This is a genomic window from Pseudoalteromonas sp. P1-8 (assembly GCF_001399985.1).
Classification (GTDB): domain Bacteria; phylum Pseudomonadota; class Gammaproteobacteria; order Enterobacterales; family Alteromonadaceae; genus Pseudoalteromonas.
In genome coordinates this window covers 1-57,671 of record NZ_LJSO01000005.1, presented here as the reverse complement: position 1 = coordinate 57,671, position 57,671 = coordinate 1, and the positions used below count along the sequence as shown (strand labels likewise).

The window sequence follows — 57,671 nt, the reverse complement described above, 5'->3', positions numbered from 1 at the left end:
GATGAGGTTAGGGTAAGAGTTCGCTGTGACAGTTAGGTTGCAGTTGTGTGACTTTTTAAAGAGCGCTTCGAGTACGAGGCAAAATGGAGAAGACAATGATTTTACTTGTAGCTGTAACAGGCCGAGATTGCAGCCAATTAATTGCCCGATTACAAGCGTTATTACCAGAGGTTGACGTGCAGCTTTGGTCTGAATGCACTGATTACCAAGCCGTTGAGTTTGTACTGGCTTGGAATGCCCCTGCTGACTTATGGCCTAAGCTGGTAAATTTAAAAGCGGTTTCTTCATTTGGGGCTGGCGTTGATAGCATCGACTTAACGAAGATAGCGGCGCACGTCCCCGTTGTTAGAATTGTTGATGATAATCTTGCGAATGATATGGCAGAGTACGTGTTGACCCATGTGTTGGCACACAAGCTGAGACTCAAAGAATATTATTTAAAACAATCAGGCAGTACTTGGAAGCCAAAGCGAGCGTATTCACATCAACATGTGGGTATTTTGGGTTATGGTGAACTCGGTAAAGCCTGTGCTAAGCGTTTACTCGCAAATGGCTTTAGAGTGAGTGCTTGGTCTAATAGTGAAAAACACGATGCTGAAGTAAGTACCTATTACACACAGCAGGGATTAGATGACATGCTTGGTCAAATTGATTATCTCGTGTGCTTGTTGCCACTTAACCAACACACTCAGGGTATCATTAACAAATCACTGCTAAGTAAATTGCAAAATCATGCAGTGCTTATTAATGTTGCCAGAGGCAAGCATGTTGTCGATGAAGATTTGCTTGAAGCACTTGATAGTGAGCAATTACGCGGCGCTACCCTTGATGTGTTTAGCGAAGAGCCTTTACCTAAGTCGCATGCTTACTGGTCTCATGAAAAGGTGACCTTAACACCTCACTGTGCTGCATTGTCAGATTTAGAGACTGTGACTTTGCAAATTGCGGGTAATGTCAAAAGGTTAATTGAAGGTAAAAATCTAATAAATCAGGTTGATAGAACAAAAGGTTATTGACACATTACAAATTAGTTTAATGTACACCTTGTTAACATCTGTAACTTTGCTATTCTGTTGTTGCTCAATAAAAAAACAACAATAAAAAAGAGGCGTTATGAAATCTAATCAAGGTGGAGCTAAATTTAGTCTAGTCGTAGTGTCAGTAATCGTTCTTGGTGTTTCAGCATGGTTTAATCAAGCGAATGCGTCGGAGCAGCCAGCTCAGGCTATTGAAGTAAGCCAATCATAACCAACCAATCACAGTTAATATGTGCAGCATGTTTTTATGCTGCACTTCAATCACTTATTCTATTAACTTCTTTTTGAATGGATTTCTCTGTTCTCGTGTTTCTTCTCGTCTGACTTTTTAATCATCACATACGTCGCACCGCTACCACCATGATGCTTAAGGGCGCTATGAAAGGCTAAAACCGCTGGAATTTCTTGCAGCCACTTATTGGTATAGCTCTTTAAAATACCCGGCTGTGATTTATTTTTGATACCAATACCATGGCGAATTAGTACGACACGAATATTTCGTTTATGGCAGTCATCAATAAAATTAAAAAGCGTACTGCGCGCTCGTTGAAGAGGCTGGCCATGCAAATCAAGCGTGGCATCGAGTTGATATTTAGCTAAGCGCAGATTTTTATATACTTGGCCTTGTACGCCATCTTTTTTAAATGCCAATATGGCATGAGGATCTAATAGCTCAACGAATTCAGTACGTAAATAGTTTTCATCAATTGCTAAATCACACTCAGCTGCTTTACGTTTTTCTTGTTGCGCTAAAGAAGGGCCCTGTTTCGTAGAATCAAATTGAACAGTGTCATGCTTAAGAGGTTTTACGTCTTCCATTGATGAGAGAAATAAGTCGAAGTCGTTTAATGACATAAGGTACTCCAAATTATCTATACCCAAACCACCTCAAGATGCGAGTTTCAGTTGGAATTAAAAGCGATTTAGGCAAGGCATTGATTGCAAATAATAGTGGTTCTATTGTTAAAATCAATAACGCAGTATAAATCGCTTTTAAACCAACCCTCTGGGCGTTTCACAGGCACTTACTCTCATCGTTGTTACTTCTTAAAAGGGACCACCATTCTTGCAAAGTAACGCCTTGATATTAAGCACCTGTGAAACGCTGAATTCTGCATCTTGAGGTGGCTTGGGTATATATACGCCGTTTATGGTATCTCAGTTCAATCATTTTGTAAGTAAAAAAAAGCCCAAGCAGAGGACTGCTTGGGCATAAAAGCTGATAGATGGGATAGCCTATTCTATCAATTTATCTTAGGAGAAGATTAACCTTGATTGATATTCAATTGGCCAAATGTGTAGACCTTGAATAAATAAAATGTGTTGATCAACACCAAGCTCATATTTGAGATAACGCTTGATGACATCAGATCTAAACTAAACGATAAAAATAATAAACTACACGCGCTAATCGCTGCAAAACGCAGTAATGTAAGCTGGTTAATAAAAAATGCACCTAGTCCTAGTGCAAGTAACGTTAAGTTTAAAAGCCAATCTAGCTCGTTTAGCATGGTCGTATCTGATCGTGTCTGTGTTGAAAAAGGAGCGCCATTATGGTGATCTTTTACACAGCTTTCAACCAAGTAATTTTAAATTTTCGGATTAGATTTTTTAATCCATTATTAGCTTTTTCATGGCAGCAAAAAAGCCACTTTGCTCTGTCACGCGATACTTCTGGCAGGTATCTGGTTTGCGCTTATCCTGGCACAGGTAAATAATGTTGCGGCTTAGGTCTGCACGGGGGCTGAGGGTTGAATCAAATAAGTTTGCACCATAACCAAAAACCCCTGGCCAAAATACACTTTGCGAGACCATACCTAGCTTTTCATAAGTGATTAACACAGGTTTGGGCGTAATTAGCAGAATTAATACAACTGCTGCGAGCGCGTACCACCGTGTTTTACTTTTTTTAAGTTCGACTTCAGGAACGCTTTGCTGCGCAGCTTGTGCACGCGCTTGTTGCTGGGGGGCTGGTCTTTGGCGCTTTGCTTGTGTTGGTTTTTTTCGTGCAGGTGTTTTACCAAGCAAAGATTGTTTTTTTATTTTATTAGACATAAAGCTTATCTGGCCTTTTAAACATAGGTCTCTATAATGAGATTATAACGAAGTTTTTGATATAATAGTCAAATTCAAATCACTTATAGCTTAAATGCGTTACACTCTACAGTGCAATGAGTGTTTATCTTCATAGTTTAAGAGGAATAGTATGGATACGCAGCTTTCAATTCTTATTGTGGACGACGTAGGCACAGTTCGCAGTTTTTTAAATCAAACATTAATGCACCTAGGTATCGATAATGTGCGTGAGGCTTCTACGGCCGCGCAGTGTTTAAGCGCATGTAAAGAAAAAGAGTTCAATATTATCTTTTTAGATATTGAATTACCCGATGGTGACGGCAAAGAGATTATCTCGCAAATCAACGAAATTTCGCCTGAAGCAAACGTAGTAATGGTTTCAGCCCATTCAACAGTAGAAAACGTTAAAGAAGCGATTGAGAAGGGCGCTAAAGGGTTTGTAGTAAAACCTTTCACACCTAAGAAGATTGCCGCTATGCTGAAAAAGTTTTATCCAGAGCTCGAAATTGTCTAGTTAACAACTTTAATGAGGCATATAGAACACGTGCCTTTTATACCAACCCGCAATAATACTTAATCATTTTGAGGGATTAAACCTGTCGCTAACTGTGTTAAAAATTTCTCATTTAGAACAACTAAATAACGAAATTTTTGCCTTGTTATCAACAAGGTTTTATTGCCTCAAAATAGACTACTTAATTAAGCGGATTGGTATAAAAAAAGTAGCTTATAGCTTTTTATNGGTTTTATTGCCTCAAAATAGACTACTTAATTAAGCGGATTGGTATAAAACGAAAAAAAGCTGCGCACCTAAAAGGTGAACAGCTTTTAACAACCAGAATCGTTATGAATTACAGAGCGCTTTCAAGCTCTGGTAACACATCAAATAAATCAGCAACTAAACCATAGTCAGCGACTTGGAAAATTGGTGCATCAGGGTCTTTATTGATGGCAACAATCACTTTTGAGTCTTTCATACCCGCTAAATGTTGAATCGCACCACTGATACCCACAGCAATATATAAATCTGGCGCAACAATTTTACCGGTTTGACCTACTTGCATATCGTTTGGTACAAAGCCCGCATCAACAGCAGCACGTGAAGCACCAATGGCTGCGCCTAGTTTGTCGGCAATACCATTTAATAACGCAAAGTTTTCACCATTTTGCATACCACGACCACCTGAAATAACCACAGGTGCTGCAGTAAGCTCAGGGCGTTCTGATTCAGTTTGTTCTTCTGATACAAACTCACTCAGACCAACAGAACCTTTACCAGTAACACTAGTTACAGCTACTGGCGCTTGCTCTTGTGCAATATCAAAGCTACTTGCACGAACAGTAATAACCTTTTTGCTATCTAGTGATTTAACTGTCGCAATTGCATTACCTGCATAAATAGGACGCTTAAAGGTATCTGCATCAATAACGTCGATGATTTCAGAGATTTGTGCAACATCTAAAAGTGCAGCAACACGTGGCATAAAGTTTTTACCCGTTGTTGTTGCGCTTGCGACAATGTGTGAATAGTTATCAGCTAAAGATAAAACTAGATCAGCTAGGTTTTCTGCAAGTTGATTAGCATAAGCTGCATCATCGGCAATCAGTACATTGCTAACACCTGCAATTGACGCTGCTTGCTCGCTCATTGCAGCTAAATTTTCGCCGGCAAGTAGTAAATCTACATCAAAGCCTAGTTTAACAGCAGCAGTAATCGTTTTATTGGTTTCAGGCTTTAGAACACCTTTATCGTGTTCGGCTATCACTAATGTTTTCATTTAGATCACCTTCGCTTCTGTTTTTAACTTTTCTACTAATGTCGCAACATCTTCAACGACAATACCGCCACTGCGCTTTTCTGGCTCGTTTACTTCTACCAGCTGTACGCGAGGCGCAAGGTCTACACCTAGGCTGTCAGCAGCAATTACATCTAGAGGTTTACGCTTTGCTTTCATAATGTTTGGTAATGAAGCATAGCGCGGTTCATTTAAACGTAAGTCTGTGGTTACGATAGCAGGTAGTTTAAGAGCGACTGTTTGTAAGCCACCGTCTACTTCACGCGTTACATTAACAGTACCTGCTTGAACATCGACTTTAGATGCAAAGGTACCTTGGCCACGACCCGTTAAAGCAGCAAGCATTTGACCGGTTTGATTGTTGTCAGAGTCAATCGATTGCTTACCTAAAATAACCAGCTCAGGTGATTCTTGCTCTACAATCTTGCTAAGTAATTTAGCAACATGTAAAGATTCAAGCTTTTCTTCTGTTTCAATATGAATGGCTTTATCAGCACCGAGTGCTAAGGCCGTACGTAATTGCTCTTGAGATGATTTATTACCAATAGTTACAGCAACAACCTCAGTGGCAGTTCCTGCTTCTTTTAAACGAATAGCTTCTTCAATTGCAATTTCACAAAATGGGTTCATCGCCATTTTTACATTAGCTAGATCAACATCCGTTTTATCGGCTTTAACGCGTGCTTTGACGTTGTAGTCAATTACTCTTTTAATTGGAACGAGGACTTTCATCGTGACTCCATCAATTGTGTGTTCTCAAAGTTGACCTAAACGTCAACTTATTTATTTTATGAATTCAGACTACTTCCTGTTGACGTAAACGTCAACCTAAAATAACCTTAAAGTATTCACAGCCTGTAACGTTTCATTTGCAAGTATGAAATAAGGTTCTTTATAGCAGGTCCGTCACCGAGAAGAGGTTTATATGGTCGAACGCGAAACCATGGAATTTGATGTAGTCATCGTAGGCGCAGGCCCAGCAGGTTTATCAACTGCGATTAGATTGGCTCAACAAGCACAAGAAAAACAACAAGAATTAATGATCTGTGTGGTAGAAAAAGGCTCTGAGGTGGGCGCACACATTTTATCGGGTGCGGTTTTTGAAACTAAAGCGCTAGATGAATTATTACCTGATTGGCAGTCATTAGGCGCTCCAGTTACCACTAAAGTAACGCAAGATGATATTTACTGGTTCAATAACAGTGAAAAAGCCACCAGCATCCCCCACTTTGCTAGCCCTAAAACATTCCATAACGAAGGCAATTACATTGTCTCTATGGGTAATGTATGTCGCTTTTTAGCAGAGCAAGCGGAAAACTTAGGGGTAGAAATATTCCCTGGCTTTAGTGCTCACTCTTTGATTATTGAAGACGAAACAGTGAAAGGCATTATCACTGGCGATATGGGCCTTGATAAAGACGGCAACGAAAAAGATGGTTATATGCCGGGTATGGAGCTTAGAGCTAAATACACAGTATTTGCAGAAGGTTGCCGCGGTCATTTAGGTAAAGAGCTAATCAAACACTTTGCCCTTGATAAAGATGCATCACCACAGCATTACGGTTTAGGTTTCAAAGAAATTTGGCAAATCGACCCGAGTAAACACAAAGAAGGCACAGTAGTTCATGGTACAGGCTGGCCGTTAACCGGTGATACCAGTGGTGGTGCATTTATGTATCACAGCGACAACAATCAGGTTGTGGTTGGCTTAATTGTCGATCTTAATTATTCAAACCCACATTTAAGCCCGTTTGATGAATTCCAACGCATGAAACATCACCCTGTTTTTAAAGAAGTTTTAGAAGGCGGTGAACGCATAGCCTATGGCGCAAGAGCCATTGCCAAAGGTGGCCTGCGCTCTTTACCGAAAATGCATTTCCCAGGTGGTTTACTTGTGGGTTGTGATGCCGGCACATTAAACTTTGCTAAGATCAAAGGTAATCATACAGCCATGAAATCAGGCATGGTTGCTGCTGATGTAATCGTAGCGGCTCTTAGCGACGGTAAAGAAAATGCCGATTTATCTGAATATAAATCAGCTTTTGAACAAAGCTGGGCGTATAAAGAGCTCTATCAATCACGTAACTTTGGCCCTGTTATGCACAAACTGGGTAAGTTTTTAGGCGGTGCTTATAACACCCTCGATCAAAACCTATTTGGTGGCAGCTTACCGTTTAACTTTGAAGATAACATGCCAGATCATGCCACATTAGTTGCAGCTGATCAGGCCGAAAAAATCGATTACCCGAAAGCAGACGGCAAGCTTAGCTTTGATAAACTTTCATCGGTGTTTTTATCAAATACCAATCATGAAGAATCGCAGCCATGCCATTTAAAGCTAAAAGATAACTCGATTCCAATTGCAGTGAATTTACCGCAATTTGATGAGCCAGCACAACGCTACTGCCCTGCGGGTGTTTACGAAGTACAAGAAGTTGAAGGTGAGAAAGAGTTTGTGATCAACTCACAAAACTGTGTGCACTGTAAAACCTGCGACATAAAAGACCCAAGTCAAAACATTACTTGGGTAACACCTGAGGGAGCTGGCGGGCCAAACTACCCTAATATGTAACGCACGTTACTCATTTAATTAAAATTTATCCTAAATTGCAGGGGCTTCGGCCCCTTTTTTAGGCTATGCTGAAAATGTCGTGTTTTATAAAAGTGAGTAAAGTATGCCGTCTTCAAGTGTAACCTTTCGTTTTTTAGCTGAACCTACCGATGTCAATTTTGGCGGTAAGGTTCATGGTGGTGTAGTAATGAAGTGGATTGACCAAGCTGGTTACGCCTGTGCTGCAGGTTGGAGCGGTCATTACTGCGTCACTGTCTCTGTTGCGGGTGTAAAGTTTCAGCGCCCTATTTTGGTTGGCCAAATAGTCGAAGTGAAAGCCAGTATCGCCCACACAGGTAAAACCAGTATGCAAATCTTTATTCAAGTACGCTGCGGCGACCCTAAAACCCAAAACCTAGTTGAAACCAATCATTGTGTTATAAGTTTTATTGCTATGGATGAAGCAGGCTACCCAATCGAAGTACCTTCATATACAGCCGTAACAGACGAAGAAAAGAAAATCGAAAACTATGCGATAAAAATGAAAGAGATCGCGATAGAAACAGAAACTCTTTTACAAAAAGCCTAAAAGCTTAAAGCAACAAAAAATTATAAACCGTACCTAGTAACTTCTACAGAGCACCCTGAAATTGTTACGACTGCCAAACTGAATGCCTGATTACAGTTTCAACAAACTGCACAAAAAACCACTTAAAAAAGCCTAAAAACAATACTTTAGGCTTTGTTTTAAGCTTGGCATTGCCGTTGCAATACTCCTTGTGAATGACGCGAAACATTCGTTTATTTATTTTATAAAGGAGCTATTAAATGATTAAAGCAATTTCACTTTCTGCACTTTCTTTAGCACTACTAGGTTTTAATAATGCTGCACATGCAGATATTACCGAAATGGATTCTCCGCGTATTTATACCGGTATCGGCTACGGCCAATATTCTTTTGAGTTTGAAGACAGTGAAAATGACACTGACTTTGATGACGATTCACAAATGCTGAAAGGTTATATTGGTACTCAGTTTAACAAGTACTTGAGCCTTGAACTTGCCTATCAAAATTTTGATGAAGTAAGCGATATCGATTCTAAAGCCGAAATTGACGGTGTTTCATTAGCAGCACGCTTAGCAGCCCCAATTACAGATAGCTTTTCTGTTTATGCCAAAGGTGGTTGGCTAGAGTGGGATGCTGAAATTGAGCAAGACCTAGGCGAGCTTGGCAGTATCAGTGCTGACTCAGACGGTGGTGATGTATTTTATGGTGCAGGTGTAGAATATGCTTTCACAACAAACATGCAAGTACGTTTAGAGTATGAGCGCTATAAATTAGAAGATGATATTGACCCAGATATGGATGTAGCGTCTGTATCATTCCAATACATGTTTTAATTTAAACTACACAGTCTAAATATTAAAAGGCAGTCTCGACTGCCTTTTTTTGTGTTTGCATGTAAAATGTCGGCAGATTTTCTTAACGACAATGCACAATGAGCGAATACCAATTAACTGCCGTCGGCCATATTCAATCTCCTTATAAACAAAAGTTTGCCATACCTCGCCAACCTCGTTTGGTTCCTGAGGCTAAAGCAAAGCTGGTATTCAGCAGCGATTTTAATCGTGAAGAGTTTGTACGCGGCCTCGATGAATTTAGCCATATTTGGTTACTATTCAGATTTCATGAAACCGCAGATAAAGGCTATTCAGCAATGGTGAGACCCCCTCGCCTAGGCGGTAATGAACGTAAAGGTGTATTTGCAACACGTGCAACCTTTCGGCCAAATGCTATAGGCATGAGTGCTGTAAAACTTGAAGGCATTGAATATAAAAATGGTCAATTAAGCTTATTGCTTTCAGGTATCGATTTACTCGATGGCACACCTATTTTAGACATTAAACCTTATTTGCCCTACTCAGACGCAATGACCGATGCCACCGCAGGCTTTGCCGATACCCGACCAGAAACCGATATGAGCGTTGAGTTTAGTGAAGAAGCCCTGGCGTTTATCGAAAAACAGACCGAACAACCTGAATTAAAAGCGTTTATAAGCAATGTATTAAAGCAAGATCCTCGCCCAGCTTATAAAAAGCAACGTGACTCAGAACAAAGCTACGGCATGACCTTATATGATTTTAATATTAGGTGGCATGTTCAGGACAATCATAATACAGTGACCAGCATTGAAAAATGCTAGTTTTTAGCATATAGCGCTTTAGTGTCAGTGCTTCCACTGGTAAACTTAGCGCCTTGTTATTACTCAAACGTCTTGAGTAAACGATAATAATTTTAACACTACTTGGAATAGAGATGCGTACCAGTCAATATATACTCGCAACACTTAAAGAAACTCCGTCTGATGCAGAAATTGTTTCTCATCAATTAATGCTACGAGCAGGCATGATCCGCCGCGTTGCGTCGGGTTTGTATACATGGTTGCCCTCTGGTCTACGCGTACTTAAAAAAGTAGAAAACATCGTACGTGAAGAAATGGATAAAGCAGGCGCTATCGAAATGTTAATGCCTATAATCCAACCAGCTGATCTTTGGGAAGAGTCTGGTCGTTGGGAGCAATTTGGTCCTGAATTACTTCGTATTAATGACCGTCACAACCGCCCATTTGCACTTGGCCCTACACACGAAGAAGTGATCACTGATTTTGTACGTAAAGAAGTAAACTCTTATAAGCAATTACCGCTTACTCTTTACCAAGTACAAACAAAAGTACGTGACGAAGTTCGCCCTCGTTTTGGTGTAATGCGTGCTCGTGAATTTACGATGAAAGATGCTTACTCTTTTCACTTAAGTGATGAGTGTTTAGAGAAAACTTACCAAGTTATGCACAAAGCTTACTGCAACATCTTCGAGCGCCTTGGTCTTGATTACCGCCCTGTTATCGCTGATACCGGTTCTATCGGTGGTAGCGTGTCACATGAGTTCCATGTGCTTGCAGAATCAGGCGAAGATGCAATCGCATTCAGTGATGCAAGTGATTATGCTGCAAATATCGAAAAAGCAGAAGCACTGGCACCGACTGAAGACCGCCCAGCTGCAAGCAAAGAACTAAAAGCGTTCCCAACGCCTGATGCAAAATCAATTGCTGAGCTTAAAGAGCACTATGGTGTTAAACCTCATCGCGGTGTAAAAACATTAATCGTGTATGGCGCACCAGATGAAAACGAACAACGTGGTTTAGTTGCCCTTGTATTACGTGGTGACCATGATCTAAACGAGTTAAAAGCTGAGAAACACCCGCTTGTTGACTCACCGCTTGAAATGGCAAAAGAAGAAGACATCGTTGCTGCTATTGGCGCAAAACCAGGTTCATTAGGCCCAGTCGGCCTATCAATGCCAATAATTGTTGACCGTACAGCTAACGTAATGGCTGATTTTGTAGCTGGTGCTAATAAAGATGGTGAACATTTCAGCGGTATCAACTGGGATCGCGATGTAGAAAACTACGAAGTGGCTGATATCCGTAATATCGTGGAAGGCGATCCAAGCCCGTGTGGCCAAGGTTCACTGCAAATTAAACGTGGTGTTGAAGTTGGCCATATTTTCCAACTTGGCACTAAGTACTCAGAAGCAATGAAAGCAGGCGTATTAAGTGAATCAGGTAAAAACCAAGTAATGACAATGGGTTGTTACGGCATAGGTGTATCACGTATCGTAGCTGCCGCTATTGAGCAAAACAACGACCAATACGGTATTAAATGGCCGCAACCTATCGCACCATTTGATTTAGCAATTGTACCTATGAACATGCATAAGTCTCATCGTATTCCTGATATTGCAGATAACCTTTACAAAGGTTTAAAAGATGCAGGTTTAGATGTGTTGTTTGATGACCGTAAAGAGCGCCCTGGCGTTATGTTTAACGACATGGAATTATTAGGTGTGCCTTTCACGCTGGTTATTGGTGAGCGTAACCTTGATGAAAATAAGGTGGAGCTTAAAAACCGTCGTACTGGTGAAAAGCTAATGCTTGATTTAGACAGTGCCGCTTCCGAAATTGCCGCACTTGTTAAAGGCTAATTAAGTCAGCTCAACAAAATATAAAAAACCGCTTCGGCGGTTTTTTTGTATTTATTAATTGTCATAGATGTTTCGCTAAAGCGTCTTTTAACTGTCATTGATTCTGCCTAGCATTTACTTTATTACACCATGAGTAAATGCCATGAATAACACCACTTGCAGTAGTAAAACCCACTATCCTGCCGTTTGGATTTCCGACGTTCACTTAGGTTATAAAGACTGCCAAGCGCAGTATTTACTAGACTTTTTAAATGCGATTGAATGCGATGTTCTGTATTTGGTCGGTGATATTGTCGATTTATGGTCGATGAAACGACAGTTCTTTTGGCACCCTAGTCATTATGATGTATTAGCGCTTATTCAACAAAAAGCGAAAGATGGCACTCGAGTGATCTATATACCGGGTAACCACGACGAAACCTTTCGCCATTATGCCAATGATTCATTATTCGGTATTGAAGTACATAAACAATATATCCATACCACAAAAGCTAACAAACGGTTTTTACTGTTGCATGGCGACGATTTTGATTCAGCAACCCGCTACAACAAATTAATCAGTATTGCGGGCGATGCAGGATACGACTTTTTACTTTTTTTAAATCGTTGGACTAATCGCATTCGCCGTTTATTTGGCGGTAATTATTGGTCATTGGCCTCTTGGATAAAAGCGCGAGTGCATAAAGCACGTGAAGCAATTGACGCATTTGAAAAAGCGGCAATCCACGAAGCAAAAAAACAAGCCGTCGATGGCATCATTTGTGGGCATATTCATCACCCAGCCGTTAAAGTGGTTGATGGAATTTTGTATTGCAATGATGGCGACTGGATTGAGAGCTGCACTGCATTAGTTGAAAACAGCTCTGGCCGTATTGAGTTATTGCACTGGAGTGAAACACAAAAAGTGATTCACTCTGCTGATATTAGTACATTAACGCCTAAACCTGCATTTAATAAAGATCGTGATGCCGCTTAAGTCTTCAGCCACATTGAGAGCTTTTTACGCAATGTGGCTTGTTTAATTGGCTTGGTGATATAGTCGTTCATACCAACACTGAGGCATTTTTCTCTATCGCCAGCCATCGCGCTTGCGGTCATGGCTATGATCACCACATCTTGGTATTTCTCACCTGTTTTTCCCTGCCTGATTGCTTTGGTACAGTCATACCCATTTAAGTTTGGCATTTGGCAATCCATTAAGATCAGATCAAATTGAGTTTCGCTGTTATTCAATACCTCAATTGCTTCAAGACCATCGCTGGCTGATTCAATATGAACATAGCTATCTCTTAAGATTGCTTTGCTCACCTCAATATTAATCATATTATCGTCGACGATAAGCACTGAACTAGATGTTAAATCAAGCTCAATAATTTCTTTTGTATCTGTATTTTTACGCTCAATAACAGAATCATTGTTATTAAATAAAACAGCGAGTTTATAGGCTAATTCATCAGGAGTGACAGGTTTTGCAATAACAGTACAATTGCTCGGTAATGTTTCTTTTTGTTTAAGTGATGCCATCACACCTAAAATTAATACACAGGTGTCGGAGTATTTATTTGCAAAACTCAACACATTGTTTAGTTCTGGGTGTTTATGGTCAATGATAAGTAAATCTAACTCATTGAAAACATTGTCAGGTATATCACTTAATCGAGAAACATTCGATGGCTGAGGCTGACAAGTTTTCTCTAATTGGGTTTCTATGTTTTGACCAAGCAGATCATATAAAACTGCACAACCAACGTGTTTGTTATTCAAAGCCGTAATCGCCCCCTGCTCTTTTAATGAGGCACTGAGTGATACTGTGATACTGGCACAAAAGCGGCTGCCCTTTCCTTTTTCACTTTCAACGATAATATCACCGCCCATCAACTGAGCGAGTTTTCGGCTTATTGAAAGGCCTAAACCACTGCCACCATAATGGCGTGTTGTACTTGAGTCCTCTTGAGTAAACACTTCAAACAATTTACTTTGGTTTTCTTTCGAAATACCAATACCTGTATCTTCAACTACAAAGCTTAGGCAAAGCGACTTATCTGTATGCAGCTGTTCCTTAACCGTTAAACTAACATGACCTTTATGAGTAAACTTAAATGCATTACTGAGTAAATTATTGAGAATTTGTTTTAAGCGGTGGCTATCCCCCATCACGGTTCGCTGAGTAATATCATGCGCATCGAACAGTATCTCAATACCTTTTTTCTGACCTTGAACAGCCATCGATGTTATTAAATCACTGCACACTGAAACGACATCAAATTCGTGACTATCTAAATCAAGTTTACCAGCTTCAATTTTTGAAAAATCTAGAATGTCATTAATCAGTGTCATCAATGAGTTAGCGCTGGTATTTGCATAATGTAAGTATTGCATTTGCTGAGTAGATAATGGCTCTTCTTCAAGCATTTCGAGCATGCCAAGTACACCATTCATCGGGGTGCGGATTTCATGGGAGATATTGGCGACAAATTCACTTTTAGCTTTACTTGCAGCTAATGCTTCTTCGGTGGCCTTTTCGAGCTCGGCTGTGCGGCTTTTCACTTTTTCTTCTAATGTCACATTAAGCTTTTCTAGTTGATGTTGAGCGCACTTAAGTGAATCAATATTGCGTAGTATTGCCGCTATTTGATATTGCTGTTTTGCTGCATCAAAAACAGGTGTCATGGTAATTGAGAAATAATGTGTGCTTAGCTCGCTGATGTGAACCGCTTCAAACGAGCACCGCTGCCCTTCTTTAATGGCTTGTGCAATCCCTTGAAAATCTTCATCGTTATAATTAAACAAGGTATCAAAATGGGTGGTTTGCTCTGTTATACCAAAAAACGTTTGTGCCGTTTCATTGGCATTACAAATAACACCATTTGGCTGAACCATAATAATGGCATCTGTTGAGTTTTCTATAATTTTACTGTTCTTTTCTTTTAGAAAACTGAGCTCAATTTTTCTGTTGATGTCACGTTGATAGATTATAAATAACATCAGCACAACTAAAATGATTAAGCATAAAATGCCAATAAACCTTAATCGTTTTTGATGTATTTCATTCAGCAGTGTATCAGTGCTTATAGAGACAGCCAGTGTAAACGGCTGCATATGTACACCATCTTTAAACTCAATAATTTTATCTAGATAAAGTTTTTCAGGTAGGTTTACTACGTCAAAAAAATCAACTGAACTAATTTTGAGGTCGGCACTAAATTCCTCTGACCAATAATGTGGATCATCTAACTCAAAACTAAAACGGTATGATTCCTCTGGATGATAGATAAATTGTTGTTGAGCATTTAACAGATAAACAGAGAATTTATCTGATGATTTGCTTGTTAGCTTGTTAATAAGATCTTCTGCATAATAATTGAGGATAAGAACAGCAAAGGGCTTACCTTCGTTATCTTTCACCAGCTTTGCAATCCGGTATGTGCTGGTATAAGGCTGTTGTAAACGACCATTTTCGCGGTTGTAGTTAATTGGTGATAAGTAGATTTGACCATTTTCAAGCTTTGCCGTAATTTGCATGTAATCACGTTGGCCTTTGTGTTGTAAGTCCTCCTCACTAATTCTAAAGACCTGTTTATTCACACTATCAACGCGTACAACCTCTTTGCCGTTATCAGCAATGTAGATATAACGAGCCTGAGCTAAGTCTTTATCTGTTGTCATAAAACCAGTAAAGATTTTAGCTAGGCGATCTTTCCATGCCGAGATAGGCGTGCCTAAAACGGGATCTATATTTTGATCATTGGTTGCGCGCATAATTGCAAGCACTGGCGGCGTTGAATCTAAAAAGTTAAGTGCAGAAATATTCTCTCTTAAACTTGTTTTTAGTACACTTTCTTTAGTGTCGAGCTCTCTTTGCATCTGTTCAAAGGTGCGGCTGAACACATCCTCTCTAAGGTCGTATTCATACTTTACAGTTACAAAAATAGCCAATAGCAAGAGAATACAAAAAGCAAGTATTGGTAATTTGTGACGTTGATAGAAATGCGCTGAATGTCCAGAATCCATTGAATCGAAAGCCTTCTTTTCTACTCTGCTTTAGAGTATAGGAGAGAATAGTAATAAAAGCGGAGTATACAGAAAATATATTAATTAATAAGGATTAGCAGGTACTTAGCTTGCCTTACAAACAAATAAAGCACCAAAATGGTGCTTTATTATTAGGTAAAATCAGTATCTCTTATCTAAATAAGACATCTTCTTTATTAAACCATTTAACGCAAAACGCGAGTAATGCACCTGCCACAATCACTGTCGCTAAGAAAATTAAACCCACGAGTGTGTAATCAACTGTACCTTTAATAATTTCTTTGATTGCCAAAGCTACATTTGTAACAGGAATAAAAGCAGTTTTGCTCGTCAGTTCAACATTTGGCATCAAGGCAACCATAATTGGGAAAATTACACCCATGCTAAGTGGTGCCATGTAGTTTTGCGCTTCTTTAAAGGTTCGCGCATAAATTGAAATAGCCAACGCTAATGATGAGAAGATTGCGGCAATAGGTAATAACAACACAAAAATCAGCCCTAAATCTAATACGGTTAAAGAGCTAAATGCGTTTTTAACAACTGCTAAATCTACAAATGCAATGGCCACTGATATCCATACACCCATACTGAGTACAGTAATGGTGGTTGTTGCAATAGAAGAAGCAAGTAAGGTTACAAACTTACCTAACACCAGCTGTGTACGGGTGATTGGTGTAAGTAGAAGGGTTTCGAGGGTACCGCGCTCTTTTTCCCCAGCTCCTAAATCAATCGCCGGATACGTTGCGCCCATCAATACCAGAGGAATAAGTAGATAAGGAATAAACCCACCTATTTTCTCGCCAAGATTTTCACGTTTATCTGCAGTGTCGACCTTCACAACTTTAATAGGCTCGATAATGGCAGCTTGTTGCTCTTCTGATACACCAAAGCTTAATAGTTTGTTTGTACGCAGCGTATCGCCATATTCTTTTGCCAGTTCTTTTACACGGTCAAATAGGAAGTTAATTGCTTTTGCGTCGTTATACACAACTTGCCATTCGCTTTGCTTTGCATCATCTAACGTTTGCTTAGCGTCTGACGGTAAATAGATACCCATGTCTATGGTGCCTGCTTTTACCGCTTTAGTGAGATCTTCTACCGTATTAAAGGTTTCGTCGCCTTTATATAAAGCAAAGCTCTTATGGTAAAACACCTTATCTGTAAATTCTTGCGCGTAATTGCCATTGATAATAGCGTAAGTATGGACCTCTTGTTCTGCCTCTAACGCCGCTTGTGAACTAATAAAGGCCATAACAGCAAATAAAAGTGGGAAGATAGCAACCGGTAGTGCAACAACGAATATCAATGTTTTACGGTCACGTAATAGCTCTTTTAATTCCTTTTTAAATACTTCAAACATCACGGCTCTCCGTTAAAATATTCATAAACGCTTGGTTTAATTCTTCACTTTGACCTGTTTGTTTAAACTCATCTAAGGTGCCATCAAAACAACTAATTCCTTGGTTTATCACTGCAACACGGTCACAAAGTAAGGCAACTTCATCTAAATGGTGCGTTGAGAAAATAACTGGTGTGCCCTGCTCTTTAAGGCCGCGAATAAAGTTAATTACGGTTTGCGTAGTCATAATATCTAAACCAGTTGTCGGCTCATCAAGAATAACCACATCAGGATGATGAACAACAGCACGGGCAATATTGGCTTTTTGCTTCATACCTGTTGAAAGGTTTTCGGCGCGTTTATCAATAAAGCTGTGCATATCAAGTAAGGTGAATAGCTCATCACAACGAGCGGCTACCGCTTTTTTACTCATGCCATGTAAACGGGCAAAGTATTCAACGTTTTCTTTAACTGTTAAACGCCCATATAAGCCGGTACTACCTGACAGAAATCCAATTGATTTGCGGCCAACCAATGGCTTTTTAACGATATCGTGACCAGAGATGGTAATGCTGCCTTCATCTGGTTTTAAGGCTGTTGAAATCATTCTAAGGGTGGTTGTTTTACCGGCACCATTTGGGCCGAGTAAACCGAGTACTTCACCTTTGTTACATTGAAAGCTGACGTCTCTTACAGAATGAAAAAACTCTTTATCTTCACGGGGGTCTACGTTGTCCGTTTTATTTTTTTTATGATCTTTTGTTAGCTTAAACTTCTTTTTAAGCCCTGCCACTTCAATCATGTGCGTTTCCTTCGTTTCGGTCTAAAGTAATCAGTGTTACTGTAAAATTCTGGATCTTCATTGTCAGTCCACCATCCTGGTACGCCTAACAAGGGTAAGGGTGATAAGTTTTTATTATCACGCAAACAATCATCAAGCTTTATCATCTCATAAAGACGTTGATCTAGATACGCATATTGCTCGCTTAAATCTTTACAAAATATGTCATCAGGAACAATTACAAATAATGCTTTACCCGTTAAACCAATATACGGCTGAGTGAGCATTTCGTAGTTAGCATGACCAAACATAAATGGCCTAATGCTTTTACCCCAATGTTCACGTTGTTCTACAAAGGCTTGCTGCCATTGGTGGTCGCGTAATTGCTGCTGCCAGCTTTGCTCAGTAATTGCCAGCACCACACCGCATTCGTCAAATAAAGTAAGCGCATTTCGGTGTTTACTACGCTCTTTTAGACCATGCAGTTTAATTTCTTCGATATGCTGATGATTAATCAGCGCTTTGGTTTTTGGAAATAAACACCAAATAAAGCCACCAAAAAGGTCATGCCAATTTTGTTGTCTTGTTGGTACTTGCCCTGTCTCAAATATGATTTGCTCATAATAACGGGTTTCATCAGCAAACTTTTCATCTTCAACAAAGGTTATGGCTTTACCCTGTGTAGTTTTCGCATTTAGATATTGATTAAACCACTGGCAAGATGGCCAATCTGACAGTTTATCTAAATTAAATAGCGTCGCTAGGTCACTAAAAGCACCCGTTGTGAGGTATTGTGTTGACCATTGCTCGGGAGCAGTAAATCGTTTCATTGCTTATTTTTTAACTTCTTGATGTATTGTGGGTAGTTTACCGTAAAAACTGGTTCTCATTAATAGAACCTCATATACTAATACCACCATAAAACAAAAAAAGAGCTATTATGAAACGCTATTTTCCAATGACAGTCCTTGCAAGTGCCATCCTTGCGGGCTGTGCTTCAACAAGTATCACATCAAGTGATGTCGAAAAAGCCTATCAAAGCATTAATTCAGAGCAATTAGCAGAGCACATTAAAGTGCTTGCCTCTGATGAGTTCGGTGGCCGTGCACCATCATCTAAAGGTGAAGAGCTAACGCTTGCCTATTTAACCGACCAATTTAAAGCATTGGGTTTTGAGCCGGGTAACGGTGATAGCTTCTTACAAGAAGTACCGCTTGTTTCACTAGAAGCTGATTCAGACATGGTACTTACCATTGGCGGCAAAGATTACCAATACAAAAAAGATATGGTAATGGGTAGCAGCCGTATTAGTGCTAAGCAAAGCATTAAAGATTCTGAATTAGTATTCGTTGGCTACGGTGTTAATGCACCAGAATACAACTGGAACGACTACGAAGGCCTAGATGTTAAAGGCAAAACAGTTGTTATGCTGGTAAACGATCCTGGTTTTGCGACGAAAAACCCTGATTTATTCACCGGCGATGCCATGACCTATTACGGTCGTTGGACATACAAATATGAAGAAGCAAGCCGTCAAGGTGCAGCAGGTGCGATTATCATTCACGAAACCGCACCGGCTTCTTACCCATGGTCAGTTGTTGAAAACTCTTGGAGCGGTGAGCAATTTGGTTTCCAAAAAGAAAATAACAACATGGACCGTGTTGCTGTTGAAGGCTGGGTAACAACTGATGTTGCTAAAGAGCTTTTCACAAAAGCAGGCTTAGATTTCGATACAATGAAAGCTAATGCGGCAAAAGGCGCTTACCATGTTGATATGGGCGACCTAACAGCAAGTGTTGAAGTAAATAACACAATCAAAAAGTCAATTTCGTATAACTTTATCGCGACGTTACCGGGTAGCGAAAAGCCAGACGAGCACATCATTTATTCAGCTCACTGGGATCACCTTGGTACTGATAAAACCCGCAAAGGCGACCAAATCTATAATGGTGCCCATGATAATGCAACGGGTACTGCTGGTTTAATAGAAGTTGCTGAAGCATTCGCTACTTTACCTGAGCACCCTAGCCGTTCAATGACTTTCTTAGCAGTTACTGCTGAAGAACAAGGTTTACTTGGCTCGAAATATTATGCTGCAAACCCAGTGATCCCAGCAGCACAAACGGTTGCTAACATAAATATGGATAGCTTAAACCTATTAGGTAAAGTAAAAGACATCAGTGTTGTTGGTATTGGCAAATCAGAAATGGATAGCCTGCTAGAAACAGCTGCAAAAGCTCAAGGTCGTACAGTATCTGGTGATCCTAAACCGTCTTCAGGTGGTTACTACCGCTCTGATCACTTTGCATTTGCAAACATGGGTGTACCAGCAATGTATGCCGGTGGTGGTAGTGAAGCTCTTGACGAAGAAACGGCAAATTACCGTAAGCGTATGAGCTTAGTGCTACGTGGTTGTTATCATCAGCCTTGCGACCGTTACCGTGATGAATGGGATTTATCAGGTGCCGTTCAGGACCTTCAGTTATTCTATCAAGTAGGTTTTGATATCTCAGAACGTAAAGAGTGGCCGACCTGGAATGCCACTTCTGAGTTCCAACGCAAATAGATGCAAATGAGATTGATTTTCATTTAAAATCGTAATACAGTGTAACCTGATTAATTTTTAGGTTGCACTGTATGCTCTCACTAACACAAACGAGGTTTATTCCTAATAAAGCGAGGTGTTACATTACGGACAATAAACGCTTAATTTTACCCCTTTTATTACTGATTTCTTTAGCGGTACCTGCAAGCCGAGAATTCACCCTACAAGCGCTGAGTGATGCTTTTTTTCAAGTATCTGTATTTGTTGCAGCCACCTTATTAATCTATTACTACCTTATTGATCGACTTCCTCAATTACAGCTTAGCTATTTACGTGCTAAATCAGGCATTCTAGAGGTGAGCTTTGCATCTATTTTAGGTGCTTTGCCTGGCTGTGGGGGTGCCATTATTGTGGTAACCCAATTTACTAAAAAGCAGGCTAGCTTTGGCTCTGTTGTTGCTGTCTTAACCGCAACCATGGGCGATGCCGCCTTTTTACTGTTAGCAACCCGCCCGCTTGATGGTTTATTAATGATGTTAATCGGTGTTGCTGTAGGTATTATTAGCGGTCAGATAGTTAATACATTTCATAGCCCAGATAAATTTCAACCTGACGAAGCAAGTGAATATACTGAGCAGCCACAATGCCAACCAAGCGCTTTGAAATTTAGTCGCCCTATTTGGAAGTTTACCCTAGTACCAAGCTTGATTATTGCTTCTGTCATAGCTACTAATTCTGACCTTAGCGAATTTAGTCAAAGCGTTAATACTGGCGTCACCCTGTTTGGCTCAATCATGGCGCTATTCACCGTGGTTGTGTGGTCTCTGTCTTCTAAAGGCAGCAGTTATAAGCAAGTAACCAGTGAAGAAGCGCCTTGCACACCTCCCTCAAAGCTCACGAAAGTATTAATGGACACACACTTTGTTACTGCCTGGGTTGTTGCCAGTTTTATGCTGTTTGAAATTCTCGTTAATCTAGTCGGTGTTGATTTAACAGCCTGGTTTTCTGAGTATGCTTATCTTGCACCGCTGGTGGCTGTGGCTATTGGTTTATTACCTGGCTGCGGGCCACAAATCGTCGTAATGACACTCTATATTCAAGGTATTATTCCATTTAGTGCGATGGCAGCCAATGCAATTTCAAATGACGGCGATGCCCTATTTCCAGCTATCGCATTAGCACCAAAAGCGGCCTTAATCGCGACAGTGTATTCAACAATACCTGCGCTGTTACTCGGTTATGGATTGTATTTTTACAGCATATAGCAAATACAAAATTTACAATAAAAAAACCAGCCGAGGCTGGTTTTTTAATGCTTACTAATGTTAGCTCATCGCCATCATCATTTTTGCAGGGTCTTCTAAGTAAGACTTCCATAAGTTATTGAAACGGGCAATTGTACCGCCATCAATCACTCGGTGGTCTCCAGACCAGCTTACTTGCATAATAGCAGCTGAAACGACATTGCCTTGTGCATCAAAGCGAGGTAAATGCTGCAGTTTGCCTAAAGCAACAATAGCTACCTCAGGTTTATTGATGATCGGGGTTGCAATTGTGCCGCCAATCGCACCGATGTTAGAAATGCTAATAGTGCCGCCTTTCAAATCATCCGGTGAAACACGACCATCACGTGCTGCTTCAGTTAAACGAGTCACTTCGTTTGCAACATCTACGATACTCTTTGACTGACATGATTTAATGTTTGGTACGAGTAAACCAATCTTAGAATCAACCGCCATACCGATGTTATGATCATCAAAGTAAGTTAGCTCACTGCAATCATCATTTACTTGCGAGTTTAGTACTGGGAATTGCTTAATCGCTAACGACAGTGCTTTGATAAAGAACGGCATCATAGTGAGCTTAACGCCCTGTTGCTTATACTGCTCTTTAAGCTCACTGCGCATTGCAATTAGTTTAGTTAGGTCAATTTCATCACAGAAAGTAAAGTGAGGAATTGTCGAAACTGAAGCAACCATTTGCTTAGCCATTGCCGCTTTAATGCCTTTAATAGGCTCTACGCGATTGCCACTAGAAGACGCCACAGTTGAGACAGGCTCTGCCGCTTTTGGCGCAGTTTGTTGTGATGCTGCTTGGCTTGGTGTTTCATTCAAGAAATCTTCGATATCTTGCTTATAAATACGGCCATTTTTACCAGAGCCTGGCACTTGTGTTAAATCAACATCAAGTTCGCGGGCTTTACGACGAACAGCAGGTGAAGCAACAGCTTTCTTATTCAGTTGTTTGCTAGAGTTTGCTGAAGTCGCAGACTTCTGCGAAGGTTTAGTTGCTGCATTTGTTTGTGCTTTAACTACCGCAGAACTTACATCTGGCTCTGCACTTTGGCCTGCAATGCTCATTTGGAATAATGGGCTGTGAACCGCTGCAATATCACCTTTTTGATAATAAAGCTTTTCAACTTTACCTGTGTATTTAGCCGGAATTTGCACCAATGCTTTGTCTGTCATTACATCACACACAGCTTGGTCTTCTACGATTTCATCGCCTTCACTCACTAACCACTCAACGATTTCACACTCAACGATACCTTCACCGATATCTGGTAAAATGAAATCTTCTAAGTGCTCACCCGCCTCAGATGATGCTTCAGTTGGAGTTGCAGGAGCTTGCACTTCTTCGCTTTGTGTTGGTGCTTCGCCATCAACATCCATTGCAAATAATGGTGCATGTACTTTCGCAATATCCCCTTTTGCATAATAAAGCTTACTGATCACACCATCATGAACAGCAGGAATTTGCACAAGCGCCTTGTCGGTCATAACATCACAAATAGGCTGGTCTTCTTTTACAGAATCGCCTTCTGCAACTAACCATTCAACAATTTCACACTCTACGATGCCTTCGCCGATATCTGGCAAGATAAAATCTTTAGACATACTGACTCCTAAAACTCTACTGATTGCTTAATCGCAGCAAGCACTTTAAGTGCATCCGGCACATATTCTTTTTCAAGTGCTAATGGGTATGGCGTATCTAAACCACACACGCGAGCAATTGGCGATTCAAGGTGTAAGAAACACTCTTGTTGAATTGTTGCAACGATTTCCGCACCAAAACCATTCGTGATTGGTGCCTCGTGGCTTACCACTAAACGGCCTGTTTTAGTCACTGATTGAGCAATGGTCTCAACATCCCATGGTAAAATGGTACGTAAGTCGATCACTTCACAACTAATACCTTGCTCTGCAGCTTTTTTAGCGGCGTCTTCGATAATTTCCATCTGAGCACCCCAAGCAAGTACAGTGACATCAGTACCTTCTTGCACGATTTCAGCTTTACCGAGCTCGATGCTGTAATCTTCTTCTGGAACTTCACCTGTTGATGCACGGTACAAACGTTTCGGCTCAAAGAAAATAACAGGGTTATCATCTTTAATCGATGCACGAAGCAAACCTTTTGCTTGGTATGGGTTACGTGGCACCACCAACTTTAAACCCGGTGTGTGAGCAAAATAAGCTTCTGGTGATTGTGAGTGATATAAGCCGCCTGCAATACCACCACCGTACGGTGTACGAATTGTTAGATTGCCAACATTAAATTCATTACCACTACGGTAACGGAACTTAGCTGATTCATTCACGATTTGGTCAAATGCAGGGAAAATATAATCTGCAAACTGAATTTCAGCTAATGCAGGGGCACCAAACGCCGCTAAACCATTAGCAAAACCTAAAATACCTTGCTCAGTTAACGGTGTATTGAACACACGATGCTTACCATATTTTTCTTGTAAGCCAGATGTAGCACGGAATACACCACCAAAATAACCAACGTCTTCACCGAAAATACATGCATTTGGATGCTCTGCCATGGTGATATCAAGGGCAGAGTTAATTGCATGAAGCATGTTCATTTTAGCCATTACTTTAATCTCCCTGCAGTTGTTGGATAAGCATCAGGATGCTGCAAAATGTGCTCTTTTAGTTCTTCATATTGTTTTTGCAGTGATGGGATTGGCTTATCATAAACATCAGAAATAAGGTCTTCTAATGCTGGCTTTTCAACTTTTTCAGCGCGTTTAAGGGCTGCTAAAATTTCTTCACGAATAGTTTCTTTGTCTTTTGCGTCTTGCGCTTCGTCTAACCAACCTTGCTTTAATAGCCACTTACGGAAACGCTCGATTGGACAGCCTTTATGTTTTGCTTCTTCATCTTTTGTACGGTAACCGCTTGGATCGTCACTGGTTGAGTGAGCGCCTAGACGATAGGCAATCGATTCAATTAAAACAGGTTCACCTTTGGTAGTCGCAATTTCACGGGCTTTTTTCGTTGCTGCATAAACAGCAAGTGCATCAGCACCGTCAACACGGATTGTTTTAATGCCATAGCCAACACCACGTGATGCAATACCATCACCTTTAAATTGCTCGTCAGCAGGTGTAGAAATCGCATAACCATTGTTACGGGCAAAGAAAATTACCGGTGCTTCATGAACTGCGGCCATATTTAAACCAGCATGGAAATCACCTTCAGATGCAGCGCCTTCACCAAAGTAACAAATAGTGATGTTATCAATAGTGCTGTTTAACTCACCTGTTTGGGCATCAATATGACGAACTTTTTGGCCATATGCATAACCTGTTGCTTGCGGAATTTGTGTACCAAGCGGTGATGAAATAGTCATGTAGTTAAGTTCGCGTGAGCCATAGTGAATTGGCATTTGACGACCTTTACCCAAATCTTTTTCATTTGAGAACATTTGATTCATGAATTGGTCAAGGCTAAAACCACGATAACGTAAAGCTGCTTGCTCACGGTATTGGGCCATGATCATATCGTTTTGATCAAGCGCTGCAGCTGATGCTGTTACAGCCGCTTCTTCGCCTAGACATTGCATATAAAAGCTAACACGGCCTTGACGCTGTGCTGCTTGCATACGCTCATCAAGTGCTCTAATAAAACGCATTGTTTCATATAGGCGGATTGCCGTTGCTTTGTCGATATCAGGTGCGGTTGCACCTTCGTAGATGTCGCCTTCCTCATTAAGAATACTTAATGTAGGAATCGTTAATGCGTGACCATCAATAAATGACAGTTCATGATTAATGTTTAGCGATACGTTATTTGGATTACTCATAACCTACCTTCTTTCGTTGTCAGAAACCTACGCTACTGCCCTTAATTATATTTTTAATCAGCATGAGCTGTAAGGATAAAGTTTGCGCAATATTCAATCTAATTAAATTAAACTGCCGTCACTTTACGTTAACGTAAGTTGTTATTCAACTAATCATAGACGAATAGATGACAAATGGCTAAAAACGCATGGAAAGTTAACTATACAACAAGATAAGTTCTTTATAGTCATATAGTTAACTAAATATAGATGGGTGTTAATGCAGAGATTTTAAATAAAGTTGCTATCAACTTGCATTGGAATAACTGTAAGCAAAGCGCGCTGACCTAAGGCTACATCAGCGTTTGGGAAGATAATAGCTTCACCATCTACTTCCGCTTCATATCTGGTCTGACCATCAACTGCCATTAATTCACCCTTTGCGAAACCGGTGAAATTTTCCACATCATCAGCAAATGGAAAACTAAAGTCTTCGCAAGTACGGTTTATTGTTCTATATACTGAAAACAACTCGAAATCCTCTGCATTGAATTCTTTATATTCAACAGATTCTTGACTAATTAATGCAGTTAAGGTTTGTTTGGTTTTCTCAAATCGCGACATGTCATTTTCGCCAAATGGTTTTACTTGGCCAAGTTCTACCGTAAATGAGTCAGCTCCATGTACAAACGACGAGTAGTAACTGAAGGTAGTTGCCGCTGATTTCATCATTAGTACCGTGTTTACGCCACAGCTAAGTAAAAATTGCAGTTGTGATTTTTTCCACGGTTTACCATGTAAGAAAGGATACACTGCAAACTTTTCATTTTTAGAGCCACGAATTGCAGTGTGAAGATCATAATGAAAACGCTCACTGTCTTGGTTGCCTCTAGCAAAGAAATCAGTAACCACGTCTTCAAGTAGCTTTGCACGAACTCGCTCAGGGTTAGAAGCAATGCCTTCAACAGTATGATGACCATTAAACAAACGGTTTAAGTTTTCATCTACAAAACGCTTACCGATATTAATAGATTTAGGATTACCATAAATAAACAGTACACGCTGCTTCAAGGTAAGTTGTTCTGTAATGATTGACTTGATTAATTGATCGCAAATTTCAATTGGCGCAGTTTCGTTACCATGTACCGCACTTGAAAGTACAATATCTTTGTTTGTTTGCTGTGCAGGTTGAAACTCAATGATACCCGTGTCGTGAACAGTGACATCAGTACCGTTTGTAAGGGTAAATGCACAAGGTTCTAGTGAAAATTCATTGTTGCGGGTCAAGGTTAAAAAGTCGGCAGTACTTTTTAATTCTTCGAGATATGAAGGAGTTGAATAGCTCATTGTTCTATCCTAAAAATGCGTGAGAGTAGAATACAAAAACGGCTGAGAATCTCAGCCGTTTTAATAGGTAAAAAAGAAATTAGCTAATTACTGAATCAACCAGCTTTTTCGCTTCTTTTTCTAATAATGCTAGATGTTCTTCACCTTTGAATGATTCAAGGTAAATTTTATAAATGTCTTCAGTGCCAGATGGGCGTGCAGCAAACCAACCGTTTTCAGTAACAACTTTTAAACCGCCGATAGCAGCGTTATTACCAGGGGCATGGGTTAATTTTTGCGTAATAGCATCACCCGCTAATGTACTTGCAGTTACATCATCAGCTGATAACGCTTTTAAACGTGATTTTTGCTCAGCACTAGCTGGCGCATCAATACGTTTATAAATAGGCGCACCGAACTCTTGTTCAAGTTCTTTATAAAGCTGTGAAGGTGTTTTACCTGTTACAGCTAAAATTTCAGCAGCAAGTAGACCTAAGATGAAACCATCTTTATCAGTGTTCCAAACTGTTCCATCAAAACGTAAGAATGACGCCCCTGCACTTTCTTCACCACCAAAAGCAAGGGTACCTTTGCTTAGACCTTCTACAAACCATTTAAAGCCTACCGGTACTTCTTTTACTTCACGGTTATTACGTGCAACAACTTTATCAATCATGCCGCTTGATACCAGTGTTTTACCAATTGCGACATCTTTTGACCATTCGCGGTTATTTAATAAGTAGTCAATCGCAACTGCTAAAAAGTGATTTGGATTCATTAAACCGTCAGGCGTAACAATACCATGGCGGTCATAATCAGGGTCGTTACCAATACCGATATCATAGTCATCTTTTAATGCAATAAGGTTTGTCATTGCATAAGGAGAAGAGCAATCCATACGGATTTTGCCGTCTTTATCTAAAGGCATGAACGAAAATGTTGGGTCAACAGACTCATTTACGACCGTTAAGTCTAAATTATATTTTTCTGCAATGACTGGCCAAAAGTTGATACCAGAACCACCAAGTGGATCAACACCAATTTTGATTTTCGCATCGCTAATTGCTTTTAGATTAACGATATTAACTAAGTCATCAACATAAGGGGTAATTAAGTCTTGGTACTTAATAAAACCAGAACGTGATGCTTTAGCATATGGAAATAACTCTACTTCAACTAAGTCTTCTAATAGTAATTGATTTGCTCTGTCTTCAATCCACTTAGTCACATCAGTATCTGCAGGTCCACCATTTGGCGGGTTATATTTAAAACCACCGTCTTCTGGCGGATTATGTGAAGGAGTTACCACAATACCATCAGCAAGTTCATTTGGGTTTTCTTTGTTATGGCAAACAACAGCATGACTGATTACCGGCGTTGGCGTGTAATCGTCATTTTCTTGTGCAATGACTTGCACTTCGTTTGCAACAAGTACTTCAATAGCAGAGTTAAAAGCCGCTTCACTCAATGCATGTGTATCTTTACCTAAGAAAAGTGGACCAAAAATATTGTTTTCTTTACGGTAATCACAAATTGCTTGAGTGATCGCTAAAATATGCGATTCATTAAATTTTACATCGAACGAACAACCACGATGGCCAGACGTCCCAAAAGCAACACAATGCTCTGGGTTTTGTTCTAGGTCAGGTTCATTTAAGTAATAAGCCGAGATCAGTTTTGGTACATTCACTAAGCTTGATTGCGGTGCAGGTTTACCTGCATCTGGATGAATCGCCATATTATTTCCTTATGGATTATAAGTAATCACGAATTTTTTCTGCTTCATCCGCACTGTAACCTAAGCACAGTGCAACTTCGTGAAGCATCATTTTTTTTCTGGTTGTATTTGAATTTGTCATCACCCAATACTCAGTATCAGTGATATTTTTTGGATTCATGCTGCTACCGCTTTCCAGTAGTGCTTCTTTGCTAGTGGCAAAATAAACACGGTCACGGCCTTTAATTTCAAGCACGTTAACAAAATCTTTTTTATGCGTTCTATATAAAGCAGCTAGTATAAATAAGAATCGACCAACAACACCTTTTTGCATTGCTAGCTCTTCTTTGTTTAATACATTAAACACATTACCTTTCACTTGTGTCGATGCTGTGACAGTTTGTGCAGCCTCTTCAACATTTTCGTCGCTTGGTTCAGGGCTTGTTTCTTGTTCTGCTTGTTCTTGTACTTCAACAACTGGGGTTTCTTGTTCAGTTTTAGTAGTTGTTTCAACTGGGGCATTGGCGCCATCAGAGAGGTTTAATAAACGACGCAAAATGGTTGATGCACTTTCACCAATACTTTGCGTGTTGCTTGCAATGTATTGATATAACTCGTCGTCTATGTCGATTTTTTTCATGTTATTCCTGTCTTTACGGGTCACATTTTAAAAGTTCTCAATGATTATACCTAAGCTCGCAGCAATTCTCTATGTTTTGCATTTTGTAATTTCACTAGGCAAAATACTGCCATTAAAATTAGGAGTTGAAAATGCTATTAAACTACCAACAAATGGGTCAAGGTTCAGACGTTGTATTGATCCACGGTTTGTTTGGCTCACTTGAAAACCTCAATGTAATCGCAAAAGCATTAGCTGAAAATTATCGTGTAACAAATATTGATTTACGTAACCACGGTAAATCATTCCATAGCAATACCATGAATTATCACGCTATGGCTGAAGATGTCAGTGAGTTACTTGAACATCTAAATATTAGTAAAGCGCACATCATAGGTCATTCAATGGGTGGCAAAGTGGCCATGCAATTAGCACTTAATCACTCTGCACTTATCGATAAGCTTGTAGTGTTAGATATTTCTCCTGTTGCTAATAACCCTCGTCACAGCGCTATTTTTGCAGGCCTAAACGAAGTTGCACAGTCTAATATCACAGATAGAAAAGCGGCTGATGAAATACTTACCAAGCACATTGATGAAATGGGCGTACGTCAGTTTTTATTAAAAAGCTTTGCTAAAAATGATCAAGGTCACTATCAATGGCGCTTTAATTTAGCTGTTTTATACCAGCAATATGAAAATATTTTAGCGCAAGTTAGTGAAAATGATTCTTGTTTATGTGATACTTTATTCATTAAAGGTAATGATTCTGACTACATTTTAGCAGAACACCGCCCTGTTATTATGGCGTTATTCCCTAATGCAAAAGCAAAAATTATTCATGGTGCAGGTCACTGGCTACATGCCCAAAAACCACTTGCTGTAAATAAAGCAATCAGCGATTTTTTAGCTCATTAATTGGGCTGATAAAATTCGCTGTTTTTGATCGTGCGCACTAAATTATTACAAATTTGTGTGCTATAGTACGCGCCGTTTAATTTAAAGGTTTATACGTTGATGGTCAGTCAGTTAATTAACGAATTTGATACCTTAGGGTTGTATTTTGGCTTAGCCGGTATTTTCTTTTTTATTGGAATGGCAATTCAAGACGTCCTTAAAAAAGGTGATGTACCACGATTTGGCCGATACATCGTTTGGTTAGTGCTATTTTTAGGCTGTTCTGGGTTTATAGCGAAAGGACTTATTCAAGTCTTCTGGCAAGGCGCAGGTGTGGGCTAGACATGGCAAAGTCAGAAACAGATAGAACAACACCCGATTTATTTGAATACGAAAAGCGTCCAGGTAGGCCGAAAACAAATCCCCTACCTCGCGATATGCAATTAAAAGTAAATAAACGTAATCAAATAAAGCGAGATAAAGCACGTGGTTTAAAGCGTGTAGAATTTAAGGTTTCATCACAGTTATATCAAGCATTAAGCGATATGGCAGATGCGCAGAATATTAGCCGTAGCGCGTTGATTGAAACAATTTTACAAGAAAGATTGGCTATTGATAGATAGAAGGTTTTAAATCCATGTCAAGCGTAGGTATTTTTTTCGGAAGTGACACAGGCAATACTGAACACGTAGCTAAAATGATTCAAAAAGAATTAGGTAAAAAGCTAGTAGCGGTTCACGACATTGCAAAAAGTTCTAAAGAAGAGATTGCTGAATTCGATTTATTGTTATTCGGTATTCCAACTTGGTACTACGGTGAAGCTCAATGTGACTGGGATGATTTCTTCCCTGAATTAGAAGAAGTTGACTTCGAAGGTAAACTTGTTGCTATTTTCGGCTGCGGTGACCAAGAAGACTATGCAGAATACTTCTTAGATGCAATGGGCATGATCAACGATATCGTTACTGAGCGTGGCGCAATCGTAGTGGGTCATTGGTCAACTGAAGGCTACGATTTTGAAGCTTCAAAAGCACTAGTAGATGACAGCAACTTTGTCGGCCTTGGTATTGATGAAGACCGTCAACCAGAGCTTACTGAAAAGCGTGTTAAAGACTGGTGTGCTCAGGTTTATGACGAAATGTGTTTAGCGGAACTTGCTGATTAATAACAAGTACTACTCGCATTTACTAGCTGATGTAAAGATGCACAACCAGTTCATTTTTGTTTGAAAAACCGGCAAATAGACGAATTGTTCTTTGCACTTAGTAACTAGGCACGTTATTCTAATAGTTGCTAATGTGTCGTGTGCATCTTGATGATGCCTAGTATAACTAAATAAAATTGAGACAGATTGAATGACTGATCACAACTTGGAATTAAAAAAAGCAGGGTTAAAAGTAACTCTGCCGCGTATTAAAATTTTAGAGATTCTGCAATCTCCAGACAACCAACACATCAGCGCTGAAGATGTCTATAAAATTCTTTTAGACAAAGGCGAAGAGATTGGTCTTGCAACTGTCTACCGTGTTCTTAACCAATTTGATGATGCAGGTATTGTATCTCGCCACCACTTCGAAGGCGGCAAGTCAGTATTTGAATTATCAGGTAGCACTCACCATGACCACTTAGTGTGCCTAAAATGTGGTAAGGTTGTTGAGTTTGAAGACGATACAATTGAACGTCGTCAAGAAGAAATCGCAACAGAGAATGGTATTAAACTGACTAACCACTCTCTTTACCTATATGGTGAATGTGAAGACACTGCTGCGTGTAAAGAATACGCTGAATCAAATAGCTAATTAGCTATTTGTTTCAGACATAAAAAAACCTGCTTTAAGCAGGTTTTTTTATGTCTATTTGAAATCGATTAGATGATTTCTAATAGCTCAACGTCAAAGATTAGCGTTGAGAAAGGAGCGATTGCTGCACCAGCACCGCGCTCACCGTAAGCAAGTTCGTGTGGTACGTATAAGCGCCACTTAGAACCAGTACCCATCATTTGTACTGCTTCAGTCCAACCTTTGATTACACCGCCAACTGGGAATTCAGCTGGTTGACCACGCTCGTATGAGCTGTCAAATACTGTACCGTTGATTAGTGTACCGTGGTAGTGTGCACGGATTGTTGAATCAGCTGTTGGTTTTTCACCGTCGCCTGCAGTAAGTACTTCGTATTGAAGGCCTGATTCAGTTACTGTTACTTCAGGACGTTTTGCATTTTCTTCTAAGAATGCAATACCTTCAGCTGCAAGAACTTTAGCTTCTTCTTCACGACGAGCTTGGATCTCAGCGTTGATTTTCTCAAAAGCTGCTTGAATTTCTGGGATTTCAACTTGGAAATCATTACCAGTGTATGCGTCTTTCATACCTTCAAATACAGAATTTAAGTTTAAACCTTCGAATGGATTCGCTTTTAATTGCTCACCCATTTGTAAACCAATACCGTAACTTGCTTTTTCAGCGTCTGTTGTAAAATTATCTGACATGTTTTAATTCACGTTTATTTAGTTAAAAGACGTGCTCATACTAACATAAAAAAACAACGAATATCGCCTAGTTTTACTGCGTTTGCTCAGTGTTTGCACTAATTCGCTGCTTTATTTTATCAATTACAAATGTCGCAACAGGTAATGTAGCGATCATCGAAGCAATAAAAAAGCCGCTCATTAAACCATCTTTGCCTAACATAATTAAAGGCACAGCAATAAGACCCACTGTAGAAATCACACATGCAGCAATGACAGGCCAATGCTTGTCGTATTTGCCAATAAGGTGCCCTACTAACACATTAAAGCCAATACCATAAGCGATTGAAGATATTAACCCGTAATCAGGCTGCGCATCATGGGCCATAGCTACAAGTACATTGATCCCGCTGTGATAAAAATAAGAAAAGATACACCAAAGCAGGACATGTTTAACAATGCGCATTAGTGTAGAAGAAGACTCGCTTGCTGACATTACTTATCTCCAGATAGCAAAAAACCGCCCTAAAGGCGGTTTTTCTAAATAATGGTGGAGAGACTGCCGGTTTTCAAGACCGGTGCATTCGACCACTCTGCCATCTCTCCGTACGGCGCGCATAATAGTGCTTACTGCGTTCGTTGTAAAGCCATAAATGTAAAAAACTTTAAAAAAGTAATTTTAATAGTACTGCTTAGGGCGCTTTGCGATTAAAGAGCAAACTAAACAAACAATTAAACTAACAATTGCAAAGCCTGAACCCTGCACTATTACGTCAATTTTATTGAGGTTATAGCTAGGTATAATGACTAATGCAAAGGCTGGTAAGCAGGTGATCGTTAAAACGTAGCAACAAATTTTAAAAGCGCGGCCGAAATCGAAACGTTTAGTGCTTTGCATCCACCAAGTCAGTAGGAGTAATACCACTACAGCAGACAAGCCAAGGTAATGAGGTTGTTTCGTAGACATGGCAACAAAAAAAGTGACCACGGCACCAACTAAGCCCCAAATTGACCAAGCGAACCAATTTTCTTTTTCACGTAAAAATAAGTTTCCCATCGTTCTCGTCTTCTTTATCGTTATTTTTTTAAGACTATCCATACGTTAACAAAAAATAACCGATTAAAAAACACACTGAAGAAGAATTATTTCGTTTTTTGCATCCGTGCGCTTCTTACAGCTAAGCTAAATCTAAAAAAACTAACATATGTAAGCTTAATAGTGTCTGACTGCTTAACTGCAAAAAAGTTCCTAATATTTATAAATTCTCAAAAAACGTCTCTGGCTTGTGTCTTATTGGTTTTTTAATGTCTACTTCTGGTGTACCTAGATATAAGTAGCCAACAATCTCATCTTGTTCTTTACAACCTAATGCCGCTTTAACAGCAGGGCTCTGTGCAAAATAACCTGTGCGCCAAATGCCCCCTAAACCTTGCGCAAATGCCGCTTGTTGCATTGCAAGTACAGCGCAGCCTGCACTTTGTACTTGTTCAATACGTGGCACTTTTGGGTTTTCAGTTACATCAGCAATGGCAATGATCATCATAGGAGAGCGTAGAGGTAGATCTTTAGCGCGCTCAATGGTTCTTTCATCTTGATTTTCAGCGACTGCGGCTTGATGGTAGATATCGCCTAATTTATTACGTGCATTGCCTTCAACGAGAATAAATCGCCAAGGAGCAATACAGCCATGATCAGGCACTTTAATGGCCGCTCGCTTAATAATTTCAAGTTGTTCTGCAGTTGGTCCTGGTGCGATAAGGCGAGGATCTGATTGTCGAGTTTGTAATAGCGTCAAAGCGTCCATGAATATTCCGTAAATGCTTAAGTACGATGCCCCTTAATAATCGGGGCAGAAAACCCAAGCTTATCATTTATCTTTATTAGCAATAAAGCTATTCGATGCTTTTCTAGTTAACCAATAATCTAAACTGACGTAACGACCGCCACCTGCAAAAAATAAACTTAAAAGCATAACAAAGTATATTGCGGAAAACTCAATACCATTATTTAAGATCACAGGTTTCCCTTTCGCATAGAGGTACTCTGTATAACCATGCGTTTCTAGCAACTCGCGCATTTTGGTTAATCTTTCACTGGCTTCATTGGAATTAACTAAACTGGCTTCACTTCCTGGTATTGCTAGCCAATTCAGCACTCTCGCAGGGCTGGTACTGGCATCGGTAGGTGTTACAGCAAACCAACCATTACTGGCATGTACTGTTGTCGCTGCAACCAGCATGGTGATCATTAAAGGGATTGCTGTTAAACGAGTAAATAAACCCAATAATATAAAGATCCCCCCTAAAAACTCAGTCCATGCAGCTAAAAAGGCCAGTAGAGAGGGCATAGGTAGGCCTAAACCCCATTCACTATTTCCGAACCAAGCAACAATATCATCTGATGCTAAAAAGTATTGATAAAAATGAGTTACATCACCGCTTAAAGCTAGTTTATTAAAGCCGGCAATGATCATCACTGGGGCTAAGATCAAGCGAATTAACAGGCTGGGGAGCCCATCTAAAAACTGCAGTTTATTTAAAATGCGATGGTAAAGGGGTATTAGGTGTGTGTTCAACATAGCGGTCTCGTGACTAAATAGATTAATCACACAGACCGCACGTTTTCTAGTTTACTTTCAATTAAATTTTACGAGCAACTTGTAGCGCTTCAAAAATCGCACGTTTTGCATCAATAGCAGCAGCTAGTTTTGCGCCACCAATAACGTGTACTTTAGCGTTTTCGGTTTGATTATCGAACGTTTCAGTATTTGACACCTGACCAATACAGGCAATCACAGTATCAACATCGAGGATTTGCTCTTCACCTTTTACCGTTATCTTCAAACCTTGCTTATCAAAGCTTAGATACTGACACTCAGCGATTTGTTTAACACCGTGTTGTTTAGCAACTTGACGGTGGATCCAACCCGTTGTTTTACCCAGTTCACTACCAAAGCGCCCTGCACTTCGCTTAAGCATGTAAATTTGACGATTGTCTTTTTCAGGCGCAGCTTCGCATTCAATACCCCATTGAGTTTTGAATTGCTCAATTGTTTGGCCTTTGTGTTCACTTAAAAAGGCAACCATATCAAAACCGATACCACCGGCACCTAGAATCGCAATTTTATCCCCTAGTTCTACTTCACCACGAATTACTTCATCGTAAGCGAATACACGTTTGCCTTCACTGCATTCTATTTTGGCTTCGCGCGGACGTACGCCTGTTGCAAACACCACATCATCGTATTGATTAAGCATATTGTCAGTAAATTCAGTACCGAGCTGTAAATCGACATTTAAACGCTTTAATTCATTAGTAAAGTAGTTAAGGGTATGGTTAAAGTCTTCTTTACCCGGCACTTGCATGGCTAAATTAAATTGGCCACCCATTTGTTCTTTACGTTCAATTAAAGTCACTTTGTGACCTTTCGCTGCTAAGTAACAACTTGCAGCAAGGCCAGCAGGGCCAGCACCCACAACCAGGACTAATCGAGAAGATGGTGCTTTTTCAAGGCTGTAATCTAACTCAAAAGCCGCTTGCGGGTTAACCAAACAGGTTGCACGTTTATTTTTAAACACATGGTCTAAGCAGCCCTGATTACAACCAATACAAATATTGATTTGCTCAGACTTATTATTAACGTATTTATTGAAAAACTCTGGGTCTGCTAATAAAGGACGTGCCATCGAAATTAAATCAGACTCGCCTGCTTCTAAAATTCCATTGGCAATTTCTGGAGTGTTAATACGGTTAACCGCGATCACTGGCACTGATACCGTTTCTTTTAAGCGTTTTGATGCTTCTTTAAATGCACCTGCTGGTACCATACTGGCAATGGTTGGTACACGAGCTTCGTGCCAACCAATACCCGTGTTAAAAATATCAACGCCAGCTTGTTCAAGTGCCAGTGCTTGTTGTTTTACTTCATCAGGTGTTGATCCATTAGGAATTAAATCCATCATAGACAAACGAAATACAATAATGAACTTTTGACTTACTTTAGCGCGTACAGCTTTAACAATTTCAACAGCCAAGCGCATGCGGTTTTCTAAACTACCGCCATAGTTGTCTGTTCTTTTATTAGTGTGGTTAGCCATGAATTCATTAATCAAATAACCTTCAGAACCCATGATTTCAACACCGTCATAACCTGCTTTTTCAGCCAATTTTGCTGAGTTAGCAAAGTCTTTGATGGTTTTTTTAATTGAACCTAACGACATTTCTTTAGGTTTATACGGATTAATAGGTGCCTGAATTGAGCTTGGCGCTTGATTGAATGGATGATAAGCATAGCGACCTGCATGCAATAATTGTAAGCAAATTTTTCCGCCATGCTGATGCACTGCATCAGTATATGCTTTGTGTTTGATCACATCATAAAATGAGTTAAATGTTGATGCGAACGGAGATAGCTTGCCACGAATATTTGGGCTATAACCACCTGTAATGATTAAACCCGTGCCGCCTTTGGCACGTGCTTCGTAGAATGCACGTAAGCGTTTACGGTTATGCCAGCCTTCTTCTAAGCCGGTATGCATTGAGCCCATAACCAAACGATTACGAAGTTCGGTATGCGGTAATTGTAATTTTTGTTCTAACATTGTGTGCCCCGTTAACTGGTCGAACCTCTATTTGAAATAGATTCTGCGGCAATAACTTAGAATAATCAACTTTTCACTGGTAATTAATATGTAGCAAATTGTCGTTTTAAACACTCTGTTACTATTTAACAGTTAATTTTAAAGTTATTCTAAGCTAAGATGAGATCACTACTAAGCTGTACTGAATTAAGGATTTATTTTGCTAGCAAAGATATTTAAAGGCATTTGGACCGGGATTAATTTCTCCCGCCGTTTGGTCCTAAACATATTATTTCTATTACTAGTAATACTCTTCTTTGTTGCCATCACAGGTGAAGAAGACCAAGTAAAAGTAGCAGACGGAACCGTGCTACGCCTAAACTTAAATGGCCCTATTGTTGAAGAAAAAACGTATGTTGATCCTGTAGAAGCAGCAATCAACGATGCAACTATGGGTAAAGAGGCACCATCAGAAATTCTACTTGATGATGTTGTTGAAGTGATCAACCAAGCAACTAAAGATGATCGCATCAGTGTGATGCTTCTTGATCTACAAAAAATGCCAAGTGCACACATCAATAAGCTAAAACAAATAACTAAAGCAATTGATGCGTTTAAAGAAGCAGGCAAGCAAGTTATTGCAACGGGCTATTACTATACACAAGCTCAATACTATATTGCAGCCCACGCTAATGAAGTGTCTATGCACCCTTATGGTGGTGTGAGCATTGAAGGCTACGGTATGTTCCCGCTTTACTTCAAAGATGCGCTTGAAAAATTAAAAGTAACTCAACATATTTTCCGTGTTGGTACTTATAAGTCAGCGGTTGAGCCTTTTATTCGTAATGACATGTCAGATGCGGCAAAAGAAGCGAATAGCGTTTGGTTAACTGCACTTTGGAACGAGTATAAAACTGACGTTGCTGCGAGCCGTCCATTCGATGAAAGTAATTTCGATGAAGATATGGATGTTTACCTTGCAAAAATGCAAGCAGTAGACGGTAACTCGGGCCAATACGCTCTAAATAATCAGTGGGTTGATTCTTTAAAAACCTCACAACAAATTCGCCAACAGCTTATTGAGTTAGTTGGTGCAGAAGAAACAGGCAAAACCTTTAAGCAAGTAAGCTTCCGTGAGTATTTATCGCTGGTAAAACCGCCTGTTGAGTTCGATAACCCAATCACTGAAAAAGTAGCTGTGGTTGTTGCGAAAGGAACCATTGTTGATGGCGAGCGTAAAGCAGGTGAAATTGGTGGTGACTCTACAGCAGCCCTACTTCGCAAAGCGCGTCTTGATGACAAAGTGAAAGCCGTTGTACTACGCATCGATTCAGGTGGTGGTAGTATGTTTGCTTCTGAAGTTATCCGTGCTGAAGTATTAGCTCTTAAAGCAGCGGGTAAACCGGTTATCGCTTCAATGAGCTCAGTGGCAGCATCAGGTGGTTACTGGATTGCATCTGCAGCCAATGAAATTTGGGCAGCCCCTAGCACAATTACAGGTTCAATCGGTGTATTCGGTACTTTCATGACGTTTGAAAATACTATGGCTGAATTAGGTATATACTCAGATGGCGTTGCTACAACAGACCTTGCTGGCTTCTCTATTGCACGCCCACTTGACGAGAAAATGTCAGATATCATTCAAATGAGCGTTGAAAATGCATACAAACGTTTTTTAAATGTAGTGGCTGAAGCGCGTAACATGACCCCTGAGCAAGTTGATAAAATTGCCCAAGGCCGTGTATGGATTGCAACTCAAGCAAAAGAACTGGGTTTAGTTGATAAACTTGGTGATAAGCAAGATGCAATTAAGGCGGCAGCTGAGCTTGCTAAGCTTAATCATTATGATGTCAAAACCATCAAGCAGTCGCTCACACCACAAGAGCAAATGCTGCAAGATATCTTTGGCACCGCGGCTGTTAAGAGCTTCTTTGCTAAGTCTGATTCATCACAATCAGTACTAGCAACACAAGCCAACTTACAAAGCCTAATTAATCAGTTAAGTAGTGAAATTGATAACCTAAAAGATTACAACGATCCACAAGGCGTTTACGCTCGTTGTTTAGTGTGTAATGTAATTCAATAAGTTACTTAGCTAAGCGATTTTAGGTATACTAAGCCCAGTTATTTAACTGGGCTTTTTTTATGAAACGTAAACGTATATATATCGCCTATACGGGTGGTACTATCGGTATGAAAAAATCGAGCCGTGGCTATGTTCCAGCGGAAGGTTTTTTAACCGAAACAGTGGTCAATAATGCAGAGTTTAATCGTGATGAAATGCCTTTGTTTGATATTCACGAATATTGCCCGCTCATTGATTCTTCAGATATGTCCCCTGCCCACTGGCAATTAATTGCTGACGATATTAAGAGTAAATACCAAGACTATGATGGCTTTGTGGTTCTGCATGGTACCGATACCATGGCCTACACAGCTTCTGCTTTGTCTTTCATGTTCGAAAACCTCACAAAACCTGTAATTGTGACAGGCTCACAAATTCCATTGTCGCAACTTCGTTCTGATGGCCAAGTAAACTTACTTAATGCCATGTATTTAGCCGCTAATTACCCAATTGCTGAAGTAAGCCTGTTTTTTAATAACCAATTATTCCGTGGTAACCGTGCAACAAAAGCCCATGCTGATGGCTTTGATGCCTTTGCATCACCGAACCTTGAACCATTAGCACTTTCAGGAATTAATATTCAACTGATCAAAGGGCAACTTAGCCCTTATGTTGATAACGAACTACAGGTGTCAAATATCACGCCACAGCCAATTGGTGTGCTTTATCTCTATCCTGGGATCAGCCCAAAAGTGGTTAAAAGTTTAGTTAATGATGACATCAAAGCACTTGTGTTATTAAGTTTTGGCGTGGGTAATGCCCCACAAGATCCGGCGTTCTTAGATATTCTTAATGATGCAAGTAAACGCGGTATGGTGATTGTTAATCTAACGCAGTGCTTAAAAGGCCAAGTTAATATGGGCGGTTATGCAACCGGTAATGCCTTATTAAATTGTGGTGTGATCAGTGGCTACGATATGACATTAGAAGCGTGTTTGACCAAGTTACACTACTTATTTAGTCAAAAGCTTGAAGTAGAAACAATTCGTCACTTGATGCAAGACAACCTGCGCGGTGAGCTAAGTCGTTAATACAGCAAATACAAAAAAAGGCACCAATTGGTGCCTTTTTTATGCTTTTTGATAATTAACGAACTTTTTCGTCAATCTCAACTAAGTCTGTTAAATGGCAAATCTCACCACTGTGAGTTTTAATACCATGTTCACCGAAGTAGTCACGTTGTGCTTGAACTAGATGACCATTACTTGGTGTTGTTAACGTCGCAATGTAAGTTTGCGTTGCTGTTAACACAGGGAATGCAAGACCAGATGAAACTGCTGCACCCGTTACTTTACGTAATGCTGCTGATTCACGCTGCATAGAATCAATAAATTCTACACCTTCAGCTACATTGTCTAAGTAATCAGCACGGATGATACAACCTGCGCGCCACGTTTGTAGCGTTTTAGAAAGATCTACTTTCCACTGATGCGCACGAGACGCACCTTTGATAAGCGCTAAACCTTGGCGGTAAGCAAGTAAACTTGCCAATGTGAATGCGTCTTTTAGCTCTGCTAAGTCTAAATCAACGGTATCAGTTGCTTTAGCAGCGTAAGTCATTTCTTTAGCAGCATGCGTATCACACGTATTTGTTAAGTGACGTGCTTGAACAGCTGCAACTAGTGATGGCACTGCAATACCAAGCTCTAGGGCATTTTGTGCAGTCCATAAACCCGTGCCTTTCGCGCCAACTTTATTGTCGATTAAATCAACTAGTGGCTCACCTTCTGTCGTTTCAAGGCTTAAGATATGGCTTGAAATTGACAGTAAGTAGCTATTTAAAGTGCCTTCAGACCATTCATTGAAAATGTCAGCCACTTCTTTTGGTGAACGATTAGTACCTAAACGTAATAATTGATACATTTCTGCAATTAATTGCATTAACGCATATTCGATACCGTTATGAACCATTTTCACAAAGTGACCACTTGCAGATTGGCCTACACGAGCAAAACACGACTCACCTTTGTAGCTTGCCGCTACTTTTTCAAACCACGGCTCAACACGCTCCCAGCCGCCTTCTGAACCACTTGCCATCATTGCAGGACCGTGACGTGCACCTTCTGCACCGCCAGAAATCCCCATAGTGGCAAATTCAAATTTGTTTTGATATTTAAGTTTACGGCTAATGCCATCTTTGTAGTTACTGTTGCCGCAATCTACGATAATGTCATCACAGTCAACACCTGCTTCTGCAAGCTCTGTACATACTTTATCAACCAATTCACCAGCAGGAACTAAAAGAAGAATCGAACGAGGCGGCTCTAAGCGTCTAACCATATCATTTAAATCAGACACAATATGTAAACGGTCTGCCAAACCTAGTGCTTTCGCACAGCTTAGTAACTCGGCACCCGCATCTGGGTTTTTATCATAAGCTACTAATGTCAGCCCTTTTTCAATCAGGTTGAGGGCAAGATTTTTACCCATAACGCCTAACCCTACTAATGCAACTTGCATTTAGTGTCCTCCTCGGTAACAACTATTGGTTAGTTAATCAAAATAATTACGCGCGCATTATACCCAAGCAGCCCAAAAATGCGAGCTTGACAGCCAACTTGAGATAAATCATCGAAATCATGAAGCGACGTTGCCCCCAGTATATCAAAATAACCAAGGCATCGGACCAGATTTTTATAATACCCTTTAAAAAGGTATGTGTATTGACGCTACCTGACACCGGTGTCATAATAACATCATTCACCCTTTGTATACTCTATAATTAATACAAAGAGCCAGATTCTCATAAGTAAAAACAATCATTTTTTACTTATGAGTTCTACATTGTGCTTATGTATAAGCCTATATTAAAGGTTTATAGCACGACATTTTAATAGATAACCATCAATTCGCTTAATATATTTGAGCGCACAGGAGAATTTGATGCTAAGACGCACAAAAATTGTTGCGACCCTTGGACCGGCAACCGATCGCGATAACAACCTAGAAAAAATTATTCGTGCAGGTGCAAATGTGGTTCGTTTGAACTTCTCACATGGCGTAGCACAAGATCACAAAGACCGCGCTGAAGCGGTACGCAGCATTGCTAAGCGTTTAGGCAAACACGTTGCTATCCTTGCAGACTTACAAGGTCCTAAAATTCGTGTATCAACGTTTAAAGACGGTAAAGTAAACCTAGAAGTTGGCGCAAAATTTACCCTTGACGCAAAAATGGAAAAAGGCCAAGGCGACGTTAATGCGGTAGGTATCGACTATAAAGAGCTACCTAACGACGTTAAAACAGGCGACTTACTGTTATTAAACGACGGATTAATTCAATTAACAGTAGATAGCGTTGACGGTGACCTAGTTCACACGACTGTTACTGTTGGTGGTGTGCTTTCGAACAATAAAGGGATTAACCGTTTAGGTGGTGGTTTAACAGCCCCTGCTTTCACTGATAAAGATAAAGAAGATTTAATTACTGCCACTGAGATTGGCGTTGATTATATTGCTGTTTCATTCCCACGCAGTGGTGATGACATGCGTTATGTTCGCTCTTTAGCAGAAGCCGCTGGCTCAAACGCACAACTATTAGCGAAAATCGAACGTGCAGAAGCCGTTGAAAACGTTGAAGCAATTGACGATATCGTACTTGCTTCTGACGCTGTAATGGTTGCTCGTGGTGACTTAGGTGTTGAAATTGGTGATGCAGCCCTAGTTGGTAAGCAAAAGCTTATCATTAGCCGTGCTCGTTCACTTAACCGTACAGTTGTTACTGCAACACAAATGATGGAATCTATGATCGATAACCCTATGCCAACACGTGCAGAGGTTATGGACGTAGCAAACGCCGTATTAGATGGTACTGATGCAGTTATGTTATCTGCAGAAACAGCCGCTGGTGACTACCCTGAAGAAACAGTAGCTACTATGGCTCGCGTTTGTTTAGGTGCTGAATCACAAAAAGAAACGCACGTTTCTAAGCATCGTTTAGACAGCCGTTTTTCATCAAATGCTGAATCAATTGCATTATCTGCGATGTATGCAGCTAACCACTTAGATTCTGTTAAAGCTATTGTGACTCTGACTGAATCAGGTAGTACAGCTAAATTGATGTCGCGCATCAGCTCTGGTTTACCAATTTATTCATTATCACGTCATCCAAGCACACTAGGCCAAACAGCACTCTACCGTGGTGTTTATCCTGTATTTTTCGATTCAACGAAGTGTGAAGATGAAAGCATGGTACGTGATGCATTAAACACACTTGTTGAGCAAGGCTCACTAGTAGCTGGTGATACTGTGATTTTAACTCACGGTGATGCAATGGAAACGATTGGTGCAACAAACACAATGAAGATTGTAACTGTTTAATCTGTCAAAAATTTTCAATAAAAAAGGCGCAATTAATAATTGCGCCTTTTTTGTTTTTAACTGATTAAATTTTGAATAGCTATTAGCTCGCGAGTGCTGCTTTCACTTTATCGCGATAGCTACGGCTTACTTTTAGTTCTTGGCCGTTATCTAACACTAAAAGATACTCACCGCTTACTTGAGTTACAAGCTTGCTAATTTGCTTCGTATTCACAATGGCACTGCGATGAACTCGCACAAATAGTTGTGGATCAAGCTCTTGTTCAAGCTCTTTCATTGTCTTACGAAGGATATGCGTTTGCCCATCTTGGCAATGAAGGCACATATAATCACCAGCCGCATCAACCCATTGAATTGTAATAACAGGCACACGAACAATCTCGCCCTGCTCTTTTACAGCTAATGATTCTGGATAACGACGGTCAGCAAGGCTATCACCCGTTGCTAACTTCTTTAAAATTTCTTCGCAATTATTGCCTGTAATACCTGCAACAAAGCTCGCTAGTTTTTTCTTATGGGCGTTATCTTGTTGCGTTTTTAAATAGGTATGCACTTTATCTACCGCCTGTTTTAGTCTGTTGTCATCGACTGGTTTAAGAATATAATCCAACGCATGAATCTCGAATGCTTTAACTGCAAACTGGTCAAAAGCCGTTACAAACACAATAGCGGGTAATGGATTTACGCTCTCACTAAGTGCTCTTGCAACTTCAAAACCGTTCATATTTGGCATTTGAATATCTAAGAAAACCAATTGAATATTGCCCGATAAGCATTCATCAATTGCCTCTTGACCATTGCTACATAAACGAATGACTTCTAAATCGTCAAACTCAGAAAGTCGAACTGCTAAGCCTTTTCTTGCTAGCGGTTCATCATCAACGATCAAAGTTCTAATTTTGCTCATTTCTTAACAGCCTTTTCAAACGGAACGCGCAGATTAACTTTTAATCCACTTGGCGTATTGTCAGAGAGAACAAACGAGTAGTTGTTCTCATAAAGTGTTTTTAAGCGGTCCTGTGTATTAGCTATGCCAACGCCTTGAGAATTAACCAGTTGGCCATTTTTAAGCTCAGTGCCAGGACCATTATCGCCTACTTCCAATAATAGTTCATTTGCAAAAACTTGTGCTTTAATATCAATCACACCACCTTCATTTAGTTGCGCTATTGCATACTTTATCGAGTTTTCGATAATCGGTTGGAGGATCAAGCTTGGTACCAAGGCTTCTTTTGCCTGCTCGCTTACATCTACATTAACTTGTAAACGTTCATCAAAGCGTACTTTTTCAATTTCTAAGTACAGCATGAGGGCATGAATTTCTTGCTCTAATGGCACCTTTTTTATTGGGTCGGTATTGAGTGTGTATCGTAAGAAGTCACTCAATTTTGACACCATTAAATTTGCATCTTTGTTCTCTTTTACCAAAATTAAGGTTGATATTGCATTTAAGGTATTAAATAAAAAGTGCGGATTAAGTTGATAGCGCAGCATTTTCAGCTGAGCTTCGTGAGCCATAGTCGTTGCTTTTAGGGCCTTTTGACGCTCACTTTGTAATAGCTGGTAATACTTAATACCAAAATACAAACCGCTCCAACAAAGAATGATGTAAACCGAATCTAACCCTTGTTGTAAGTAATAAAACCATTCATTTGGTCGGTAACCGTGACGGTAGATTTCCCATAAATTGAATTTTTGTACAACGGCCCATAATGTGCCTGTGACATAGGAAGCACCAAAAACGACAAGCATTAATACCCAAGGTGAGGCATTCCAAACTTTACGATACATATAACGTAAAGGTACTGTCATTAAACAGCCTGCATAAGCGTTTAATACAATAACAAATACGTAAATATCACGCATTTCAAAGACTTTTGAGCCGATATAATTAACTAACGCATAACCTATCCAGCCTGCAATTTGCAAAACCCAGAAAAAGCGTTGTCGATTATCAACTAATGATTGCCAATTCAAAATATCAGATTACCTTTCATAATTATTTTTATTATACCGATAGTCACGAGAGCAAAGCACTGCCGCCTATCTTAATTTTTTATAGCCTTACCGCATTCTTCGGACATTAAAAAAGCGAAGGCCACAACAGCCTTCGCTTTTTCTCTGCTTTATTTTTAAGCTAGTTTATCTGAAGCCACTTTATAATTTGGATCTTCAATCACATTCACTTCAACTAAATCACGCGCATTGTGTAATAGTTGAATACAATCAGGGCTTAAATGACGTAAATGCAGTTTCTTACCCACTTTTGCGTATTTGTCTGCAAGACTGTCAATTGCTTCAATCGCACTGTGATCAGCAACACGGCTGTGTTTGAATTCAATGATCACGTCTTCTGGGTCATTTTTAACATCAAATAACTCGGCAAAGTTCTTAACCGAACCAAAGAATAAAGGACCATGAAGCTCATACACTTTAGAGCCTTGCTCATCGATGTAATTGCTTGTGTAAATGTGTTTCGCATGTTGCCAAGCAAAAACCAAAGCCGAAACAATCACACCCACACATACCGCGATCGCAAGGTCTGTTGCTACGGTTACACCTGAAACAAGCACAATAACAAAAGCATCAGACTTAGGTACACGCTTCATCATCTTGAAGCTTGCCCACTCGAAGGTACCAAGTACAACCATGAACATAACGCCAACTAAGGCAGCTAATGGGATCATCTCAATGAGGCTGGCTGCAAAAATAATGAATGCTAGCAGTATTATTGCTGCACTAATACCAGATAATCGTGAGCGACCGCCCGAGTTAATATTGATCATTGATTGACCAATCATCGCACAACCACCCATTGCACCAAAGAAACCACAGGTAATATTTGCAGCGCCTTGACCAATACACTCTTTATTACTGTGACCACGGGTTTCAGTAATTTCGTCAATTAGGGTCAGTGTTAATAACGATTCAATTAAACCAATCGCCGCTAAAACTAAGGCATAAGGGAAGATAATTTTTAATGTTTCAAGATTAAATGGCACCATAGGAATATGGAACTCAGGCAAGCCACCGGCAATGGTTGCTTGCTCATTGCCTGTCATTCCTTTTAAGAAATCAAGTACAGTGCGCGCTTCTAAATCAAAACCAATCACAATCGCTGTTACAGTTACAATGGCAGCTAACGATGAAGGTACTGCAGTGGTTAGCTTAGGTAAGAAATGAATAATAGCCATAGTTAACGCTACTAAGCCAAGCATAATATAAAGTACTTGCCCTTCCATCCACTGTTGACCGCCCATACCGTCTGGTACTTTAAATTGACCCAGTTGAGCTAAGAAAATAACAATCGCAAGACCATTTACAAAGCCCAGCATTACTGGGTGCGGAACCATGCGAATAAACTTGCCGAGCTTGAAGATACCTGCGAGTACCTGCAGTATCCCCATCAATAACACGGTAGCAAATAAATACTCTACACCATGATCTAAAACTAAACTTACCATTACAACGGCTAGTGCACCGGTAGCACCAGAAATCATACCTGGACGACCACCAAAAATAGCCGTAATTAAGCCAACAATAAATGCGGCATATAAACCAACCAAAGGCTCAACATTAGCAACAAAAGCAAACGCAACCGCTTCTGGTACCAATGCCAACGCAACGGTCAAGCCTGATAGAATATCGTTTTTAGCAGAGCTTGGCGCTTTGCTGAGTAAGTTAAACATTAAGATCCTCTTTATAGTGAATGCATTTCGGCAAGGCGCAGAATTCTAGCAAAATCCGCAAAAGTTAACAATTATTAACAACAAAACGGCTAGTACCTAAAAGCACTAACCGTTTTCGAAAAAATAAAACGTAGTAGAAAAAGATTAAAGAGGTAAAGACGTACTACGCTTAACGCATGTCATGGTCACGTTTGAGTGAACTTCTTGAACAAACTCAAGGTTTAGTAGGTTATCACGAACAAACTGCTCATAACCTTCAATACCTTTAGAAATAATTCGAAGCATGAAATCCATGGTACCCGCCATGCTGTAACACTCGGTTACTTCATCATAGCTCATAATTAAACGCTCAAACTCAGCTAGGTTCGTTCTACCGTGGTTAGAAAGACGAACATGGGCATAGACCAACATATCAAAGCCAAGCTTTTTCTCATCAAGCAAAGCAACTTTACCTTTGATATAGCCATCTTGCTCAAGCTTAGCAATACGACGCCAACATGGAGATTGAGATAAACCAACTTTATCGGCAATTTCTGCCGTAGATAAGCTAGCATCCTGCTGTAATAATGCCAAAATTTGGCGATCTACTTGGTTCAGAGACATTTTATTTCTTTTTCTGTAAAAATACTGGTTAAATTATATAACTGATTTAAAAATCAGTCTGCCTATTTTCTACTATTTATGCAAAAAAATTGCAATTTTATACCGTTCCACTTACAAACTACTTAACTGATGTTACGCGTTGGCATTAACCAAAACGTCCGCTAATAAATGGATTTGTTTTTCGCTCATGCCCTACGGTGGTATTCGGACCGTGGCCTGGCAAAATAGCAACTTCATCAGAGAATGATAAAATCTCAGACTTAATTGATTCGAGTAATTGCGCACTATCCCCTTTTGGAAAGTCAGTACGACCAACAGAGCCTTGAAAAATCACGTCACCCACTATCACCTGTTCTGAACCTTGGTGGTAAAAAACAACATGACCAGGAGTATGCCCAGGGCAATGGCGTACAGATAATTCAAGTTCACCCACTGTGATTGTATCGCCATGATTTAGCCACTTTGTTGGATAAAATGGTGTAATTGGTGCAAAACCAAACATTTGCGCTTGCATTGGCAAGGCATCAAACCAAAATTTATCATCTAAATGTGGGCCAATGATATCAACGCTAAAATGCTCTGCGAGTTGCTTTGCTGCGCCCACATGGTCTAAGTGGCCATGTGTTAAATAAATTGCCTCTAATTGGCAATTTAAAGCAGCAAGTTCTGCTTGAAGTTTATCTGCATCGCCACCTGGGTCAACCAATGCCGCTTTATTCGTTTGCTCACAAATAATAATGCGGCAATTTTGCGCAAAGCCAGTAACAGGAACAGCTTTCACTTTCATGTTATTGTCCTTTTTGTAACTGCTCAAACGCCATTAAAATTGGGTATTTTAAATAGCCTTGATCATAAAACGGTGTACGCTCATAGAGCCAATGCAAGCGCGCATCAGCATCTTTTGCAAAGTTTTTATCTTCACGAATTTTTTTATCGAACTCTAAAGCCAATGCAGGTTTTTCTTTAAGCATTTGTCGTGCATAAGGCATTAAAGCGTAATTCTCAACGTATTCAGTGCGCTGAAAAATAGTATTAAACTCGCCCCAAGCAAAGAATGAATCTGGCGCTTCTGGGTGTAGTAAGTGTGTAGCCAGTTCTGAGTATGGCTGCTCAGTTGAGACTTTGTACCAGCCGGTCATATCGACATTTTCTACGGTGTTGTAATCAAATGTCGCCTCTACACGAAAACGTCCTTCAAAAGGTGCTTTTGCAAATGAGTAATCAGCAACGCTTGCTTGCGTTAATGGCTCAGAAGCAAAACCATTCACTGTCGTTACCTCTACGCCGTGTAATTTAAGCTTACTTACCAATTGGCTGTACGCTGGCGGAATATAAAACGCTGCAGGAACGTTAACGGTCTTTTTAACCTCTTTCTGCCAGTAAATAGGCAAAGCGTCATAGTTTTTAACTTCACCTAAATATTTAACTTCAGCTTGCCCTGACAATGCGCTTTCAGTTCTTGAATAAGCGATACCTTTAAATTCGATGGTATCTGGCTCTTTTGCATAACCACGTTCAACAACTAATTGCGTAGGTTTGAAATCGAGCTCTTTTTGAACCGCTTCATTAAGAGCTTTATCATTTGCAGCTAAAGCGTCAATAGCACCATCAATAAATACATAAGTACCTAATACGCGCTGCTTATAAGGTTTTAAAGAGTGGTTCTCAACTAATATTGTTGGTAATGAACGTAAATCACCCCAGCCATTTGAAAAACGTGGTGTTGCCACCCAACCAGCTAAACCTTTTTTAAATTCGCGCTTGTCCATTACAAAAACCAGTGGACCAGGAATATGCCCTGCTTTTTCGAGTTTGGCATCAATAACAGGTTTAAACAGATTATCTAACGCTTGAGACACACTTGGTGATTCACTAGAAAATACCGGATTATAGCCGTAGGTAACATCATATTGGTAATCAGCGCCATCGGTTACATGAACATCCACGTATAAATCTGGCTTAAATTGATTAATAACCTGCATTACACCGCGTACTTCGGGTGTATCAAGCTTAGTGTAATCACGATTTAAATTTAAATTTAGACCATTCGTTCGAAAGCCCATTTCTACTGGGCCACGCTGATTAATACGGTTGTATTGGCTACTACGCTCGTGACCATCAACGTTTAAAATAGGAATAAACAGAATATTGACTTTGCTCAGGATATCGCGGCGTTTACCTGTTGCAATATCGCGTAGCAACATAAACATGGCGTCTTTGCCATCAATTTCACCACTGTGAATGCCTGCTTGAATAAAGATGGTTGGTTTTGTATCAGCAACAAGTTGTTTGGCATCAAACAAACCTTGCTCATTCGCCACTAACATCTTAACCGCACGACCTGCACTGCTTGTCGCAATAGTCGTTACTTTGAATTGTGTTGGGTTTGCGGCAACAAGGCGTTCTACGAACGCCATAGTGTCTGCATAATCAGGCGATAAAGTGCCTTCGCTTAATTCGAAATCTGTGGTTAAAGGTCCTTTTTCTTGCATTAAAGACACACTATCGCCTTGCCATGGCAATAATGGGGGTAAGTGGCTGTCTAAAGTTACTGCAGCAGATAAAAACACTAAACTCGCAAACATATCACTCTCAAGTGCGGTACTTATTCTATATTGGGGAAATTATAACAACTAATCTGAATGGATTGCGTAAACTGCGGTGATTCAACAAAAAAATGGAGCAAACGACATACGCTATGCAAAATCGTTGTTAGTTATGAATATTAATTAAGATCAAAAAAAGGAGCACTAGGCTCCTTTTTAAACTTTATGAAAAGCGAAATTAAGCCGCTAGGCCTTCTTTTGCTTTTGCAACAAGCGCTGCGAATGCAACTTGGTCATAAACAGCGATATCTGCAAGGATCTTACGATCGATTTCTACAGAAGTCTTTTTAAGACCATTGATAAAACGGCTGTATGAAAGACCGTTTTGACGAGCTGCTGCATTGATACGTGCAATCCAAAGTTGACGGAAAGTACGTTTCTTAGCACGACGGTCACGGTAAGCGTATTGACCCGCTTTAGTAACTGCCTGGAAAGCTACGCGGTAAACACGTGAACGTGCTCCGTAGTAACCTTTAGCTTGCTTTAAAACTTTTTTGTGACGTGCACGTGCGATAACACCGCGTTTAACTCTTGCCATTTCTGAAGACTCCTATTAAGCGAATGGTAACATACGTGAAACTAGACCATGGTCATTCTTATGAACCATCATCTTAGGACGTAAGTGTAATTTACGCTTAGAAGTTTTCTTAGTCAGAATGTGACGAAGATGCGCTTGTTTACGCTTGAAACCGCCAGAAGCAGTTTTCTTGAAACGCTTAGCCGCGCCTCTGTGAGTTTTTAGCTTGTAAGCCATTGCAATAACTCCAAATGTATTGCTTAAAAATTAGCAAGCAGGCGAGAGATATAAAAACAGCTCTACTTTTAAGGCCTAACTTACTGCCATAATCCGGTGAAGGCTCACTACAAAAGCAGTGCAACCTTACTTATAACCGGTTATTTCAGGTGAACAGTAAACTGTTACTTGCAGACCTGAAATAAAATCGGTGCGTAATATACCCTGTTTATTGCTTTTTAGCAATAGGTGCCATCATCATAACCATCTGGCGACCTTCAACACGATTTGGGAATGATTCAACTTGCGAAACATCTTCCAAATCAGTTTTAACACGGTTTAATAATTCGATACCAATTTCTTGGTGAGCCATTTCACGACCACGGAAACGGATAGTGATTTTAGCTTTATCACCCGCTTCTAAGAACTTGCGTAAGTTGCGTAGCTTAACCTGGTAGTCACCTTCATCCGTACCTGGACGGAATTTGATTTCTTTAACCTGGATTTGCTTTTGCTTTTTCTTTTGTTCTTTTAGTTCTTTGCTTTTTTCAAAGATGAACTTACCGTAGTCCATAACCTTACAAACAGGTGGCTCAGCATTAGGACTGATTTCTACAAGATCTACACCCGCATCATCAGCGATAGCTTGCGCCTCTTTTAATGACACGATGCCAGCTTGCTCGCCGTCGATGCCAATTAAACGAACTTCTTTAGCTGTAATATCTTCGTTGATACGATTTTTTTGAGCTGTTTGTTGCCCTTTCTTGCCGCCTCTAATGGTACGATCCTCCAAGAATATAAAATAAAAAGCGTGTAGTTGGCTGTTTGTTTTGCCCTACACGCTCATGATTTATTGTCGATTTTTAATTTCTTCGCTTACTTTAGCAACGAAATCATCAACACTAAATTTGCCTAGGTCTTCACCTGTGCGAGTGCGTACTGCCACTTCTTGTTGTTCAACTTCTTTATCGCCAACAACAAGTAAATATGGAATACGTTTTAACGTATGTTCACGGATTTTAAAGCCAATCTTCTCATTTCTCAAGTCAGCAGCGGCTCTAATTCCAAGTTTATTTAATTTTTGTACAATTTCTTGCACATAATCTGCTTGTTTGTCCGTGATGTTCATGATCACAACTTGCTTAGGAGCAAGCCACGTTGGGAACAAGCCAGCGTATTCTTCAGTTAAAATACCGATGAAACGCTCAATTGAACCTAAAATTGCGCGGTGGATCATAACTGGTGTGCGACGTTCGTTATTTTCAGCAACATAAGTTGCACCTAAACGACCTGGTAATGCAAAGTCTAGCTGTACAGTACCACATTGCCATGCACGGTCTAAACAGTCATAAAGTGTAAACTCAATCTTAGGACCGTAGAATGCACCTTCACCTGGTAGGTAATCAAACTCAATGTCGTTTGCTTTTAATGCATCAGCTAGTGCAAGCTCAGCTTTATCCCACATTTCGTCTTCACCGATACGTTTTTCTGGACGAGTAGATAGTTTTACAACGATCTTCTCAAAGCCAAACGTTTCGTATGTGTCGTAAACCATTTTGATACATGCAGACACTTCATCCATGATTTGCTCTTCAGTACAGAAGATATGCGCATCATCTTGAGTAAAGCCACGTACACGCATTAAGCCGTGTAAGGCACCTGATGGTTCGTTACGGTGACAACAACCAAACTCTGCCATACGTAATGGAAGATCACGGTATGATTTTAAACCTTGGTTAAAGATTTGTACGTGACCCGGGCAGTTCATTGGTTTGATTGCGTATTCACGCTTTTCAGATTCAGTTGTGAACATCGCATCTGCGTATTTGTCCCAGTGACCTGATTTTTCCCATAAACCACGGTCCATCATTAATGGGCCTTTAACTTCTTCGTAATCGTACTCACGTAGTTTTTCACGAACGAAGTCTTCTAGTTCACGGTAAATGCTCCAACCATCGTTGTGCCAAAACACCATGCCTGGTGCTTCTTCTTGCCAGTGCCATAAATCAAGCGCTTTACCAATACGACGGTGATCACGTTTTTCAGCTTCTTCTAAACGTTTTAAATACGCTTTAAGTTGCTTTTTATCTGCCCATGCAGTGCCGTAGATACGTTGCAGCATCTTGTTTTCAGAATCACCGCGCCAATAAGCACCTGCCACTTTCATTATTTTGAAATGTTGACAGAATTTCATGTTTGGAACGTGTGGACCACGACACATGTCGATGTATTCTTCGTGATGGTATAAGCCTGGACGATCATCTTTCGCGATGTTCTCGTCTAGAATTTCCATTTTATAGGTTTCACCACGCGCTTCAAAAGTATCGCGTGCTTCTTGCCAGCTTACGGTCTTTTTAACAACGTCGTAGTTTGTTTTAGCAAGCTCAAGCATACGCTTTTCGATAGCATCTAAATCATCTTGGCTTAAAGAGTGCTCCATATCGATATCGTAATAGAATCCGTTATCGATGGTCGGACCGATTGCCATTTTTGCTTCAGGGAAAAGCTGCTTAACCGCATGACCAATAAGGTGCGCACATGAGTGACGGATAATCTCTAAACCATCATCATCTTTTGCTGTGATAATTTCTAAACGCGCATCTTCGGTGATTAAATCACATGCATCAACACGGGTACCATTAACACGGCCTGCAATTGTTGCTTTGGCAAGACCTGGACCGATATCGCTTGCTACGTCATATGTGCTTACTGGGTTTTCAAAACTACGCTGACTGCCGTCAGGGAGGGTAATAACTGGCATTATAAATCCTTAATACAGTGGTGATGCCTACAATGCATCACATGTAATATTTTTAAAAAATTTTATGTAACTCTGCAACGCTTTTACGAATAAGCATTGCTATTTAAGCTTGTATTTACTGAGTCTTCGTAAATACAAGCGACCATTGTCGCCGCTCACGTTCTTAAATACAAGTAGTTAGAAGAGTAAATTGACAATTAGTTAAGTCATTTCATACTTAGTGAGTCAGTACTTTTAGGGTGATGAAGATGCCAAACACGCGTACGTTCAAATTTGCAACGTTTAACTTATTAAATTATACCGCGCCACCCTATTCGTTTTACCAATTACATGAACGCTATAACAATACGCAATGGCAGCAAAAACAATCGTTTGTTGCTAATTTCTTAAATAAGGCAACCCCTGATGTGGTGGCGTTTCAAGAAGTGTTTAGTCAGCATGCTCTAGAAGTGCAATGCAAAGAAGCGGGATATGATTATTTTAAAACGGTCGATAGCCCGTCCCATGATAGCCTTTATCCGCAAGTGTTATTCAATCCTGTGGTTGCTATTGCCAGTAAATACCCGTTTAAATCGGCCGATGCATTGACACCATGCCCTGAATTACTTGAGTACTTAAACAATCAAAATGAATTCAAATTTAACCGCACCCCGATTAAATGTATTATTGATTTACCTGATTTTGGTGAAGTCTGCTTTTATGTTGTTCACTTTAAGTCACAACGTGTGCAGTCAATGGCACACATTCTTAACATTCACAACCTTGAAGATCCGTTGCTGCAGTTGTTACACCAAACAGTAGGTACCATGCAGTCTCAAATATCGCGTTCATTAGAAGCATCCATTGTTTATTATGATGCGTTAAAAACCCAACGCGAAAAGCAATGTGCAACACTCGTTATGGGTGATTTTAACGATGTACTTACTAGCCCTACTTTATCGTTTATGACACAAGGGTTTCATCCTACACGTTGTGAACCCTGCATAGAACATAACGAGCCCGTTGTTGGCCTAACCGACAGCTATGAGTTTAGCCGCTCGTTTTATGATAAGAAAAACAAACCCTTTAGCCATTATTACCAAGGTAAAGGTAATGTACTAGATTATATTCTTGCCTCTGCACATTTTAATCCCGATTGCCAAGTTTCAAAGGTGAAAGCGCTCGACTATGAAAGTTATGACAAGCATATTTCCCCTACACAACTGACCGAAGACATTAGTGTAAGTGACCATAGTGTTATCGCTATAAAAATTCATTTTTAAAGCAACTGTTTTTCATAACGTTACTTGCTATAATTGCGCAAATTAAGTTATTTAGAGAATGACCATGAGAACATGCGGTGTAGAAATTACAGGTAGCGACGTACTACTGTGTATTTTAACCAAAGACAATGACGTATTTGATATCCGTGATGTCAGACAAACACGTTTTACCTTAGGTAACGGTAATGACACAGAAGTAATGCGTAAATTCCAATTTGATTTCAAAAAATTAATGGAAGATTACCAAATTGACTCTGTAGCAATCAAAGAGCGCCAAGCAAAAGGTAAATTCGCTGGTAGTGCGAAAGGTTTCAAAATGGAAACGGCTATTCAGTTAATAGAGCGCTTAGATGTGCAAGTTTTATCTGCAACTGAAATCAAAGAGCAGCTTAAGCGCAACCCAGTGCCTATTGATTTTGAAGACACAGGCCTGAAAAAATTCCAAGAAAACGCATTCATTAGTGCTTACGTGTACATTATGCGTAAAACTTATAAGCAAGATGAGCCAAAAGCTTAGTAGATACTTATTACCAAAAAACGTGCTACGGCACGTTTTTTTACACCCCAAAAACCACTCTTTATTCTGTTTTATTAAAATTACACTCTGTACATTAGTCTTATAAAGCTTTTCTTTGTCGACAATCTATGTTTAGTTAATCAGGTACGCATGTTTTGAAATCATCTTAAATGATAGTTTCAATTCTTTTGCATCAAGTCCATGACAACAAATTAACCGGACACGGAGAATACAATGCAGACAAAGAACACACACATCAATGCGCTTCCACTCACTCAAAGCTATTATCAAGGCCGTACAGACATTCCATTGATAGAACAAACAATTGGACAGTATCTTGACGATATTGTCGACAATTACCCTGATCACCCCGCAATTGTGGTTCATCATCAACAGATCCGATTAACCTATAGACAATACCAGCAGCAGATTAACCAGTTAGCAATGGGGTTATTATCACTTGGCGTAAAACCTGGCGATCGGGTTGGTATTTGGTCACCCAATAATATCGAATGGTGTTTAACTCAATTTGCTACAGCTAAAATTGGTGCAATCATGGTATGCATTAACCCTGCATATCGACCAAGCGAATTAAAATACGCACTCAATAGTGTTGAGTGTTCAACACTTATAACAGCGAGTGAATTTAAAGCCAGTAATTATATAAACATGCTCAATGAGCTCGCACCGGAACTTAAAGATTCACAAGCAGGTGAATTAAATTTAAACGCCCTGCCACACCTAAAAAATATAATTCGTATTGGTGATGAGCCTGCTGCTGGCATGTTTAGCTTTAGCGATATCATGCAGCGCGCAACAGATGCCCATAAGCTAGAGCTTGATGCAATAGCTGCTACTTTAAGCTGTGACCAAGATATCAATATTCAATTTACTTCTGGTACTACGGGTAATCCAAAAGGAGCGACCTTATCTCATAAAAACATCCTCAATAATGGATTTTTGATGGCCCAAGCGATGAAGCTTACACATGAAGATAAACTCTGTATTCCGGTGCCTTTATATCACTGCTTTGGTATGGTGCTTGGCAATTTAGTATGTATAAGTAAAGGTGCTACCGCAGTTTTCCCGGGTGATTCATTCGACCCTAAAACAACCCTTGAAGTTGTTGAAAAAGAACGTTGTACTGGCCTACATGGTGTTCCAACTATGTTTATCGCCGAGTTAGAGCTTAAAGACTTTGCAAACTATGACTTATCTAGCCTACGAACAGGCGTGATGGCCGGCTCAACCTGCCCCGAGCAAGTTATGCGTAAAGTTCACTCATTAATGCATATGAAAGAAGTTGTAATTGGTTATGGCCAAACAGAATGTAGCCCGATAAATAACGTGACCGAAACCGACTCACCACTCGAAAAACAAGTTACCACAGTGGGCCGTGCATTAGCCCATACTGAAGTGAAGATTATCGACGAGCTGGGTGATATTCAAAAAGTTGGCATACCGGGTGAAGTATGTAGTCGTGGTGCTGGAATTATGCGCTGCTATTGGAATGATGAAGAGAAAACGAAAGCAACAATTGATCAAGACGGTTGGTTACATTCTGGTGACTTAGGTGTTATGGACGAAGATGGCTTTGTTGCTATCGTTGGCCGAATAAAAGACATGATCATCCGTGGTGGTGAAAACATCTACCCAAGAGAAATAGAAGAAGTTCTCTACACCTACCCTGGTATTCAAGATGCGGCCATATTTGGTATTAGTGATGAAAAATACGGCGAAGAAGTATGTGCCTGGATCCAACCTAAAGATGATGCAGTGCTTGATGAAAATGACATTCGTGATTTCTTAAAAGATAAACTAGCCTACTTCAAAGTACCAAAGCACATCCGCTTTGTTGAAGAATACCCAATGACAGTAACAGGCAAACTTCAAAAATTTAAAATGCGCGAACAAATGCAAGAACTCCTAAGCGAAAAAGCCTTCTCGTAACCATTTCCGTGCAAAAATACACCCTAATTTCAACCAAGCTCAGCACCGCTGAGCTTTTTAATTTATTAAGACACCCAAATTATGAAAAGATATTAAGACACCCATATTAAATTAAGTTGAAAAGATATTAAGACACCCAACTTAATATTTCTCACTTCTCAAAATTATGACTAAACTTAAATTGTTCAACTCATGGAGGAGAAGAGCATGGCAACCCCACGTAGAAACTT

At 40.0% G+C, this 57,671-nt stretch carries 54 protein-coding genes; 22 read left to right on the top strand and 32 right to left on the bottom strand.

All coding sequences use genetic code 11. From position 1 onward, the window contains the following. Positions 1 to 95 precede the first annotated feature (95 nt). Together AN213_RS08775 and AN213_RS20485 are read left to right on the top strand one after the other, a co-directional pair. A complete protein-coding gene (locus AN213_RS08775) occupies positions 96 to 1,016 on the top strand; it encodes a glyoxylate/hydroxypyruvate reductase A (protein WP_055020956.1) in 921 nt (306 codons plus the stop codon). A gap of 97 nt (positions 1,017 to 1,113) precedes the next feature. Beyond that, entirely contained in the window at positions 1,114 to 1,248 is a 135-nt protein-coding gene (locus tag AN213_RS20485) for a hypothetical protein (RefSeq protein ID WP_258535966.1), read from the top strand. A 62-nt stretch (positions 1,249 to 1,310) separates the two neighbouring features. Here AN213_RS20485 and smrA read toward each other — a convergent pair whose 3' ends face one another. The 3 genes from smrA to AN213_RS08760 form a co-directional block, all read right to left on the bottom strand. After that, positions 1,311 to 1,892 carry a DNA endonuclease SmrA gene (gene smrA / locus AN213_RS08770; protein ID WP_054561916.1) on the bottom strand — a complete coding sequence of 194 codons (582 nt, stop codon included), beginning with the start codon at positions 1,890 to 1,892 and terminating at the stop codon, positions 1,311 to 1,313. A 410-nt stretch (positions 1,893 to 2,302) separates the two neighbouring features. Then, the gene (locus AN213_RS08765) at positions 2,303 to 2,548 is read right to left on the bottom strand and encodes a hypothetical protein (RefSeq protein WP_054551958.1); all 246 of its coding nucleotides are present in this window, start codon (positions 2,546 to 2,548) and stop codon (positions 2,303 to 2,305) included. Positions 2,549 to 2,648: 100 nt separating this feature from the next. After that, complete coding sequence (locus AN213_RS08760) at positions 2,649 to 3,092, bottom strand: hypothetical protein (protein WP_054561915.1); 444 nt, start codon at positions 3,090 to 3,092, stop codon at positions 2,649 to 2,651. Between the two features lie 151 nt (positions 3,093 to 3,243). On the opposite strand from AN213_RS08760, the gene AN213_RS08755 reads away from it, so the two are divergent. Beyond that, complete coding sequence (locus AN213_RS08755; protein ID WP_054561914.1) at positions 3,244 to 3,627, top strand: response regulator; 384 nt, start codon at positions 3,244 to 3,246, stop codon at positions 3,625 to 3,627. A 337-nt stretch (positions 3,628 to 3,964) separates the two neighbouring features. Here AN213_RS08755 and AN213_RS08750 read toward each other — a convergent pair whose 3' ends face one another. Together AN213_RS08750 and AN213_RS08745 are read right to left on the bottom strand one after the other, a co-directional pair. After that, positions 3,965 to 4,891, bottom strand: coding sequence for an electron transfer flavoprotein subunit alpha/FixB family protein (locus tag AN213_RS08750; protein WP_055021813.1), 927 nt, complete (start codon positions 4,889 to 4,891; stop codon positions 3,965 to 3,967). Next, complete coding sequence (locus AN213_RS08745; protein WP_054561438.1) at positions 4,892 to 5,641, bottom strand: electron transfer flavoprotein subunit beta/FixA family protein; 750 nt, start codon at positions 5,639 to 5,641, stop codon at positions 4,892 to 4,894. Between the two features lie 193 nt (positions 5,642 to 5,834). On the opposite strand from AN213_RS08745, the gene AN213_RS08740 reads away from it, so the two are divergent. From AN213_RS08740 to AN213_RS08715, 6 genes are all read left to right on the top strand, one after another. Then, complete coding sequence (locus AN213_RS08740; RefSeq protein ID WP_055198363.1) at positions 5,835 to 7,481, top strand: electron transfer flavoprotein-ubiquinone oxidoreductase; 1,647 nt, start codon at positions 5,835 to 5,837, stop codon at positions 7,479 to 7,481. A 103-nt stretch (positions 7,482 to 7,584) separates the two neighbouring features. Continuing rightward, on the top strand, positions 7,585 to 8,049 hold the full coding sequence (locus AN213_RS08735; protein WP_054561436.1) for an acyl-CoA thioesterase: 465 nt from the start codon (positions 7,585 to 7,587) through the stop codon (positions 8,047 to 8,049). 239 nt (positions 8,050 to 8,288) lie between these two features. Continuing rightward, positions 8,289 to 8,861, top strand: a complete 573-nt coding sequence (locus AN213_RS08730) for an outer membrane beta-barrel protein (RefSeq protein ID WP_055198360.1) — start codon at positions 8,289 to 8,291, stop codon at positions 8,859 to 8,861. A gap of 98 nt (positions 8,862 to 8,959) precedes the next feature. Beyond that, positions 8,960 to 9,664, top strand: coding sequence for a tRNA (N6-threonylcarbamoyladenosine(37)-N6)-methyltransferase TrmO (gene tsaA / locus AN213_RS08725; RefSeq protein WP_054561434.1), 705 nt, complete (start codon positions 8,960 to 8,962; stop codon positions 9,662 to 9,664). A gap of 113 nt (positions 9,665 to 9,777) precedes the next feature. Then, the gene (locus AN213_RS08720; RefSeq protein ID WP_055198358.1) at positions 9,778 to 11,502 is read left to right on the top strand and encodes a proline--tRNA ligase; all 1,725 of its coding nucleotides are present in this window, start codon (positions 9,778 to 9,780) and stop codon (positions 11,500 to 11,502) included. 142 nt (positions 11,503 to 11,644) lie between these two features. After that, entirely contained in the window at positions 11,645 to 12,478 is an 834-nt protein-coding gene (locus AN213_RS08715; RefSeq protein WP_054561432.1) for a UDP-2,3-diacylglucosamine diphosphatase, read from the top strand. On the opposite strand, the gene AN213_RS08710 is transcribed toward AN213_RS08715, so the two are convergent. The 4 genes from AN213_RS08710 to AN213_RS08695 all read right to left on the bottom strand — a co-directional run bounded on the left by AN213_RS08710 (position 12,475) and on the right by AN213_RS08695 (position 18,484). Continuing rightward, positions 12,475 to 15,513, bottom strand: coding sequence for an ATP-binding protein (locus tag AN213_RS08710; RefSeq protein WP_055198356.1), 3,039 nt, complete (start codon positions 15,511 to 15,513; stop codon positions 12,475 to 12,477). The genes AN213_RS08715 and AN213_RS08710 overlap by 4 nt on opposite strands. Positions 15,514 to 15,685: 172 nt before the next feature. After that, positions 15,686 to 16,894: an ABC transporter permease gene (locus AN213_RS08705; protein ID WP_055198354.1), complete on the bottom strand. Its 1,209-nt coding sequence runs from the start codon at positions 16,892 to 16,894 to the stop codon at positions 15,686 to 15,688. Then, positions 16,887 to 17,675 (bottom strand): ABC transporter ATP-binding protein, encoded by a 789-nt coding sequence (locus AN213_RS08700; RefSeq protein WP_054561430.1) that lies wholly within the window; start codon positions 17,673 to 17,675, stop codon positions 16,887 to 16,889. The genes AN213_RS08705 and AN213_RS08700 overlap by 8 nt, the downstream gene beginning before the upstream one ends. Beyond that, positions 17,672 to 18,484 carry a DUF3025 domain-containing protein gene (locus AN213_RS08695; RefSeq protein WP_055021818.1) on the bottom strand — a complete coding sequence of 271 codons (813 nt, stop codon included), beginning with the start codon at positions 18,482 to 18,484 and terminating at the stop codon, positions 17,672 to 17,674. The genes AN213_RS08700 and AN213_RS08695 overlap by 4 nt, the downstream gene beginning before the upstream one ends. A 110-nt stretch (positions 18,485 to 18,594) precedes the next feature. Between AN213_RS08695 and AN213_RS08690 the strand changes: the two genes are divergently transcribed. Both AN213_RS08690 and AN213_RS08685 read left to right on the top strand, forming a co-directional pair. After that, positions 18,595 to 20,220 carry a M28 family metallopeptidase gene (locus tag AN213_RS08690; protein WP_055198352.1) on the top strand — a complete coding sequence of 542 codons (1,626 nt, stop codon included), beginning with the start codon at positions 18,595 to 18,597 and terminating at the stop codon, positions 20,218 to 20,220. A gap of 71 nt (positions 20,221 to 20,291) precedes the next feature. Then, the gene (locus AN213_RS08685; RefSeq protein ID WP_055198350.1) at positions 20,292 to 21,464 is read left to right on the top strand and encodes a putative manganese transporter; all 1,173 of its coding nucleotides are present in this window, start codon (positions 20,292 to 20,294) and stop codon (positions 21,462 to 21,464) included. Between the two features lie 60 nt (positions 21,465 to 21,524). Here the strand turns inward: AN213_RS08685 and AN213_RS08680 are convergent, their stop codons facing one another. From AN213_RS08680 to seqA, 6 genes are all read right to left on the bottom strand, one after another. Next, entirely contained in the window at positions 21,525 to 23,096 is a 1,572-nt protein-coding gene (locus AN213_RS08680; RefSeq protein WP_055198348.1) for a dihydrolipoyllysine-residue acetyltransferase, read from the bottom strand. Between the two features lie 8 nt (positions 23,097 to 23,104). Beyond that, positions 23,105 to 24,082: an alpha-ketoacid dehydrogenase subunit beta gene (locus AN213_RS08675; RefSeq protein ID WP_054561425.1), complete on the bottom strand. Its 978-nt coding sequence runs from the start codon at positions 24,080 to 24,082 to the stop codon at positions 23,105 to 23,107. Continuing rightward, positions 24,082 to 25,296 (bottom strand): thiamine pyrophosphate-dependent dehydrogenase E1 component subunit alpha, encoded by a 1,215-nt coding sequence (locus AN213_RS08670; RefSeq protein ID WP_054561424.1) that lies wholly within the window; start codon positions 25,294 to 25,296, stop codon positions 24,082 to 24,084. The genes AN213_RS08675 and AN213_RS08670 overlap by 1 nt, the downstream gene beginning before the upstream one ends. A 270-nt stretch (positions 25,297 to 25,566) precedes the next feature. Next, positions 25,567 to 26,622: a succinylglutamate desuccinylase gene (gene astE / locus AN213_RS08665; RefSeq protein ID WP_055198346.1), complete on the bottom strand. Its 1,056-nt coding sequence runs from the start codon at positions 26,620 to 26,622 to the stop codon at positions 25,567 to 25,569. A 79-nt stretch (positions 26,623 to 26,701) separates the two neighbouring features. Further along, positions 26,702 to 28,339, bottom strand: coding sequence for a phosphoglucomutase (alpha-D-glucose-1,6-bisphosphate-dependent) (pgm, locus tag AN213_RS08660; protein ID WP_054561422.1), 1,638 nt, complete (start codon positions 28,337 to 28,339; stop codon positions 26,702 to 26,704). Between the two features lie 16 nt (positions 28,340 to 28,355). Then, complete coding sequence (seqA, locus tag AN213_RS08655; RefSeq protein ID WP_054561421.1) at positions 28,356 to 28,958, bottom strand: replication initiation negative regulator SeqA; 603 nt, start codon at positions 28,956 to 28,958, stop codon at positions 28,356 to 28,358. A 131-nt stretch (positions 28,959 to 29,089) separates the two neighbouring features. Here seqA and AN213_RS08650 point away from each other — a divergent pair, with 131 nt between their 5' ends. The 5 genes from AN213_RS08650 to fur all read left to right on the top strand — a co-directional run bounded on the left by AN213_RS08650 (position 29,090) and on the right by fur (position 31,632). Next, positions 29,090 to 29,854, top strand: a complete 765-nt coding sequence (locus tag AN213_RS08650) for an alpha/beta fold hydrolase (RefSeq protein ID WP_055198344.1) — start codon at positions 29,090 to 29,092, stop codon at positions 29,852 to 29,854. 99 nt (positions 29,855 to 29,953) lie between these two features. Next, positions 29,954 to 30,175, top strand: a complete 222-nt coding sequence (locus AN213_RS08645; protein ID WP_036968243.1) for a DUF2788 domain-containing protein — start codon at positions 29,954 to 29,956, stop codon at positions 30,173 to 30,175. Positions 30,176 to 30,177: 2 nt separating this feature from the next. Beyond that, entirely contained in the window at positions 30,178 to 30,456 is a 279-nt protein-coding gene (ybfE, locus tag AN213_RS08640; RefSeq protein ID WP_004586673.1) for a LexA regulated protein, read from the top strand. 14 nt (positions 30,457 to 30,470) lie between these two features. Next, on the top strand, positions 30,471 to 30,998 hold the full coding sequence (gene fldA, locus AN213_RS08635) for a flavodoxin FldA (protein ID WP_054553928.1): 528 nt from the start codon (positions 30,471 to 30,473) through the stop codon (positions 30,996 to 30,998). Between the two features lie 190 nt (positions 30,999 to 31,188). Beyond that, positions 31,189 to 31,632, top strand: a complete 444-nt coding sequence (gene fur / locus AN213_RS08630; RefSeq protein ID WP_054561419.1) for a ferric iron uptake transcriptional regulator — start codon at positions 31,189 to 31,191, stop codon at positions 31,630 to 31,632. A 68-nt stretch (positions 31,633 to 31,700) separates the two neighbouring features. Here the strand turns inward: fur and AN213_RS08625 are convergent, their stop codons facing one another. The 6 genes from AN213_RS08625 to AN213_RS08600 all read right to left on the bottom strand — a co-directional run bounded on the left by AN213_RS08625 (position 31,701) and on the right by AN213_RS08600 (position 36,899). Then, on the bottom strand, positions 31,701 to 32,318 hold the full coding sequence (locus AN213_RS08625) for an FKBP-type peptidyl-prolyl cis-trans isomerase (RefSeq protein WP_054561418.1): 618 nt from the start codon (positions 32,316 to 32,318) through the stop codon (positions 31,701 to 31,703). A 73-nt stretch (positions 32,319 to 32,391) separates the two neighbouring features. Then, entirely contained in the window at positions 32,392 to 32,793 is a 402-nt protein-coding gene (locus AN213_RS08620) for a hypothetical protein (RefSeq protein ID WP_054553931.1), read from the bottom strand. A 183-nt stretch (positions 32,794 to 32,976) separates the two neighbouring features. Beyond that, a complete protein-coding gene (locus AN213_RS08615; protein ID WP_054561417.1) occupies positions 32,977 to 33,354 on the bottom strand; it encodes a hypothetical protein in 378 nt (125 codons plus the stop codon). Between the two features lie 199 nt (positions 33,355 to 33,553). Continuing rightward, positions 33,554 to 34,102, bottom strand: a complete 549-nt coding sequence (locus tag AN213_RS08610) for an NAD(P)H nitroreductase (RefSeq protein ID WP_054561416.1) — start codon at positions 34,100 to 34,102, stop codon at positions 33,554 to 33,556. 63 nt (positions 34,103 to 34,165) lie between these two features. Beyond that, the gene (locus tag AN213_RS08605; protein WP_054561995.1) at positions 34,166 to 34,876 is read right to left on the bottom strand and encodes a DoxX family protein; all 711 of its coding nucleotides are present in this window, start codon (positions 34,874 to 34,876) and stop codon (positions 34,166 to 34,168) included. A 61-nt stretch (positions 34,877 to 34,937) separates the two neighbouring features. Next, on the bottom strand, positions 34,938 to 36,899 hold the full coding sequence (locus AN213_RS08600; RefSeq protein ID WP_055198342.1) for an FAD-dependent oxidoreductase: 1,962 nt from the start codon (positions 36,897 to 36,899) through the stop codon (positions 34,938 to 34,940). Between the two features lie 199 nt (positions 36,900 to 37,098). Between AN213_RS08600 and sppA the strand changes: the two genes are divergently transcribed. Beyond that, entirely contained in the window at positions 37,099 to 38,964 is a 1,866-nt protein-coding gene (gene sppA / locus AN213_RS08595; protein WP_054561414.1) for a signal peptide peptidase SppA, read from the top strand. Between the two features lie 59 nt (positions 38,965 to 39,023). Then, a complete protein-coding gene (gene ansA, locus AN213_RS08590; protein ID WP_054561413.1) occupies positions 39,024 to 40,034 on the top strand; it encodes an asparaginase in 1,011 nt (336 codons plus the stop codon). 55 nt (positions 40,035 to 40,089) lie between these two features. On the opposite strand, the gene gndA is transcribed toward ansA, so the two are convergent. Next, positions 40,090 to 41,463, bottom strand: a complete 1,374-nt coding sequence (gene gndA / locus AN213_RS08585) for an NADP-dependent phosphogluconate dehydrogenase (protein WP_055022232.1) — start codon at positions 41,461 to 41,463, stop codon at positions 40,090 to 40,092. 423 nt (positions 41,464 to 41,886) lie between these two features. Here gndA and pyk point away from each other — a divergent pair, with 423 nt between their 5' ends. Continuing rightward, positions 41,887 to 43,320: a pyruvate kinase gene (pyk, locus tag AN213_RS08580; RefSeq protein ID WP_054561412.1), complete on the top strand. Its 1,434-nt coding sequence runs from the start codon at positions 41,887 to 41,889 to the stop codon at positions 43,318 to 43,320. Positions 43,321 to 43,402: 82 nt separating this feature from the next. On the opposite strand, the gene AN213_RS08575 is transcribed toward pyk, so the two are convergent. The 10 genes from AN213_RS08575 to thrS all read right to left on the bottom strand — a co-directional run bounded on the left by AN213_RS08575 (position 43,403) and on the right by thrS (position 53,712). Then, positions 43,403 to 44,227 carry a LytTR family DNA-binding domain-containing protein gene (locus tag AN213_RS08575; protein ID WP_055198340.1) on the bottom strand — a complete coding sequence of 275 codons (825 nt, stop codon included), beginning with the start codon at positions 44,225 to 44,227 and terminating at the stop codon, positions 43,403 to 43,405. Beyond that, entirely contained in the window at positions 44,224 to 45,297 is a 1,074-nt protein-coding gene (locus AN213_RS08570) for a sensor histidine kinase (protein WP_055198338.1), read from the bottom strand. The genes AN213_RS08575 and AN213_RS08570 overlap by 4 nt, the downstream gene beginning before the upstream one ends. Before the next feature lie 155 nt (positions 45,298 to 45,452). Then, on the bottom strand, positions 45,453 to 47,009 hold the full coding sequence (locus AN213_RS08565) for a SulP family inorganic anion transporter (RefSeq protein WP_055198336.1): 1,557 nt from the start codon (positions 47,007 to 47,009) through the stop codon (positions 45,453 to 45,455). Between the two features lie 144 nt (positions 47,010 to 47,153). After that, positions 47,154 to 47,612, bottom strand: coding sequence for an Lrp/AsnC family transcriptional regulator (locus tag AN213_RS08560; RefSeq protein WP_036968198.1), 459 nt, complete (start codon positions 47,610 to 47,612; stop codon positions 47,154 to 47,156). Between the two features lie 145 nt (positions 47,613 to 47,757). Continuing rightward, the gene (locus tag AN213_RS08555; RefSeq protein ID WP_054561409.1) at positions 47,758 to 48,399 is read right to left on the bottom strand and encodes an MBL fold metallo-hydrolase; all 642 of its coding nucleotides are present in this window, start codon (positions 48,397 to 48,399) and stop codon (positions 47,758 to 47,760) included. Position 48,400: 1 nt separating this feature from the next. After that, complete coding sequence (locus tag AN213_RS08550; RefSeq protein WP_054561408.1) at positions 48,401 to 50,197, bottom strand: M14 family metallopeptidase; 1,797 nt, start codon at positions 50,195 to 50,197, stop codon at positions 48,401 to 48,403. Between the two features lie 199 nt (positions 50,198 to 50,396). After that, the gene (gene rplT, locus AN213_RS08545) at positions 50,397 to 50,756 is read right to left on the bottom strand and encodes a 50S ribosomal protein L20 (RefSeq protein ID WP_036968189.1); all 360 of its coding nucleotides are present in this window, start codon (positions 50,754 to 50,756) and stop codon (positions 50,397 to 50,399) included. 15 nt (positions 50,757 to 50,771) lie between these two features. After that, positions 50,772 to 50,972, bottom strand: coding sequence for a 50S ribosomal protein L35 (rpmI, locus tag AN213_RS08540; protein ID WP_054554888.1), 201 nt, complete (start codon positions 50,970 to 50,972; stop codon positions 50,772 to 50,774). Positions 50,973 to 51,180: 208 nt separating this feature from the next. Further along, positions 51,181 to 51,744 (bottom strand): translation initiation factor IF-3, encoded by a 564-nt coding sequence (gene infC, locus AN213_RS08535; RefSeq protein WP_082401559.1) that lies wholly within the window; start codon positions 51,742 to 51,744, stop codon positions 51,181 to 51,183. 57 nt (positions 51,745 to 51,801) lie between these two features. Next, a complete protein-coding gene (thrS, locus tag AN213_RS08530) occupies positions 51,802 to 53,712 on the bottom strand; it encodes a threonine--tRNA ligase (protein ID WP_054561407.1) in 1,911 nt (636 codons plus the stop codon). 248 nt (positions 53,713 to 53,960) lie between these two features. Here thrS and AN213_RS08525 point away from each other — a divergent pair, with 248 nt between their 5' ends. The 3 genes from AN213_RS08525 to AN213_RS08515 all read left to right on the top strand — a co-directional run bounded on the left by AN213_RS08525 (position 53,961) and on the right by AN213_RS08515 (position 57,441). After that, complete coding sequence (locus tag AN213_RS08525; RefSeq protein ID WP_055198333.1) at positions 53,961 to 54,974, top strand: endonuclease/exonuclease/phosphatase family protein; 1,014 nt, start codon at positions 53,961 to 53,963, stop codon at positions 54,972 to 54,974. A gap of 64 nt (positions 54,975 to 55,038) precedes the next feature. Then, complete coding sequence (locus AN213_RS08520) at positions 55,039 to 55,491, top strand: DUF3010 family protein (protein ID WP_054561405.1); 453 nt, start codon at positions 55,039 to 55,041, stop codon at positions 55,489 to 55,491. 234 nt (positions 55,492 to 55,725) lie between these two features. Then, positions 55,726 to 57,441: an AMP-binding protein gene (locus tag AN213_RS08515; RefSeq protein WP_055198331.1), complete on the top strand. Its 1,716-nt coding sequence runs from the start codon at positions 55,726 to 55,728 to the stop codon at positions 57,439 to 57,441. Positions 57,442 to 57,671 lie beyond the last annotated feature (230 nt).

Excerpts from the sequence above, each read along its gene's own strand:
- AN213_RS20485 (WP_258535966.1), top strand. The coding sequence starts at position 1,114 with ATGAAATCTAATCAAGGTGGAGCTAAATTTAGTCTAGTCGTAGTGTCA.
- AN213_RS08750 (WP_055021813.1), bottom strand. The coding sequence starts at position 4,891 with ATGAAAACATTAGTGATAGCCGAACACGATAAAGGTGTTCTAAAGCCT.
- AN213_RS08600 (WP_055198342.1), bottom strand. The coding sequence starts at position 36,899 with ATGTTAGAACAAAAATTACAATTACCGCATACCGAACTTCGTAATCGT.
- AN213_RS08740 (WP_055198363.1), top strand. The coding sequence starts at position 5,835 with ATGGTCGAACGCGAAACCATGGAATTTGATGTAGTCATCGTAGGCGCA.
- AN213_RS08645 (WP_036968243.1), top strand. The coding sequence starts at position 29,954 with ATGGTCAGTCAGTTAATTAACGAATTTGATACCTTAGGGTTGTATTTT.
- AN213_RS08735 (WP_054561436.1), top strand. The coding sequence starts at position 7,585 with ATGCCGTCTTCAAGTGTAACCTTTCGTTTTTTAGCTGAACCTACCGAT.
- AN213_RS08705 (WP_055198354.1), bottom strand. The coding sequence starts at position 16,894 with ATGTTTGAAGTATTTAAAAAGGAATTAAAAGAGCTATTACGTGACCGT.
- AN213_RS08565 (WP_055198336.1), bottom strand. The coding sequence starts at position 47,009 with ATGTTTAACTTACTCAGCAAAGCGCCAAGCTCTGCTAAAAACGATATT.
- AN213_RS08680 (WP_055198348.1), bottom strand. The coding sequence starts at position 23,096 with ATGTCTAAAGATTTTATCTTGCCAGATATCGGCGAAGGCATCGTAGAG.
- thrS (WP_054561407.1), bottom strand. The coding sequence starts at position 53,712 with ATGCCAGTTATTACCCTCCCTGACGGCAGTCAGCGTAGTTTTGAAAAC.
- smrA (WP_054561916.1), bottom strand. The coding sequence starts at position 1,892 with ATGTCATTAAACGACTTCGACTTATTTCTCTCATCAATGGAAGACGTA.
- AN213_RS08515 (WP_055198331.1), top strand. The coding sequence starts at position 55,726 with ATGCAGACAAAGAACACACACATCAATGCGCTTCCACTCACTCAAAGC.
- pgm (WP_054561422.1), bottom strand. The coding sequence starts at position 28,339 with ATGGCGATTCATCCAGATGCAGGTAAACCTGCACCGCAATCAAGCTTA.
- gndA (WP_055022232.1), bottom strand. The coding sequence starts at position 41,463 with ATGCAAGTTGCATTAGTAGGGTTAGGCGTTATGGGTAAAAATCTTGCC.
- ansA (WP_054561413.1), top strand. The coding sequence starts at position 39,024 with ATGAAACGTAAACGTATATATATCGCCTATACGGGTGGTACTATCGGT.
- AN213_RS08610 (WP_054561416.1), bottom strand. The coding sequence starts at position 34,102 with ATGGACGCTTTGACGCTATTACAAACTCGACAATCAGATCCTCGCCTT.
- AN213_RS08730 (WP_055198360.1), top strand. The coding sequence starts at position 8,289 with ATGATTAAAGCAATTTCACTTTCTGCACTTTCTTTAGCACTACTAGGT.
- AN213_RS08675 (WP_054561425.1), bottom strand. The coding sequence starts at position 24,082 with ATGGCTAAAATGAACATGCTTCATGCAATTAACTCTGCCCTTGATATC.
- AN213_RS08715 (WP_054561432.1), top strand. The coding sequence starts at position 11,645 with ATGAATAACACCACTTGCAGTAGTAAAACCCACTATCCTGCCGTTTGG.
- AN213_RS08745 (WP_054561438.1), bottom strand. The coding sequence starts at position 5,641 with ATGAAAGTCCTCGTTCCAATTAAAAGAGTAATTGACTACAACGTCAAA.
- AN213_RS08575 (WP_055198340.1), bottom strand. The coding sequence starts at position 44,227 with ATGAGCAAAATTAGAACTTTGATCGTTGATGATGAACCGCTAGCAAGA.
- AN213_RS08720 (WP_055198358.1), top strand. The coding sequence starts at position 9,778 with ATGCGTACCAGTCAATATATACTCGCAACACTTAAAGAAACTCCGTCT.
- AN213_RS08700 (WP_054561430.1), bottom strand. The coding sequence starts at position 17,675 with ATGATTGAAGTGGCAGGGCTTAAAAAGAAGTTTAAGCTAACAAAAGAT.
- AN213_RS08525 (WP_055198333.1), top strand. The coding sequence starts at position 53,961 with ATGCCAAACACGCGTACGTTCAAATTTGCAACGTTTAACTTATTAAAT.
- astE (WP_055198346.1), bottom strand. The coding sequence starts at position 26,622 with ATGAGCTATTCAACTCCTTCATATCTCGAAGAATTAAAAAGTACTGCC.
- AN213_RS08615 (WP_054561417.1), bottom strand. The coding sequence starts at position 33,354 with ATGGGAAACTTATTTTTACGTGAAAAAGAAAATTGGTTCGCTTGGTCA.
- AN213_RS08650 (WP_055198344.1), top strand. The coding sequence starts at position 29,090 with ATGCTATTAAACTACCAACAAATGGGTCAAGGTTCAGACGTTGTATTG.
- AN213_RS08560 (WP_036968198.1), bottom strand. The coding sequence starts at position 47,612 with ATGTCTCTGAACCAAGTAGATCGCCAAATTTTGGCATTATTACAGCAG.
- AN213_RS08710 (WP_055198356.1), bottom strand. The coding sequence starts at position 15,513 with ATGGATTCTGGACATTCAGCGCATTTCTATCAACGTCACAAATTACCA.
- AN213_RS08685 (WP_055198350.1), top strand. The coding sequence starts at position 20,292 with ATGCTCTCACTAACACAAACGAGGTTTATTCCTAATAAAGCGAGGTGT.
- AN213_RS08760 (WP_054561915.1), bottom strand. The coding sequence starts at position 3,092 with ATGTCTAATAAAATAAAAAAACAATCTTTGCTTGGTAAAACACCTGCA.
- ybfE (WP_004586673.1), top strand. The coding sequence starts at position 30,178 with ATGGCAAAGTCAGAAACAGATAGAACAACACCCGATTTATTTGAATAC.
- rplT (WP_036968189.1), bottom strand. The coding sequence starts at position 50,756 with ATGGCAAGAGTTAAACGCGGTGTTATCGCACGTGCACGTCACAAAAAA.
- seqA (WP_054561421.1), bottom strand. The coding sequence starts at position 28,958 with ATGAAAAAAATCGACATAGACGACGAGTTATATCAATACATTGCAAGC.
- AN213_RS08620 (WP_054553931.1), bottom strand. The coding sequence starts at position 32,793 with ATGTCAGCAAGCGAGTCTTCTTCTACACTAATGCGCATTGTTAAACAT.
- AN213_RS08695 (WP_055021818.1), bottom strand. The coding sequence starts at position 18,484 with ATGAAACGATTTACTGCTCCCGAGCAATGGTCAACACAATACCTCACA.
- AN213_RS08550 (WP_054561408.1), bottom strand. The coding sequence starts at position 50,197 with ATGTTTGCGAGTTTAGTGTTTTTATCTGCTGCAGTAACTTTAGACAGC.
- fur (WP_054561419.1), top strand. The coding sequence starts at position 31,189 with ATGACTGATCACAACTTGGAATTAAAAAAAGCAGGGTTAAAAGTAACT.
- AN213_RS08670 (WP_054561424.1), bottom strand. The coding sequence starts at position 25,296 with ATGAGTAATCCAAATAACGTATCGCTAAACATTAATCATGAACTGTCA.
- AN213_RS08520 (WP_054561405.1), top strand. The coding sequence starts at position 55,039 with ATGAGAACATGCGGTGTAGAAATTACAGGTAGCGACGTACTACTGTGT.
- AN213_RS08605 (WP_054561995.1), bottom strand. The coding sequence starts at position 34,876 with ATGTTGAACACACACCTAATACCCCTTTACCATCGCATTTTAAATAAA.
- AN213_RS08555 (WP_054561409.1), bottom strand. The coding sequence starts at position 48,399 with ATGAAAGTGAAAGCTGTTCCTGTTACTGGCTTTGCGCAAAATTGCCGC.
- tsaA (WP_054561434.1), top strand. The coding sequence starts at position 8,960 with ATGAGCGAATACCAATTAACTGCCGTCGGCCATATTCAATCTCCTTAT.
- AN213_RS08755 (WP_054561914.1), top strand. The coding sequence starts at position 3,244 with ATGGATACGCAGCTTTCAATTCTTATTGTGGACGACGTAGGCACAGTT.
- rpmI (WP_054554888.1), bottom strand. The coding sequence starts at position 50,972 with ATGGCTTACAAGCTAAAAACTCACAGAGGCGCGGCTAAGCGTTTCAAG.
- AN213_RS08775 (WP_055020956.1), top strand. The coding sequence starts at position 96 with ATGATTTTACTTGTAGCTGTAACAGGCCGAGATTGCAGCCAATTAATT.
- fldA (WP_054553928.1), top strand. The coding sequence starts at position 30,471 with ATGTCAAGCGTAGGTATTTTTTTCGGAAGTGACACAGGCAATACTGAA.
- pyk (WP_054561412.1), top strand. The coding sequence starts at position 41,887 with ATGCTAAGACGCACAAAAATTGTTGCGACCCTTGGACCGGCAACCGAT.
- AN213_RS08690 (WP_055198352.1), top strand. The coding sequence starts at position 18,595 with ATGAAACGCTATTTTCCAATGACAGTCCTTGCAAGTGCCATCCTTGCG.
- AN213_RS08765 (WP_054551958.1), bottom strand. The coding sequence starts at position 2,548 with ATGCTAAACGAGCTAGATTGGCTTTTAAACTTAACGTTACTTGCACTA.
- AN213_RS08625 (WP_054561418.1), bottom strand. The coding sequence starts at position 32,318 with ATGTCAGATAATTTTACAACAGACGCTGAAAAAGCAAGTTACGGTATT.